This window comes from Brevibacillus dissolubilis (assembly GCF_006170445.1).
In the GTDB taxonomy this organism is placed as follows: domain Bacteria; phylum Bacillota; class Bacilli; order Brevibacillales; family Brevibacillaceae; genus Brevibacillus_B; species Brevibacillus_B dissolubilis.
In genome coordinates, this window is the sequence record NZ_VCNA01000003.1 from 115,343 (window position 1) to 171,982 (window position 56,640).

The 56,640-nt window shown below is 50.0% G+C and carries 63 protein-coding genes, 1 tRNA gene and 1 other annotated feature (2 of these 65 only partly in view); of the genes, 12 read left to right on the top strand and 52 right to left on the bottom strand.

Going from position 1 to position 56,640, the window contains the following annotated elements; genetic code table 11:
* The 9 genes from FGI41_RS06555 to FGI41_RS06595 form a co-directional block, all read right to left on the bottom strand.
* Positions 1-282 carry the 5' end (the start) of a polyprenyl synthetase family protein gene (locus FGI41_RS06555; RefSeq protein WP_139489170.1) on the bottom strand. 684 nt of this gene lie to the left of the window's left edge, so only the first 282 of its 966 coding nucleotides appear in the window; its start codon is at positions 280-282; its stop codon lies off the left edge, out of view.
* An 18-nt stretch (positions 283-300) separates the two neighbouring features.
* Positions 301-1,158, bottom strand: a complete 858-nt coding sequence (locus FGI41_RS06560; RefSeq protein ID WP_139489171.1) for a menaquinone biosynthesis protein — start codon at positions 1,156-1,158, stop codon at positions 301-303.
* Positions 1,155-1,772, bottom strand: coding sequence for a UbiX family flavin prenyltransferase (locus FGI41_RS06565; protein WP_139489172.1), 618 nt, complete (start codon positions 1,770-1,772; stop codon positions 1,155-1,157). The genes FGI41_RS06560 and FGI41_RS06565 overlap by 4 nt, the downstream gene beginning before the upstream one ends.
* Positions 1,769-2,635 carry a UbiA-like polyprenyltransferase gene (locus FGI41_RS06570; RefSeq protein ID WP_139489173.1) on the bottom strand — a complete coding sequence of 289 codons (867 nt, stop codon included), beginning with the start codon at positions 2,633-2,635 and terminating at the stop codon, positions 1,769-1,771. The genes FGI41_RS06565 and FGI41_RS06570 overlap by 4 nt, the downstream gene beginning before the upstream one ends.
* Positions 2,636-2,643: 8 nt before the next feature.
* Positions 2,644-3,345, bottom strand: a complete 702-nt coding sequence (locus tag FGI41_RS06575) for a demethylmenaquinone methyltransferase (RefSeq protein ID WP_139489653.1) — start codon at positions 3,343-3,345, stop codon at positions 2,644-2,646.
* A gap of 23 nt (positions 3,346-3,368) precedes the next feature.
* Complete coding sequence (locus tag FGI41_RS06580) at positions 3,369-4,145, bottom strand: heptaprenyl diphosphate synthase component 1 (RefSeq protein ID WP_139489654.1); 777 nt, start codon at positions 4,143-4,145, stop codon at positions 3,369-3,371.
* 175 nt (positions 4,146-4,320) lie between these two features.
* On the bottom strand, positions 4,321-4,803 hold the full coding sequence (locus FGI41_RS06585) for a hypothetical protein (protein WP_139489174.1): 483 nt from the start codon (positions 4,801-4,803) through the stop codon (positions 4,321-4,323).
* 110 nt (positions 4,804-4,913) lie between these two features.
* Positions 4,914-5,141 (bottom strand): trp RNA-binding attenuation protein MtrB, encoded by a 228-nt coding sequence (mtrB, locus tag FGI41_RS06590; protein ID WP_139489175.1) that lies wholly within the window; start codon positions 5,139-5,141, stop codon positions 4,914-4,916.
* A gap of 677 nt (positions 5,142-5,818) precedes the next feature.
* Positions 5,819-6,532 (bottom strand): lytic transglycosylase domain-containing protein, encoded by a 714-nt coding sequence (locus tag FGI41_RS06595; protein WP_368656620.1) that lies wholly within the window; start codon positions 6,530-6,532, stop codon positions 5,819-5,821.
* A 239-nt stretch (positions 6,533-6,771) separates the two neighbouring features.
* On the opposite strand from FGI41_RS06595, the gene FGI41_RS06600 reads away from it, so the two are divergent.
* The gene (locus FGI41_RS06600) at positions 6,772-7,569 is read left to right on the top strand and encodes a DUF2935 domain-containing protein (RefSeq protein ID WP_139489176.1); all 798 of its coding nucleotides are present in this window, start codon (positions 6,772-6,774) and stop codon (positions 7,567-7,569) included.
* A gap of 200 nt (positions 7,570-7,769) precedes the next feature.
* On the opposite strand, the gene FGI41_RS06605 is transcribed toward FGI41_RS06600, so the two are convergent.
* The 8 genes from FGI41_RS06605 to FGI41_RS06640 all read right to left on the bottom strand — a co-directional run bounded on the left by FGI41_RS06605 (position 7,770) and on the right by FGI41_RS06640 (position 13,028).
* Positions 7,770-7,846: transfer RNA gene (locus tag FGI41_RS06605), tRNA-Pro, on the bottom strand.
* Positions 7,847-7,954: 108 nt separating this feature from the next.
* Entirely contained in the window at positions 7,955-8,518 is a 564-nt protein-coding gene (folE, locus tag FGI41_RS06610; RefSeq protein WP_139489177.1) for a GTP cyclohydrolase I FolE, read from the bottom strand.
* A 684-nt stretch (positions 8,519-9,202) separates the two neighbouring features.
* Positions 9,203-9,475: an HU family DNA-binding protein gene (locus FGI41_RS06615; RefSeq protein WP_139489178.1), complete on the bottom strand. Its 273-nt coding sequence runs from the start codon at positions 9,473-9,475 to the stop codon at positions 9,203-9,205.
* Positions 9,476-9,709: 234 nt separating this feature from the next.
* Positions 9,710-11,188: a stage IV sporulation protein A gene (gene spoIVA, locus FGI41_RS06620; protein ID WP_139489658.1), complete on the bottom strand. Its 1,479-nt coding sequence runs from the start codon at positions 11,186-11,188 to the stop codon at positions 9,710-9,712.
* Between the two features lie 230 nt (positions 11,189-11,418).
* Positions 11,419-12,147, bottom strand: coding sequence for a YphF family lipoprotein (locus FGI41_RS06625; RefSeq protein ID WP_139489179.1), 729 nt, complete (start codon positions 12,145-12,147; stop codon positions 11,419-11,421).
* Between the two features lie 13 nt (positions 12,148-12,160).
* Entirely contained in the window at positions 12,161-12,511 is a 351-nt protein-coding gene (locus tag FGI41_RS06630) for a 2Fe-2S iron-sulfur cluster-binding protein (protein ID WP_139489180.1), read from the bottom strand.
* A 13-nt stretch (positions 12,512-12,524) separates the two neighbouring features.
* Positions 12,525-12,824, bottom strand: coding sequence for a 2Fe-2S iron-sulfur cluster-binding protein (locus tag FGI41_RS06635; protein WP_139489181.1), 300 nt, complete (start codon positions 12,822-12,824; stop codon positions 12,525-12,527).
* A gap of 15 nt (positions 12,825-12,839) precedes the next feature.
* Positions 12,840-13,028, bottom strand: a complete 189-nt coding sequence (locus tag FGI41_RS06640) for a DUF2768 family protein (RefSeq protein ID WP_139489182.1) — start codon at positions 13,026-13,028, stop codon at positions 12,840-12,842.
* Between the two features lie 128 nt (positions 13,029-13,156).
* Here FGI41_RS06640 and FGI41_RS06645 point away from each other — a divergent pair, with 128 nt between their 5' ends.
* On the top strand, positions 13,157-13,663 hold the full coding sequence (locus tag FGI41_RS06645; RefSeq protein ID WP_139489183.1) for a hypothetical protein: 507 nt from the start codon (positions 13,157-13,159) through the stop codon (positions 13,661-13,663).
* A gap of 155 nt (positions 13,664-13,818) precedes the next feature.
* Here FGI41_RS06645 and FGI41_RS06650 read toward each other — a convergent pair whose 3' ends face one another.
* From FGI41_RS06650 to prsW, 17 genes are all read right to left on the bottom strand, one after another.
* Positions 13,819-14,088 carry a stage VI sporulation protein F gene (locus tag FGI41_RS06650; protein WP_139489184.1) on the bottom strand — a complete coding sequence of 90 codons (270 nt, stop codon included), beginning with the start codon at positions 14,086-14,088 and terminating at the stop codon, positions 13,819-13,821.
* Positions 14,089-14,147: 59 nt separating this feature from the next.
* On the bottom strand, positions 14,148-15,191 hold the full coding sequence (locus FGI41_RS06655; protein WP_139489185.1) for an NAD(P)H-dependent glycerol-3-phosphate dehydrogenase: 1,044 nt from the start codon (positions 15,189-15,191) through the stop codon (positions 14,148-14,150).
* 16 nt (positions 15,192-15,207) lie between these two features.
* Positions 15,208-15,816, bottom strand: a complete 609-nt coding sequence (gene plsY, locus FGI41_RS06660; protein ID WP_139489186.1) for a glycerol-3-phosphate 1-O-acyltransferase PlsY — start codon at positions 15,814-15,816, stop codon at positions 15,208-15,210.
* 13 nt (positions 15,817-15,829) lie between these two features.
* The gene (der, locus tag FGI41_RS06665) at positions 15,830-17,143 is read right to left on the bottom strand and encodes a ribosome biogenesis GTPase Der (RefSeq protein ID WP_139489187.1); all 1,314 of its coding nucleotides are present in this window, start codon (positions 17,141-17,143) and stop codon (positions 15,830-15,832) included.
* A gap of 64 nt (positions 17,144-17,207) precedes the next feature.
* Entirely contained in the window at positions 17,208-17,390 is a 183-nt protein-coding gene (locus FGI41_RS06670) for a capping complex subunit for YIEGIA (protein ID WP_139489188.1), read from the bottom strand.
* 1 nt (position 17,391) lies between these two features.
* Positions 17,392-18,300, bottom strand: a complete 909-nt coding sequence (locus tag FGI41_RS06675; RefSeq protein ID WP_139489660.1) for a YIEGIA family protein — start codon at positions 18,298-18,300, stop codon at positions 17,392-17,394.
* A gap of 7 nt (positions 18,301-18,307) precedes the next feature.
* Positions 18,308-18,961: a YphA family membrane protein gene (locus FGI41_RS06680; protein WP_139489189.1), complete on the bottom strand. Its 654-nt coding sequence runs from the start codon at positions 18,959-18,961 to the stop codon at positions 18,308-18,310.
* Between the two features lie 142 nt (positions 18,962-19,103).
* Entirely contained in the window at positions 19,104-20,159 is a 1,056-nt protein-coding gene (gene fni, locus FGI41_RS06685; RefSeq protein WP_139489190.1) for a type 2 isopentenyl-diphosphate Delta-isomerase, read from the bottom strand.
* Positions 20,160-20,229: 70 nt separating this feature from the next.
* On the bottom strand, positions 20,230-21,411 hold the full coding sequence (gene rpsA, locus FGI41_RS06690) for a 30S ribosomal protein S1 (RefSeq protein ID WP_139489191.1): 1,182 nt from the start codon (positions 21,409-21,411) through the stop codon (positions 20,230-20,232).
* Positions 21,412-21,577: 166 nt separating this feature from the next.
* Positions 21,578-22,171: a lysophospholipid acyltransferase family protein gene (locus FGI41_RS06695; protein WP_139489192.1), complete on the bottom strand. Its 594-nt coding sequence runs from the start codon at positions 22,169-22,171 to the stop codon at positions 21,578-21,580.
* Entirely contained in the window at positions 22,158-22,835 is a 678-nt protein-coding gene (gene cmk / locus FGI41_RS06700; RefSeq protein ID WP_139489193.1) for a (d)CMP kinase, read from the bottom strand. The genes FGI41_RS06695 and cmk overlap by 14 nt, the downstream gene beginning before the upstream one ends.
* Positions 22,836-22,942: 107 nt before the next feature.
* A complete protein-coding gene (locus FGI41_RS06705; RefSeq protein WP_139489194.1) occupies positions 22,943-23,131 on the bottom strand; it encodes a hypothetical protein in 189 nt (62 codons plus the stop codon).
* 29 nt (positions 23,132-23,160) lie between these two features.
* Positions 23,161-23,850: a flagellar brake protein gene (locus FGI41_RS06710; RefSeq protein ID WP_255298355.1), complete on the bottom strand. Its 690-nt coding sequence runs from the start codon at positions 23,848-23,850 to the stop codon at positions 23,161-23,163.
* Between the two features lie 133 nt (positions 23,851-23,983).
* Entirely contained in the window at positions 23,984-25,390 is a 1,407-nt protein-coding gene (gene ypeB / locus FGI41_RS06715) for a germination protein YpeB (protein WP_139489195.1), read from the bottom strand.
* Between the two features lie 48 nt (positions 25,391-25,438).
* The gene (locus tag FGI41_RS06720) at positions 25,439-25,951 is read right to left on the bottom strand and encodes a cell wall hydrolase (RefSeq protein ID WP_368656647.1); all 513 of its coding nucleotides are present in this window, start codon (positions 25,949-25,951) and stop codon (positions 25,439-25,441) included.
* A gap of 177 nt (positions 25,952-26,128) precedes the next feature.
* Positions 26,129-26,290 (bottom strand): hypothetical protein, encoded by a 162-nt coding sequence (locus FGI41_RS24800; protein WP_176560161.1) that lies wholly within the window; start codon positions 26,288-26,290, stop codon positions 26,129-26,131.
* A gap of 18 nt (positions 26,291-26,308) precedes the next feature.
* The gene (gene prsW, locus FGI41_RS06725; protein WP_139489196.1) at positions 26,309-26,986 is read right to left on the bottom strand and encodes a glutamic-type intramembrane protease PrsW; all 678 of its coding nucleotides are present in this window, start codon (positions 26,984-26,986) and stop codon (positions 26,309-26,311) included.
* Between the two features lie 90 nt (positions 26,987-27,076).
* Here prsW and FGI41_RS06730 point away from each other — a divergent pair, with 90 nt between their 5' ends.
* Positions 27,077-28,048 carry an asparaginase gene (locus FGI41_RS06730; protein WP_139489197.1) on the top strand — a complete coding sequence of 324 codons (972 nt, stop codon included), beginning with the start codon at positions 27,077-27,079 and terminating at the stop codon, positions 28,046-28,048.
* A gap of 169 nt (positions 28,049-28,217) precedes the next feature.
* On the opposite strand, the gene FGI41_RS06735 is transcribed toward FGI41_RS06730, so the two are convergent.
* Positions 28,218-28,397 carry a DEAD/DEAH box helicase family protein gene (locus FGI41_RS06735; protein ID WP_139489198.1) on the bottom strand — a complete coding sequence of 60 codons (180 nt, stop codon included), beginning with the start codon at positions 28,395-28,397 and terminating at the stop codon, positions 28,218-28,220.
* A 125-nt stretch (positions 28,398-28,522) separates the two neighbouring features.
* Between FGI41_RS06735 and FGI41_RS06740 the strand changes: the two genes are divergently transcribed.
* Entirely contained in the window at positions 28,523-29,203 is a 681-nt protein-coding gene (locus FGI41_RS06740) for a DNA alkylation repair protein (protein WP_139489199.1), read from the top strand.
* Here the strand turns inward: FGI41_RS06740 and FGI41_RS06745 are convergent.
* The 5 genes from FGI41_RS06745 to FGI41_RS06765 form a co-directional block, all read right to left on the bottom strand.
* Positions 29,200-29,781 carry a hypothetical protein gene (locus tag FGI41_RS06745; protein WP_139489200.1) on the bottom strand — a complete coding sequence of 194 codons (582 nt, stop codon included), beginning with the start codon at positions 29,779-29,781 and terminating at the stop codon, positions 29,200-29,202. The two genes, FGI41_RS06740 and FGI41_RS06745, sit on opposite strands and share 4 nt — an antisense overlap.
* Before the next feature lie 184 nt (positions 29,782-29,965).
* Positions 29,966-31,015, bottom strand: coding sequence for a PLL family lectin (locus FGI41_RS06750; protein WP_139489201.1), 1,050 nt, complete (start codon positions 31,013-31,015; stop codon positions 29,966-29,968).
* 180 nt (positions 31,016-31,195) lie between these two features.
* The gene (locus FGI41_RS06755) at positions 31,196-31,777 is read right to left on the bottom strand and encodes a Uma2 family endonuclease (RefSeq protein WP_139489202.1); all 582 of its coding nucleotides are present in this window, start codon (positions 31,775-31,777) and stop codon (positions 31,196-31,198) included.
* A gap of 198 nt (positions 31,778-31,975) precedes the next feature.
* Positions 31,976-33,271 carry a Glu/Leu/Phe/Val family dehydrogenase gene (locus tag FGI41_RS06760; protein ID WP_139489203.1) on the bottom strand — a complete coding sequence of 432 codons (1,296 nt, stop codon included), beginning with the start codon at positions 33,269-33,271 and terminating at the stop codon, positions 31,976-31,978.
* A 58-nt stretch (positions 33,272-33,329) separates the two neighbouring features.
* Complete coding sequence (locus FGI41_RS06765) at positions 33,330-34,838, bottom strand: DnaB-like helicase C-terminal domain-containing protein (RefSeq protein WP_176560162.1); 1,509 nt, start codon at positions 34,836-34,838, stop codon at positions 33,330-33,332.
* Positions 34,839-34,942: 104 nt separating this feature from the next.
* Between FGI41_RS06765 and FGI41_RS06770 the strand changes: the two genes are divergently transcribed.
* Positions 34,943-35,698 carry a PIG-L deacetylase family protein gene (locus FGI41_RS06770; protein WP_139489205.1) on the top strand — a complete coding sequence of 252 codons (756 nt, stop codon included), beginning with the start codon at positions 34,943-34,945 and terminating at the stop codon, positions 35,696-35,698.
* Between the two features lie 69 nt (positions 35,699-35,767).
* Here FGI41_RS06770 and FGI41_RS06775 read toward each other — a convergent pair whose 3' ends face one another.
* Positions 35,768-36,364: a genetic competence negative regulator gene (locus FGI41_RS06775; RefSeq protein WP_139489206.1), complete on the bottom strand. Its 597-nt coding sequence runs from the start codon at positions 36,362-36,364 to the stop codon at positions 35,768-35,770.
* A gap of 302 nt (positions 36,365-36,666) precedes the next feature.
* On the opposite strand from FGI41_RS06775, the gene FGI41_RS06780 reads away from it, so the two are divergent.
* On the top strand, positions 36,667-37,689 hold the full coding sequence (locus FGI41_RS06780) for a polysaccharide deacetylase family protein (protein WP_176560163.1): 1,023 nt from the start codon (positions 36,667-36,669) through the stop codon (positions 37,687-37,689).
* A gap of 12 nt (positions 37,690-37,701) precedes the next feature.
* Here FGI41_RS06780 and FGI41_RS06785 read toward each other — a convergent pair whose 3' ends face one another.
* The 6 genes from FGI41_RS06785 to FGI41_RS06810 form a co-directional block, all read right to left on the bottom strand.
* The gene (locus FGI41_RS06785; protein ID WP_139489208.1) at positions 37,702-38,142 is read right to left on the bottom strand and encodes a hypothetical protein; all 441 of its coding nucleotides are present in this window, start codon (positions 38,140-38,142) and stop codon (positions 37,702-37,704) included.
* A gap of 218 nt (positions 38,143-38,360) precedes the next feature.
* Positions 38,361-39,317, bottom strand: coding sequence for an NAD(P)/FAD-dependent oxidoreductase (locus tag FGI41_RS06790; RefSeq protein ID WP_139489209.1), 957 nt, complete (start codon positions 39,315-39,317; stop codon positions 38,361-38,363).
* A 105-nt stretch (positions 39,318-39,422) separates the two neighbouring features.
* Positions 39,423-40,199, bottom strand: a complete 777-nt coding sequence (locus tag FGI41_RS06795) for a LysM peptidoglycan-binding domain-containing protein (protein ID WP_139489210.1) — start codon at positions 40,197-40,199, stop codon at positions 39,423-39,425.
* A 46-nt stretch (positions 40,200-40,245) separates the two neighbouring features.
* Positions 40,246-40,827 carry a CPBP family intramembrane glutamic endopeptidase gene (locus FGI41_RS06800; RefSeq protein ID WP_255298357.1) on the bottom strand — a complete coding sequence of 194 codons (582 nt, stop codon included), beginning with the start codon at positions 40,825-40,827 and terminating at the stop codon, positions 40,246-40,248.
* Between the two features lie 34 nt (positions 40,828-40,861).
* Positions 40,862-42,439, bottom strand: a complete 1,578-nt coding sequence (locus tag FGI41_RS06805; protein WP_139489212.1) for a RecQ family ATP-dependent DNA helicase — start codon at positions 42,437-42,439, stop codon at positions 40,862-40,864.
* Complete coding sequence (locus tag FGI41_RS06810; RefSeq protein WP_176560164.1) at positions 42,420-43,571, bottom strand: YpbB family protein; 1,152 nt, start codon at positions 43,569-43,571, stop codon at positions 42,420-42,422. Before FGI41_RS06810 ends, FGI41_RS06805 begins: the two co-directional genes overlap by 20 nt.
* An 81-nt stretch (positions 43,572-43,652) precedes the next feature.
* Between FGI41_RS06810 and FGI41_RS06815 the strand changes: the two genes are divergently transcribed.
* Both FGI41_RS06815 and FGI41_RS06820 read left to right on the top strand, forming a co-directional pair.
* On the top strand, positions 43,653-44,582 hold the full coding sequence (locus FGI41_RS06815) for a hypothetical protein (RefSeq protein ID WP_139489214.1): 930 nt from the start codon (positions 43,653-43,655) through the stop codon (positions 44,580-44,582).
* A 96-nt stretch (positions 44,583-44,678) separates the two neighbouring features.
* Positions 44,679-44,888 carry a ferredoxin gene (locus tag FGI41_RS06820; RefSeq protein WP_139489215.1) on the top strand — a complete coding sequence of 70 codons (210 nt, stop codon included), beginning with the start codon at positions 44,679-44,681 and terminating at the stop codon, positions 44,886-44,888.
* 653 nt (positions 44,889-45,541) lie between these two features.
* Here the strand turns inward: FGI41_RS06820 and FGI41_RS06825 are convergent.
* Positions 45,542-47,812, bottom strand: coding sequence for a putative bifunctional diguanylate cyclase/phosphodiesterase (locus FGI41_RS06825; protein WP_176560165.1), 2,271 nt, complete (start codon positions 47,810-47,812; stop codon positions 45,542-45,544).
* A 425-nt stretch (positions 47,813-48,237) separates the two neighbouring features.
* Positions 48,238-48,487, top strand: a binding site (T-box leader).
* 81 nt (positions 48,488-48,568) lie between these two features.
* On the opposite strand from FGI41_RS06825, the gene FGI41_RS06830 reads away from it, so the two are divergent.
* From FGI41_RS06830 to FGI41_RS06845, 4 genes are all read left to right on the top strand, one after another.
* Positions 48,569-49,723 carry a pyridoxal-phosphate-dependent aminotransferase family protein gene (locus tag FGI41_RS06830; RefSeq protein WP_139489217.1) on the top strand — a complete coding sequence of 385 codons (1,155 nt, stop codon included), beginning with the start codon at positions 48,569-48,571 and terminating at the stop codon, positions 49,721-49,723.
* A complete protein-coding gene (gene serA / locus FGI41_RS06835; RefSeq protein ID WP_139489218.1) occupies positions 49,716-51,299 on the top strand; it encodes a phosphoglycerate dehydrogenase in 1,584 nt (527 codons plus the stop codon). Before FGI41_RS06830 ends, serA begins: the two co-directional genes overlap by 8 nt.
* Before the next feature lie 119 nt (positions 51,300-51,418).
* Positions 51,419-52,699 (top strand): ArsB/NhaD family transporter, encoded by a 1,281-nt coding sequence (locus FGI41_RS06840; protein ID WP_139489219.1) that lies wholly within the window; start codon positions 51,419-51,421, stop codon positions 52,697-52,699.
* Between the two features lie 18 nt (positions 52,700-52,717).
* Positions 52,718-52,993, top strand: coding sequence for a hypothetical protein (locus tag FGI41_RS06845; RefSeq protein ID WP_139489220.1), 276 nt, complete (start codon positions 52,718-52,720; stop codon positions 52,991-52,993).
* Between the two features lie 120 nt (positions 52,994-53,113).
* Here FGI41_RS06845 and FGI41_RS06850 read toward each other — a convergent pair whose 3' ends face one another.
* The 4 genes from FGI41_RS06850 to FGI41_RS06865 form a co-directional block, all read right to left on the bottom strand.
* On the bottom strand, positions 53,114-53,692 hold the full coding sequence (locus tag FGI41_RS06850; protein WP_139489221.1) for a TetR/AcrR family transcriptional regulator: 579 nt from the start codon (positions 53,690-53,692) through the stop codon (positions 53,114-53,116).
* Between the two features lie 39 nt (positions 53,693-53,731).
* Positions 53,732-55,009, bottom strand: a complete 1,278-nt coding sequence (locus tag FGI41_RS06855) for a phytoene desaturase family protein (RefSeq protein ID WP_139489222.1) — start codon at positions 55,007-55,009, stop codon at positions 53,732-53,734.
* Positions 55,010-55,224: 215 nt separating this feature from the next.
* The gene (locus FGI41_RS06860) at positions 55,225-55,542 is read right to left on the bottom strand and encodes a TIR domain-containing protein (protein WP_139489223.1); all 318 of its coding nucleotides are present in this window, start codon (positions 55,540-55,542) and stop codon (positions 55,225-55,227) included.
* A 183-nt stretch (positions 55,543-55,725) separates the two neighbouring features.
* A protein-coding gene (locus tag FGI41_RS06865) for an HAD family hydrolase (protein WP_139489224.1) crosses the window boundary here: on the bottom strand, positions 55,726-56,640 show its 3' portion. 222 nt of this gene lie beyond the right edge of the window; only the last 915 of its 1,137 coding nucleotides appear in the window; its start codon lies beyond the right edge, outside the window; the stop codon is at positions 55,726-55,728.

Consider the following 56,640-nt stretch of genomic DNA (forward strand, 5'->3'; position numbering starts at 1 on the left):
GCGGCGCTTATCAGCGTCGTCAACTACGTCATCGTGAACCAGTGTCGCCATGTGGATCAGCTCAAGCGGAACCGCCACATAGGACAGCTTGGTCAGATCATACTGACCCAGTTGACCCGCGAGCAGGACAAAAACCGGACGAATCCGCTTGCCCCCTGCTTTGAGCAGGTGGGTCGAGGATTGATGCAGCTCTACGTTCTGTGGATCAATCGCCCGCTCCAGCTCCCGCTCAATGAATTGAATATCTGATTGAAATTCGGCGTAAATATCGACAAGGTTCATCCGTTCCACCTGATTCGTTTACGTAGTTGGGGTTGCTTTGGCCCCTGCTTCCCACTGAACCACTTTTACCGGTCCTGCTAAGAGACCCAGCTCGGCGGCACAGGCAAAAAAGTATTCCAGTCCTTCGATCTGAACCGGGGACAGGTCATAGCCCAGACCGCGGAAATAAGCGGTCCACGTCTCTTCATCACCGCCAAAATGCCCTTGGCAATGACGGACGATATCATCTAGACTCTGCATGCTTTTTTGTTTGCTGGCCAGAAATTCGGTATGGATCTGTGCGACCAGATCAGCATGTTCGGCGAGTGCATCCTTTCGCACGGTCCACAATGCTGTGGTCAACGGGTACCCTGTAAAGTCGTTCCAGAGTTCTCCCAGATCATATACATGGTACTCTTTGTTGTTGCGATATGCAAGCAAGGCCTCGTCACCGATCAGTACAGCGACCTCATGATCCTTCATCATATCGGCAAGGACGGGCGCGCACATGTCATAGGTAACAGTATGACCGTGAAACTTTTGCAAAATAATTTTGGTCAGATTAATCGATGTGGCTGACGTGTTGGTCAGGGCTACACGCGCTCCATCCAGCTCCTCAATCGGCTTTTTGCTAAAAATGAAGAGAGAGCCTACACGGCGCTTGGCGCTTACGGACAAGTCCGGCAGAACCAGATAAGAATCCGCATGCTCGGCATAACTGAAAGCGGAGATTGGCCCGATGTGGATTTCGCCACGGGACATCGCCAGATTGAGTTGGGCTGGAACTTGCTCAATGAAGTCAACCTGGTCACGAAAGCGCTCTTGATCGAAATAGTAGGTGACTGGAAGTGTGTTGGTATACGAGATCTGTCCGATTTTCAAGGCTTTTTGACTCATTCGCTTGTGTCCCCCCAGCGTCGGAAAAGCGTATGAGGGATGTCCAGCTGATCCAGGGTTTTGCCAACGACGAAATTCACGATGTCATCAAGCGTCTGTGGACGTTGATAAAAGCCTGGCATGGCTGGCACGATACGCGCTCCGATACGGCTTAATGTCAGCATATTTTCCAAATGAATCGCATTGAGCGGTGTTTCACGCGGTACAATAATCAGCTTGCGGCCTTCCTTGAGCATGACGTCTGCGACACGCTCCATCAGGTTGCCGGACGCCCCGTGGGCTATCCCTGAGAGCGTACCCATGGAGCACGGCATGATCACCATACCGTCACTCCGATACGAGCCACTCGCCGCCGGACAGTTGAAGTTGCGCTGGTGCCAGTAGAACAATTCACCACTGGAGTCGCCCCTCAGCTTATCCTGCAAAAATGCTTCACGGTCTTCAGGTGCTTCCACCGACCAGTCCAGCTCGTCGTGAAACACCTGCCAGCCCGCTTCGGTCACCATCAGATGAACCGTATGCCCGCCTTTTAGCAGTTCCTGTACCAGACGGACACCATAAATCGCTCCGCTTGCTCCGGTAATTCCTACTGCCAGCTTTTTGCCGCTGCTCATAGGAACACCAGATCGATCATCGTGAAGACAAACATCACGACGCTCAATACACCGTTCATGTTGAAAAACGCCATATCCAGCTTGGACAGGTCGTTTGGCTTGACCAAGGAATGCTCATACACCAGAATCACAGCGGAGACGATTACACCAATCAGGAACCAGATAGACAAAGACGCATACAGATACAGGCTAAACAGACCGATGATGGTCAGGATATGACATCCACGGGCGATCAGGAGCGCATTGGCAATCCCAAAACGGCTCGGTACGGAGAACAATCCTGCCTGACGGTCAAAATCAGCATCTTGGCACGCATAGATGATATCAAAGCCTGCTGTCCACAGTACGACGGAGAGGAACAACAGCATCGCTGTCGTATCGATTTGACCTGTGGTAGCTACCCAGCCGCCCAACGGACCAAATCCAATCGCCACACCGAGGACAAAATGGCACAACCACGTAAAGCGTTTGGTGTAGGAATAAAGGATGAGGACGAACACTGCAAGCGGTAACAACTTGACTGCAAGATCATTGAGCTGGAACGCTGCATAGAAGAGTGCCGCAAATGATACAACGATAAAAGCAACCACTTCCAACGCAGAGAGAAGACCAGCCGGAATCGCACGGGTGGCTGTTCTTGGGTTCTTCGCGTCGATGAAACGGTCGATAAGGCGGTTGAGCGACATCGCTGCACTTCTCGCCCCGACCATCGCTACGATTACCCAGAAAATCTCCGACCAGGTCGGCCATGTGCCTTCGACCACGATACTTCCCAATACCGCCCCCATAAAAGCAAACGGCAACGCAAAAATCGAGTGCTCAAACTTGATCATCTCTAGGATAATTTTAATTTTATTAATCATGTTTACACCTACTTCTTCGTCCCGATATGAAGTGCCGATACGCCGCCCAAGAACAGTTTCACTTGTACAGGATCAAGCCCCGCCTTTTGGAACATCCCTGCCAGTTCTTTGCTGTCTGGGAAATTGGTGAGCGACTGCGGCAACCAGGCATATTGTTCATACTTGTCTACAACCATCTTCGCGATCATCGGCAGGACGTTGTAAAAATACAGGTAAAAGAGCTTCCGGTACGGAATGAATGGTGGCTTGGACACTTCGAGGGATACCACTTTACCGCCTGGCTTCACCACGCGGGCCATCTCGTTCAATACGGTCTGCACGTCAGGCACATTGCGCAGGGCAAAGCCGATCGTGGCAAAATCAAAGGTGTTGTCTTCATACGGCAGCTTCATTGCATCGCCGTTGACCAGCTTGATGGTACCGCCAAGTCCCTCTTTGGAGACCTTGTACGCCCCAACATCCAGCATGTTTTGACTGAAATCAAGTCCCACTACCTGTCCATTGCTCCCCACCGCTCTGGCCAGGCTAATGGTCCAATCACACGTCCCGCAGGCTACGTCGATGCATTTGTCCCCTGGTTTAACGTTCAACTGTTTCATCGTGTAGTTGCGCCAAGCTACGTGACTGCCGAAGCTGATCACATTGTTCATGCGGTCATATTCATCAGCGATGCTTTCAAACACCGAATGGACGTACTTGGCTTTCTGCATTTGCTCTTGGTTCCTCAACGGTTCTACATCTCCTCAGCGCGCTTCAAGCGTTTGACTCGATGGGAATAGCGGGATGTCACCCATGCCAATCCCGTCTGTTTCTCTGTAGGATTCAAATTGATGATTAATTGTTCGCAAACAGACAGAAGCTCCATCACTTTTGCCTCGATTGAATCAATCACATTGGCAAGCGTGGAGCCGGGCTTCTGTAACAAAAACTGGGAGAAGCCAAAAGGGACCTGCTGTTGCCATCTGAGTTGTTCCCATTCTGCGATCATCTGTTCAAATGCGGTCGTCTGTTCAATCAGGTTGGTCCAAAAACGGCTTTCCTCGCCATTCTTGACATGAGCTTGTACCACGGACAGGTACAAGGCGGTGTCAATCGTCTTGCGTAAAGAGAGGTAATTCTCAAGCGAGAGCTGGTTGGACGTCTTCGCCAGATAGAGCTTCATCTTGGCTTCGTTCACCTCTTGGATCGCCTGAGCCAAGACCGCAATCGCTTCGATCTCCCCTGCTTCTGCCAGCAAGTGATAGTAATAACTGCTATAGTAATCGCCAGCCAGTACGGACAATTGACGGTTCCGTTCGGCGACCAACGACTCGTCGTACTGGATTTTCACCATCTCATGGGTGTCAAGACCAAGTTGTACCAGACCTGTTGTTACGCAGTAGACTTTAGCCCGCTCCTTCGTGAAGCCGGTCTCCCGCAAAAAGAAATACAGCAAGGCAAGGCGATTCTCTGCCACAGCGGGAACATCCACGTATTCCTGAACGTATGGTTGGGAGATCACTTGTGTCATGTGTTCCAATATTTCTCTGAAGTCGTCTAGGAATGGTGCGCTATCCAAAGCTTCTTATGCCTCCTCCAATAAAGCGGTCCTCCCTCTAGTATTACCAATTGTGACGCGGATGGGAGCTTTTTTAAGTGTCGCCCTAAAGTATACCATACTTTTGCTTAGGGGAATAATTTCTTTGCTAAAATTGCGCTTCTTTTCGTACGGTAAAACGTTGCTGTACCGCATCTTCGATGTTGTCCACTTGCTTGGGAGGGGTCCATTTGAAATCAGCGGGCCGGTCCGCGTCCATAGACATAAGATGCGCATCCCCGACCGTTACGCGGTAGGTCAGATGCGAAACGTTACGGGTTCGGGAAAAGGAGTGGTATGCAAGCGTGTAAGCATCTTCGTACAACTGCCTGCGGTCAGGCACTTCTCCCTGTTGCAGACGCACTTCAACAAGCAGGGTATTCTCCTGCCACTTCACACGCTTAATATTATAATGGGTTCGGGTCGATGTAAACAAATCGGCTACATTATGTTCACTCAAGTCAAAAGATGGCATCGCTTGAAAGGTTGGCATATCTTTTTCCTGTCCGTTCATCGTCACAGACGGCACAATCGACAGCGCCAACGCAAGTCCAACTGATGCAGCAATCCCGGCCACAAAAGAACGGGTCATCTGACATCCCTCCTTACCTCATTGTACAAAGAAAAAAAGCAGGGTATGCCTGCTTCTCTCATGCTGCACCAAGTCAGCGCTGTTTTATTTTTTTATGTGACCGCAAATGGTTACTCGTCCGTATCCACGACACCGTGGCGAGTAAAAATCACTGCTTTGCCGCGTACTTTGATCGCGGATGTGTGTTCGGTGAACTGAGCGAGCATTACTTCGCCTTTGTCCAGCTTCTCCGTATGGTGGAAGCGTGTATCCGTACCGCGCGTCAACCCAATCACGTGAACACCATTTTCTTTTGCTTTAATCACAAAAAAGTCATGGTGGTGCTGATTGTTTTCCAAACCGGTTCCCCCTCTTGTTATGTAGAACTACACTTAACTATGTCCCAGAAAGGCTGGGCCTGTCAATATATAGCTTACATGAAGGCAAGGTAGAACAGGTAAGCAATTCCATAAAGCAGGACAACAGGGAGTATCCACAAAAAGATCAGGGTTTTTGATTTATTCATGATCAGTCACCTCTTGGTTATAGATTGTACGGGGGTGGGGGATTTATGCACCTGGTTACGTGCGTGGTTGGGTCAGTGGCTGGACTGGACTCCTTCGCTCACTACTTAGCCATTCCGCCAGGATGATTGACTGTACGCTCTGAAAGGAGCATGGGGGAACAGGTCAAAAAATTTCGAAGAAGTTAATCAAACGGAGAGTTTGCCCCTGAAAGCGTCTCCCCCATGCTCCTATCGAAGCTGGGTGGGATTGGCTAAAAAGCTCGCTCAGGAGTCTTGTCCAGCCCCTGACCCAAGACAGCCGAAGACAACGTTCATAATGATGGTAATAATATGAAGGAAAAGAAAATGACACAAAGAAAAAAGCCACTTTTTGGCTGTTTAGAAGCATCCAAAATGGTGGCTTTCGTGATTATGCTATCGCTGATTTTCTTTCACTTTTACTAGTGCATTTTTTCGTACTCGATTGACGATTCGGTTAACAGAACAGCGTTAACTAAACCCCGTTCTGACCTACAATCGTCCCGTAATCTTTTTCACGTAGTTTTGAGTCTCACGCGGGAGCTGTTGGATCTTCATCTCCAGCTCTGCATCGGTGTCGATATCCAGACGGTCAATCCGGCCTGGGCCTGCATTGTAGGCTGCCAGTGCGACCTTGACATTGCCATCGTAGCGGTTCAGCAGTTGGCTGAGGTACTTGGTTCCACCTGTCAGATTCTGTACAGGGTCGTATGAGTTATTGACCTGCAGGGAGCGGGCTGTTCCGTCCATCAGCTGCATCAGTCCCTTGGCCCCTGCATGGGAAGTGGCGTTCGGGTTGAAATTGGACTCAGCACGAACCACTTCCTGAACCAGCTTCGGATTTACTCCATAGCGCTGTGCGACTTGTTGGATGGTAGTGAGGATCTGTGAGCGGCCAACCGGTGCTGTCTCTTCGTTTTCCAGCGGGGTACGGTAAGCGGCTGTCATCTCACCGGCATAGCTTTCAACCGTTTTGCGGCGGGATGTGTTGACCATCGCCTCTGGTGAACCGTCCAGATCAGCTAATACCTCTTCAGCAGACATGACCGTCTGGAGTTTGCCCAGCTCCGCTTCCAACAGTTGATTAAAGGCTTCTTCTGTCGTACCCGCAAGCTGTTGGTTCTCTGAGCCAGACAAGCTGCTGACGGCTCCGTACAGCTTCGGATTATTTTGAATCAGCGAAAGGATGCGTGAATCCATGCTCATCTTATGTTCAACCCGTTTCATCCGATATTTTCTGCGTTTTCATTATAATCTGGGCACGCAATTCCCGCCAAGCCCCAGTTTTTTGGTAAACAATAAAATCATGATCGTTCAGCCACTTGTTCTGTGCGAACGAAAGGCCTCAACAAGGAAATTTTGCTAACGAATCAAAAGTCAATATCCCCTGTGTATCTGCCTGCATAACTTGAATAGCAGATCAATAGATTTCAGGAGGAGAACCCATGTCAGATGCTTTCGTCGCACGATCACTGGATGAAATTCGCTTTTGGTCACGAATTATGAAGGAACATTCTCTATTTTTAAAACTTGGATTTAATTATGACGATACACAATTAATTCAAGAAGCTGACCGTTTTTATGCACTGTTTGAAGAGATCGAAAACCAGGCCCTCTCTTTTCCAACCGATCTGGACCCACAATTCATGGCTCGTTTCAACTCCAATGTCCATACTGCTGTTTGTCAAATATGGGCTTTTAAAAGAAAAATATTAGGTTTGATCATATCATGCCAGATTGGTGGGAATAACTTCCCTCTCTTAGTTGATCACATCAGCCGGGAAGCCGCTTACTTTATGAATCGCTTGGAACAACTCAACTCAGGCACACTCGATCCACTGCCAGACGCTATCATCAACGAAAATGTTTTTTTCCTTCGTATCATGGCAGATCATACCAAGTTTATCGGTCATTTACTTGATCCGTCCGAACGGAAATTGGTCGAACAGGCAAAAGAATTCAGTCATGACTTTGATCAGCTTTTGTTCAATGCCATTGATTTAGATTCCATGCGCCCCGAATCACAAACCGTTCCGTTGCTGGATCAGTTTGTTGATCAGAATAAGGTCTCGGTTAAACAGCTGCGCGACTTTAAAAAGACGGCCCATGAACTGATTGAAGCCTGCCGCATCAAGAGCCTTATTCCTCCCCTGCTTGCAGACCATGTTTTCCGTGAAGCCTCCAGATTCCTAGAGATCCTCGACATGTTTGAAGCCTCATTACAAAGAACGAAGGGATGCTAAGTCAGTAAAAGCCAGTTCGCTTGCTATTACAAAAAAATAAAAACACCTCTCATTGAAGGGATACCAAAATGAGAAGCGTCATCATTGTAGTGGCGTATTCTTACATCCAAATTGCAAGCGAACCCACGAGATATTATTTCCTAATGTTAGATTCATTCATGTAATCCGTGCATCGTTCCTAACACGTTCTTCTGAATAAATGGTCGGAATGCAGGGATTTGAACCCTGGACCTCACCCACCCCAAGGGTGCGCGCTACCGGGCTGCGCCACATCCCGACGTCTGTTTATCATTATAATAAAAGGTTTTTTCCAAGTCAATATTTCCTTGGTAAATCACTGGAAATGTAAAAAAGCCCTCCTCTCAAATAAGGATGGGCTTCTCTCTTAATACTTGATTAAGCTGAATACTTCTGCGCGCGCCATTGCATCGTTTTCAAAGATACCACGAACCGCAGAGGTAACTGTTTTGGCACCCGGCTTCTTCACACCGCGCATCGTCATGCACATATGTTCTGCTTCGAGTACGACCACTACACCAGATGGTTGCAGCTTCTTCATGATCGCATTCGCCACTGTAGAAGTAATGCGCTCTTGCAATTGCGGACGGCGTGATACAGTCTCAACAGCGCGGGCCAATTTACTCAGACCAACGACACGACCGCCTTGTGGTATGTATGCAACATGTGCGACGCCAAAGAACGGAACCAGGTGATGTTCACACATGGAGTAAAACGGAATATCTTTGACCAGTACCATCTCTTCGTGATCTTCACTGAAAATGGTTTCAAAGTATGTCTCTTCGTTAACATGCATACCTTCGAATGCTTCTTGATACATTTTTGCAACCCGTTTTGGTGTATCAAGCAAGCCTTCACGATCCGGGTCTTCCCCAACCGCTTCTAAAATCATACGGACTGCCGTTTTGAGTTTTTCATGATCAACACTCATCTATCTAACCCTCCTCAAACCTGCCAAAAGAAACAAGACCCATATTACCATAATGCCCCTGAAATTTCAAAACTAAAATGTGTTGTGGGGGGTGTTGTGCGGGAGAGAGGCGGGGCTGGTTGGGGCATCGCCTTGTTGAGACCCCGCGAGGGGGATTGTACTGGCCGCTCCGAAAGGAGCATGGAGAAATAGGGTCAAAATTTCCGGAGAAGCGGATTCAAGCGGAGCGTTTGCCCCTAAAAGCGTTTCCCCATGCTCCTTTCTTCGCTGGGTAGGGTCTCAAAGAGGACGGTGTCCCAACCAGCCCCGCCTCTCTCCACACGGTTTGGAGGGAGAATGGGTGAAAGCAGGCTCGGGGGAGTCTTTTTCTCTTAAAATGCTTCCCTGAGTCGGCCCACTCCCCCCATTCCAGAGTTGGGTATCACTTGTCGGGGTCTTTTAACAATCCTCCTAGCGGAGGAAGATGCAAAGAGAGGCGCTTTCAGGGGCAAACGCTACGTTTGAATTCACTTCCGTAAAATTTTTGACCCGTCCTCTCTTTGCAGCTTTCGCAGCGGGCAGTCTTCACTCCCTTGCGGGATTGTTAATCGTACCCCGACAAGTGATACCCAACTCCCCAACCAAAAAACCCGCCATCCATAACGGACAGCGGGCTTTCTATGTAAGGCGTAGCACCAAATATGATTACTTGATGGAATCCTTAAGCTGTTTACCTGGTTTGAAAGCTGGGATCTTGCTGGAAGCGATCTCGATTTCTTCACCGGTTTGTGGGTTACGGCCTTTACGGGCTGCGCGTTCACGCACCTCGAAGTTACCAAAGCCGATCAATTGAACTTTCTCGCCGTCTTTGAGAGCTTCAGCGATAGCATCAAGAACAGCATCAACTGCTTTTGTAGCATCCTTCTTGGTGAGTTCGGTGGTTTCTGCCACTTTTGCGATAAGGTCTGTTTTGTTCATGTTTTGTTCACCTCCCCTCAAAGAAGTTCTTGTATTAGTTTGTCTATACAGATCGTGTCGTTTTTATACGTTGAATGGCTGAAATTACCGTTCTGACAAGCTTTATAGTAATACACGAACCCTTTAAATTCAAGCACTTTCATGTGCAAACCCTTATGAAATAAGAAAAAAGACCCCTAGTTCCCTAGAAGTCTTTTGGACAAGTCCTCAATATTTAGGTCTTTCTGAGCAAAATTAGAGGATGATCGCAATCAGTCCACCTGAACCTTCATTGATAATGCGGCCCAAAGTCTCTTGCAGTTTGTAGCGCGCATTGTCAGGCATCATAGTGATTTTGGCCTGGATGCCTTCGCGGACGATGGAGTGGAGAGAGCGTCCGAAGATGTCTGAGTTCCAGATCGCCAGCGGATCTTTATCGAAGTCTTGCATCAGGTAGCGTACCAGCTCTTCGGACTGTTTCTCCGTACCAATGATCGGTGCGAACTCGGACTCGACGTCGACGCGGATCATGTGGATGGATGGTGCAGTCGCTTTCAGGCGGACACCGAAGCGTGGGCCTTGGCGGATCATTTCTGGTTCGTCCAAGGTCATCTCATGCAGCGATGGTGCTGCGATGCCGTATCCGGTGCTTCTGACCATGTGGAGTGCTTCTGCCACTTGATCGTATTCTTTCTTCGCATGAGCGAACTCTTGCATGATTTTGAGCAGATGGTCTTTTCCGGCGATTTCGACGCCGACGATCTCCATCAGGATTTGATCATAGAGGTGGTCAGGTGCATGCAGGTCGATCTCTGCAATCCCTTGACCCATATCCATCCCGGCGAGTCCTGCACGTTCTACGAAATCGTAATCGTTAAAGTGTCCAACTACGCGGTCCACATCGCGCAGACGACGGATATCTTTAACAGTCTCGCGGACAGATTCTTCATAGTTTTGGCGCAGCCAGTGACCGCTCTCCAGCACCATGACCCAGCTTGGGAGGTTGACGTTGACTTCATGTACCGGGAATTCGAAGAGCACTTCACGCAGGATCATCATCACTTCCGGCTCTGTCATGGAGTCAGCGGAGAGTGCGACGACTGGTACGTCATACTTTTCCTGTAATTCACCGCGAAGGGATTGAGCCTCTTCAGAGCGTGGGCGGGTGGAGTTGATCAGGATGACGAATGGTTTGCCTACCTCTTTGAGCTCGTTGACTACACGCTCTTCGGCATCGATGTAGCCGGCACGCGGGATTTCTGCGATGGAGCCGTCGGTGGTGACCACGATTCCGATGGTGGAATGCTCTTGGATGACTTTACGGGTCCCTACCTCAGCCGCCTCCATGAAAGGCACTGGCTCCTCGTACCAAGGCGTGTTGACCATGCGAGGTCCGTTCTCGTCCTCAAAGCCCTTCGCCCCATCAACCGTGTAGCCGACGCAGTCAACGAGGCGGACATTGATGTTGAGCCCGTCTGTGACGTTGAGCTGTACGGCTTGGTTTGGCACGAATTTCGGCTCGGTCGTCATGATCGTTCTGCCGGAAGCGCTTTGCGGAAGCTCATCTACCGCGCGGATGCGGTCTGCTTCGGAGGCAATGTTCGGGATGACCGCCTGCTCCATGAAGCGTTTGATGAACGTAGATTTACCTGTACGCACAGGGCCTACGATACCCAGATAGATATCACCACCTGTACGCTCCGCAATGTCTTTGAAAATGTCGATCTTTTCCACCATCGAAAACCTCCTTTATTTGTCTATCTTCATCCTATGGCTTTTTTTTTCGGTTTATCCCTCTTGTCTTAGGGATTTGTGAGAAGCTTCGTACAAGTTCTCGTGGACAGTATAAATATATGTACAGGTCTGGTTGATAGAACAAAAATCTTTCTTCTCGCAAACAAAATGGCAAAAAAATAACTCCACCGCTTATATATGCAGGGAGTCATCAGGTTTATTCCATTTTTTTATAATTTCATTAAAACTGGTTCGCCGTTCTCCATCTTGTACGGGAAGGATTTGATCGGCACAAAGAAAGAGTTGCGGGCTACCACATAACGCGGGTCGGTGTCTTTTGGGATCTCTAGCTTATTCTCGCGGATCAAGGTAGCGAGATCGCTTGCGTAGTCGATACCCACCTCCCCTTTTGCGTTCATGATGTAGGAGTTGAGCTGATGGGTATAAAAGCTCTCCACCTGCTTATGACGGCTGGCGAGGCTGATTTTGTCCAGCTTGATCGTGTAGTAGCCGTTGCCGAGGTCTTTATCGATCGGCAATTCTTGGTGGAACTCGATGTAGTTGCTGACGGCCTGCTGCACCTCACGCACGGTGCTGACCGTACCCAGATCGATCAGCTTCACCAGTGGCTTGGTCTCGACATCGATCAGTACATACTTGAACAGACCGCCTTTTTCAAATGCGTTCGCGGGTGCGTCCGGCAAGTATTTGGGGGTCAACTTGTTAAAATCAATCTCGTATTTTTCAAAAAACGGTGTGTTGACGTCTCTTGTCACGATCGGCAGAATTCCGGTGTCTGCCTGGAATTTTTCAATAGCAGTCTGGGTCATCTCGACATAGGTCTCATGCGGGATCTGGTTCTCCCCGCGCCGTTCATTGGGGTACAGACACCCGCCCAGCAAGGTAGAAAGGATGCCCAGCACAAGCACCAGGCGGATTTGTCTGGCAAAACGTTTCATGAAGCTACTCCTCCTAGAAAAAACCTTCTTCTTCCTCTTGTCTTTGACGCTCCAAGGCGGCTTGCACCACTGATTTGAAGCGGCTTTCCGGGATGCGGACGACGCAATCCTGGTTGGTCACCTTGGTCTGACAGGCCAGCCTGAGGCCCTGAGCCAGCTCTTTTTCGCTCAGCTTGCGCTCCTCGACCTCACTCACCGGTGTGACACTGCCCCGCTCGATCTTCACCTTACACATTAGGCAGGACGCTTGTCCGTCGCAGCGCTGTGGGATGATGACACGCGCGGCACGGGAGAGGCTGAGAAGCGTCTGGCCGGCACGGGCTTGTACAACTTTGCCTCTGGGTTGAAACGTTATTTTGGCCATTGGAGACCTCCCATCAGTACGGACTGTGTGTCAACTCGATCTCGCCCTCTTCCTCGGTGACACGGATCTGGCAACCGAGGCGAAAGCCGTTTTGCCGCTCCTCTTTGCGCAGACGGAGCTTTTCTTCTTTGGTGATCGGGTTAAGCGCTTCCGCTCCCTTGACCACTTTGGTCCGGCATTGGGCACAAATACCACGGGTGCAGGCATGTCCCCAGCGGACTTTATTTTGCTTCGCCACTTCGACGATGGTTTGGTTTACTTCCGCCTGTACGTGGTGTGTTCCTTCATAGGTGTTCAGTACGATGGGTCTCATGTTGGCCCTCTCCTTTTACGCGAACAATACGATGATAATCATCACAAACGTGGCGACGAGCAGGATCGCTGCTACCGTTTTCAATAAAAAGCTGAACAGTTTGTTTTGCAATTTGCGAGCAAAAAGCATCAAAAAGTTACATACAAACATAAAAAAGATCGCCAAAAGCGAAATATTCATTTTGGTCATTGGATCAAGAACCATCTTGCAACAGCACCTTTACTCGCTTGATTTAGAATTTTATTATAGCACATTTGATCGGGACACGAACCCATTTTTGAACATCGACATAGGATATCAAGACCGACTATCGCCCAGAGGGGGTACATGTTATGGTACAAAATCGTAAATGGCGGAATCCTTATGCTTCTATCGTAAAAAAATCCAAACCGGCTCAAGCCACTCAAGCTCCCAAAGCGTCTGTTGCCCTGACACCACAGGCCGCTCAAAAAAGACCACCTGCCACGTCCCGGCTGGTCCCTGTCGACCTGCGCTCCTCCGTCTCGTGGGTACGTAACAACCTCAAAGGAATCGGCAGTACAATCCGCCAGATGGAAGAGACCATGGACACTCTGCACGGGGCTATGCAGATGATCGAGTCGCTCGGCGTCGGACGCCCTTCGCTCAAAGCTGCCAAATCCACCGGACGCGGCCCTGTCACGGATGAGCTGCTAGATGATGATCAGGACGATGATACCGCCAACCGTGTCGGCAATCTGCTCAACAACATCGACCTGAATCAACTGATGAGTCTGCTTCAGTCCCCACTGGTTCAAAACCTGCTGAATCAAAATCTCGGCGCTTCCACCAACAACAGCACACGAAAAAAAGAGGGTTGATTACACCCTCTTTTTTTCATTTCGTATTCAACTTGGAGTGAACTGTAACGACCATGTCCCTGTAGAGCCATGATTGTTCCTAGTCTTACTCTATGTGGCATGCGGAAGGGGCGCAACCGACATCATCGCCCATTTCTACCGCTTGTACGTGCAGGCTATTTGAGGAATTTGGATAAAGATGACAAATCGTTCGGATTGATTTCATTGTTCTTAAACATCTCGACGATTTTGTTCTCTTGATCGGCAGTCAGGCTCTTGCCGCTTAAGCCCGCCAGCGTCTTGATAATCTGACGAAGCTTGTTTTCGTCCTGCAAAAGATCATTCTTGTTGACAGAACCCGCCAGCGACCGGAGTTGTCCCTCATCAAGATTCCCCATTTTTCCTTTGAGCTTGTCAAACAAACCGCGCGTGTTTTTGTTAAACATGCTGCACTCCTCCTTCATGAGCCCATTAGGCGTTCTTCCCTAATGTATGAAGGGTTGTGCTAAAACGTGTAAAAGTTATTTTGTGCGCGTACGATATCTTCCATCTCGAAGGTACGGCCACGCCCCATCAGCTCTTCCACGCCTTGACGCGGGTCTTTGCCCTCGAATAAGACCTGATACAGCATCTTGGTGATCGGCAGCTCTACATCTTCACGTGTGGAGAGCGCATAGGCCGCTTGAGTGGTACGGACACCTTCGACGACCATGCCCATCTGCTGGAGCACCTCATCAAGCTTCTTGCCTTGTCCGAGCATATAGCCTGTGCGCCAGTTGCGGCTGTGCTTGCTCGTGCAGGTCACGATCAAATCCCCTACCCCAGCCAGCCCGGCAAACGTAAGCGGATTAGCCCCCAGCTTCACGCCAAGACGACCGATCTCAGCAAGACCACGGGTGATTAACGCAGCCTTGGCATTATCGCCAAATCCAAGACCGTCAGACATTCCGGCACCAAGAGCAATGATGTTTTTGAGTGCGCCTGCAATTTCTGCTCCGACGGTATCAGGATTGGTGTAGACACGGAAATACGGATTCATCAGTACGTCCTGTGCCTGCATCATGCTCTCCTCAGAAGCAGACGAGACGACGATCGTGGTCGGTGATTTGCGGACGACCTCTTCAGCATGGCTGGGCCCGGTCAGGACGACGAGACGCTCAGCCATCTCAGGCGTAACCTCTTCGCTGATCACCTCAGACATGCGCTTGAGGCTCTCAATCTCAAAGCCCTTGGTCGCATGAATCAGGATCACGTCCGGCTCCACATACGGAGCAAGCATACGGGTCACGTCTCTCATCGCCTGGGATGGGACGACGATCAGCACGATTTTTTTGCCGGTCACGACCTGCTGCATATCGGTTTCTGCGCGGATCAACGGTGACAAGGTGACATCCGGCAGATATTTATGGTTGGTGTGTGTGGTGTTAATCTCGTGAGCCAGCTTCGGGTCACGGACCCAGATCGTGACTTGATGATGGTTGGCTGCCAGTACAGAAGCGAGTGCGGTTCCCCAACTGCCGGCACCAATAACGGCCACTTGTTTACTCAATAGCTTTCTCCTCCGCTCAACGTAAATTTCTGCCCGATTGATCCCCTAATTTTCGCTCTTTTCCTTGGATGAGATTGATAATGTTTTGATAATGGCGGACATAAGCAAAAATCGTAATCAACAAACTGACCCAAATCGTGGCCGGATGAACGTCAAAATAAACGAAGCCAAGCGGTACAGCGGTGACGAAAATCAGCGAACCCAGTGAGACATAACGGGTGATGGCAATCGCGAGCACAGCCAGGATGGCCGCTGCGATAAAGGCCGATGGAGAAATCGCGATTACGACTCCAATCGCAGTCGCGATCCCCTTCCCGCCACGGAATCCAAAGAAGATGGGCCAGTTATGTCCAATAATCGCAAAGATTCCAGCAAGTGCGTAAGCAAGCGGGTCGCCACCGGTGATCCAGTGGGTGATCAGCATGGCGACCACTGCTTTTAATGCGTCCAAAACAAGCACCAGAATAGCGGGCCCTTTTCCCAGGACTCGCAAGGTGTTGGTAGCACCGGCATTCCCGCTGCCGTGCTTACGAATGTCGATATTGGCTACTTTTTTCCCGATAAAATAGCTGAAGCTGATAGACCCCAGCAGGTACGCAATCACTAACGAGAAAATCAATGCCATATTACTCTCTCCCCTATGTTTTCTGGCGAGTCAGAATGCGGATCGGTGTCCCCTCAAAGACGAACGCTTCACGAATTTTATTCTCTAGGTAGCGCTCATAGGAAAAGTGCATCAGCTCTGGATCATTGACAAACATGATAAAGGTAGGCGGCTTTACCGCTGCCTGTGTCGCGTAGTTGATGCGCAGACGCTTGCCTTTGTCAGACGGTGGTGGTGTGATGATGGTCGCATCGGTGATCAGGTCATTGAGCACAGATGTGTTGACACGCATAGTGTGGGCCTCCGCCACTTCGTTGACTTTCGGCAAGATCGTATGTACGCGCTGTTTGGTTTTGGCTGATACATAGAGAATCGGTGCATAGCTCAAATACTTGAACTCGGTGCGGATCAGCTCAGTGAAACGGTTCATGGTTTTGTCGTCTTTCTCGACGGCATCCCATTTGTTGACGATGATGATGACACCTTTCCCCGCTTCATGCGCATATCCGGCGATTTTTTTGTCGTGTTCGATGATGCCTTCCTCGCCGTTGATCACCATCAGGACAACGTCAGATTCCTCGATCGCTTTGAGGGCGCGCATTACACTGTATTTTTCGATAGACTCGTACACTTTCCCTTTTTTCCGCATACCAGCCGTGTCGATCAGGACATATTCCTGACCATCGCGTTCAAATGGGGTGTCAATCGCATCACGGGTCGTACCCGCTACATCAGAGACGATAACGCGCTCTTCGCCAAGCAGGGCATTGGTCAAGGAGGATTTGCCGACATTCGGACGGCCGATAATGCTGATGCGGATTGTTTCGTCTTCTTCCGGTACTTCTTCCGGCTGCGGGAAATAAGAAATGACAGCGTCGAGCATGTCACCAAGACCCAAACCGTGGCTTCCGGAAATCGGGAATGGATCACCTACCCCCAACTGATAAAATTCATAGACTTCGTTACGCATCTCAGGGTTGTCGACTTTGTTGACGGCAAGCACGATTGGTTTGCCCGTACGGTTGAGCATACGTGCTACGTCCATATCCGCGTCTGTCACCCCTGTGCGGACATCACAGATCAAGATGACAACATCTGCTTCATCAATCGCCAGCTCCGCCTGTACACGCATCTGGGTCAGGATCTGGTCTTGTTCGCCGAACTCCAATCCACCGGTGTCGATGATGTGGAACCAACGATCCAGCCACTCTGCCTTACTGTAGATACGGTCACGGGTCACGCCCGGCTTGTCCTCAACGATGGAGATACGCTCTCCTACCAAACGGTTAAAGATTGTCGACTTACCTACATTCGGGCGTCCAACAATCGCAACAACAGGTAATCCCATATTATGCAACTCACTCTCTCTCATGTCTGTTTTTCATTTTCACATCGCACTATCTTACCATAATCTAGCGATGGCGGACAATGACCAGCGTTTTTTCATTGATCTGATGCACCATGGCATCCAGTATTTTTTCCAAGGTAAAAGCGGTCTTCTGCAATTCATCCGGGGACTTCACCGCAAAAATAGGGGCGCCCCCGGCTATATTTTCTTTTTCCATCGTGACAATCGCCATGATCTGTGCAGCCATGCTAGTTGCCCCCTCTCTGATTGACCGGCGCTTCTGACGGCATACGGACCGTGCTCTCCAAGATCGGAACTTTGCAGATAATTGCTTTGGCTTGTTCCTTGTCCTGTATCAACGGGAGCAGAAACACTCCGATGCGGCCTGTCTTCATATCGCGCTTGGCGAGCGGGGTAAGCGATGGTTCTCCCTCGTCGGTATAGACCCCAAGCTGTGTGGAAGCATCATGCAGCAGGGCCTGACGCTGTCCCGGGTGGGAGATCGTCACATTGGCATTCATATTTTTCGGGGTGAGGATAAAGCCCATCCCATACTCACGGATGACCTGCTGGGCATCACGGGAACCTACGTTCATGATGTAGATATCCCCTACATACAGGTCTGGTCCATCGACCCGTACTTCAGCGTGATCGACCGAGACGATGTGAGCAAGGTTTTTGCCTGATTTAAAAAGACGCGCGATCAGCACCGTCAGAATACCAGCAATCACTCCACCCCACCAGTTGTACAGCACCGTGGCGAGCGTGGTGACCATTGATGATAAAATAACGAGATAGTTGCGCCCTTCAAACAGCTGGGCAATCCCCTCGATATAGGTTTTGCCGCGTGGGACCAGCTCTGTCTCATCCACCGCTTGCAAGGATGTCCGCTCCATGTTGCGTACATCACGGAACTGCTGGGCTGCCAATGATAAAAAGGTAACAGCGGTATAGTTTTCTTTCAACAGCGAAGGCACAGCAACCGCGCCCAGCCCAGAGGCGATCGCCCCCAGCGCCAGATGGATCATCGTGCCATGCGGATAAGTGGGATACTGACGGTAATCCGTCCGAAGCAGATACAATCTGGTCAAGATCCCAAAGGTAAAGCCGAAAATCAGGGGAATCACGTACTCGTTCGCAAACAATTCTTTTAGCAGCATGTCATCACCTGTTTGGATTTGTTTTGGAACGCACCCGAAGATTCGCGGCCATCCGGCCAACAGCAGTCCCGCCCCGATATACCACCAGCCACACTACTGTGGCGACTCCCCAGAGAGCAAAGCTCAGCCAGAACATATCCTGCGCATGTCCGCTGCCCAGCTCCAAGTCTGTCAGCTGATCCAAGTAACTCAGCATATACAGCGCATCAGAGAGCGGCAGTGCCAACAACAGCATGAAAAAGTGATACAGGCGGCTACGGGTCATGCCATACAGAATCACGACCACCACAATCGGAACCAGAAACGTATCCTCCAACACCAAAAGCACCGGGTCAAAGAATAGCATCTTACGCACGACAAACACCATGACCGCACTCATAAACGTAGCGATCAACAAAGGCATCCGCCGTTTTTTCGGTACCGCTGCCCAGCACCATCCGGCGAACAGCAACGGTACAAGCACCCCGCCGACATTGACATGCACGGGGAGAAAATACAACTGCCAACTGGAAAAGGAACAGACGATCCAAGCGGTCACAAAAGCCAGTGCTGACCGCCTGCCAAGCCCAATCTGCCGCAACGGTCCATCCAGGCTGCCCATCCAGATCAGACACAGCATCGACCATTGGAGAATGATCGCAACAATACCTTCGTTCATGGGGTACTCCTCTTGATTTTTCTAGCAAAAGTGCTACCCCTAGTATCCCTCTTTCCTATGGCTTTCATAACGATCTAGGAAAATGAAATTTCACCGTGGCCGTCCCAACCGCAAAAAGAACGAGGGCTTCTGTAACCAAGCCCTATTCCCCCCGCAGTGAAAACTTGCGGGAATCAATATCCCGCTGGCGCAGCCACACCTCCGTATCTCCATGGATCGTAAATGGTGCTTGCTGAAGTCCCGCCACTGTACGCACGCCCAATGCTGTCATCGCTACACGCAGCTGGTGGTGCAGCCCATCGACGAAAGCCAGCGCTCTCTCCATCGGCAGGGTCTGTACCACGCGCAGGAAGGTACCTGCCATGCCAGCCGCCGATGCGCCGAGTGCCAGCGCCTTCGCCACCTCCAGACCATTGCGAATCCCGCCTGTCGCCAAGAACGAGACTCCAGACACATCCGCCACAGAAGCCTCCAGCAGACTCTGTACCGTGGTCAAACCCCAATCATCAAACATCGACAGCGGCTCATCCTTGCGCTGATTCTCAATCGAGGCAAAATTGGTTCCGCCCTTGCCGCCGACATCGATAATCTTCACTCCTACGTCACCCAGCTGCCGGATGCTTTGACGGCTCATTCCAAAGCCGACCTCTTTGACGATCACCGGCACTTCAAGTGATTGCACAATCCGTTCGATGTTTTTCAAATATCCGGTAAAATCACGGTCTCCCTCTGGCATGATCAGCTCTTGCATCACATTCAGATGAATCTGCATCGCATCGGCTTCGAGCATGTCCACGGCAAGCTTGGCCTGCTCCACCGTCGCCTCTGCTCCCAGATTGGTAAATACGAGACCGTCGGGATTCTCCTGACGTACAACGCGATAGCTGCCTATCAGCTCCGGGTCCCGGATGGCCGCCATCTGTGAGCCGATCGCCATCGCCAAGCCTTTTTCCCGTGCGAGGGTAGCAAGCTTGCGGTTCACTTCGGTTGTCTCTGCAGAGCCGCCGGTCATGGCATTGATGATGATCGGCGAAGGAAGGGTAAGCGTATGTAAGGTTGTCGTTACATCTATGTCATGGTAAGTCGTATTGGATAGTGCATTTGGGATGAAACGGATGTCATCCATGCCCTGATTCCCTGCTTGTCCTGTTGCTAATGCATACTTGATGTGATCCCATTTGCGCTGGGAGCGACTCATCCGTATTCCCTGCCTTTCGCGGAAAAAAAGGATACGCGCGCGCGTACCCTTTTCCCAATCGTGCTTTTGTTTACTTGAATTTATCCTTGAGATCACCGAACAGGTCACCGAGGGTAATCCCCATGCCTTGTTGGTTGTTCTCTTGTACGAATTGTTGATGCTCGCGGCGGCTTGCTTGCTCTTTCTTCTCCTCTTTTTCCTCATCGAGGGCACGGATGGAGAGAGAAATGCGTTGTTCAGCCGGGTTGAGGTCGAGAATTTTGACGGTGACTTCTTGACCTTCTTTGAGCACTTCGCCTGGAGTGGCTACACGGCGGTTCGCAATTTGAGAGATGTGTACCAGACCTTCTACACCAGGAGCGATTTCGACGAATGCGCCGAAGCTTGCAAGGCGTTTGACGGTACCTGCTACAATGTCACCTTTCTTGAACTGACCAGCCGCTTGTGCATATGGACCTGGTTGTGTTTCTTTGATGCTGAGGGAAATGCGCTCGTTTTCTTTGTCCACTTTGAGTACTTTTACTTGTACCTTGTCGCCTTCTTTTACCACGTCGGATGGCTTATCCACGTGATTCCAAGCCAGCTCAGATACGTGTACCAGACCGTCTACGCCGCCGATGTCAACGAACACACCGAAATCGGTGAGGCGTTGCACGGTACCTTCGAGGACTTGACCTGGGGTGAGTCCTTCGAGTACTTGTGCTTTGCCCTGCTTCGCTTCATCTTCGAGCACAGCCTTGTGAGAGAGGATCACTTTGTTCTTTTCCTTGTCCATCTCCACCACTTTGAGGGTGAGGGTACGACCTATGTAGTCAGAGAAATCTTCCACAAAATGGCGCTCAACCATGGAGGCTGGGATGAAACCACGAAGACCTACGTCTACAACCAGACCGCCTTTGACAACTTCTTTTACAGCAGCTTCGATGATGTCACCGCGCTCCATTTTACCAGCCAGCTCATCCCATGCTTTTTCCACGGTGATGGCTTTTTTGGATACGACGAGTTCTTCTTTTTCGTCGTTGAGCTTGGTTACTTTTACTTCGAATTCATCGCCGACATTTACCACATCGGAAACTTTTTCTACATGCAATCCAGAAAGCTCGCTGATCGGAATCAGACCATCGTATTTGTAGCCGACATCAACCAATGCCTGCTTGTCTTCTACTTTGGTCACTTTTGCCTTTACGACATCGCCCACAGACAAGGTTTTCAAATCTGTGAGACTCAGGCTGTTGTTTGTTTCTTCAACCATTGACTAAACCTCCTTGAGTACCATCCTGTTCGCGTGAAACAGATGATTGCAGCAGCGGGATAGTATTGTGTATAATGAACCTTCGCCAAAATTGGCGAGTGGTCTTACAAAATATGCAGGCTGTTAGGCTTATTATTTTTCCATCCCCGGTTTTTCATACAAGCGATTACGCTTTATGTGTATCAATGAGTTGTTGAATCTGACGCATGATGTGATCAGTAGTTGCGGTGACCGTGTCGGATCCACCTTTTGCCTCTTTAAACTCGGTTAAATCAACGGGCTTGCCATACACAATCGTCACGGGACGGAAAAGCTGATAAGGCCCGATGATGGCCACGGGAATCACGACGGCATTGGAGCGGAGAGCGAAGAGGGCTGTGCCCGGCATTCCTTTTCCCAGCTCACCAGTCTTGCTTCGTGTGCCTTCCGGAAAAATTCCTAATATTTTTCCACTTTCGAGCAATTGGAGGGTCGAACGGATTGCGGAACGGTCTCCGCCTCCCCGTTTGACCGGAAAAGCACCAAATTGGGTAATCAGCCAGCCTAGTACCGGAATCTTGAATAGCTCCTCTTTGGCCATGAAATTGACTTGGCGCTCAATACCGGAACCCAAAAGCGGCGGGTCCCAGTTGCTGATGTGGTTGGAGCACAGGATCACAGGCCCGTCTTGCGGGATATTCTCTCTGCCAACCACACGCCAGCGGAAAAAGAAGCTGAAAACAAAGCGGAAGAGCGCGCGGAAAAACTTATACAATCCCACTGCCTTCACCCGCTTGCTTACAGATTGTGAGGATCTTATCCACCACTTGATCGATCGAGAGCCCTGTCGTGTCGACCAGTACAGCATCGTCAGCCTGACGGAGCGGTGCTACTTCACGCTCACTGTCACGCTTGTCGCGCTCTGCGATCTCTTGTTTGAGCTGCTCCAGATCGGCTTCATTGCCTTTGCCGATCAGCTCGGCATAACGGCGCTGCGCCCGCTCATCCACAGAGGCGGTCAAGAAAATTTTTACATCAGCATTCGGCAACACATGTGTCCCGATATCACGGCCATCCATCACGACGTTGCCTGACTCGGCCATCATCCGCTGGAGCACAAGCATCTGTGCGCGGACATCACCGTAGCTGGCGACGATGGAAGCATGATTGCTCACTTCCTGTGTGCGGATCAGGGATGTGATATCCTGGTCGTTCCAATAGACATGCTGTCCGTCTTCTTCACGTCTCAGCTCAATACGCGCGGACGTGAGCAGCGCGGATACCTCCTGCTGGTTATCAACAGGAACACCTTGTTGCAACGTAGCCCATGCGAGAGCGCGATACATGGCACCGGTGTCGATGTAAACAAAGTTGAGCTCGGAAGCGATTTGCTGTGCAACAGTACTTTTACCTGCTCCGGCTGGTCCATCAATTGCAATCTTCATCTTTACGAATCACCTACTAGAGAAAATAAGAAAAGCTTCGATCGAAGTGTGTCCCGATGAAGCCTAACCATGGAATATCGTACCACAAAACATGCAAAGACGCAAACTTACGGCACTTGGGCGGCACCTTCCAAACGCACGGTTTCTACAAGCATTTGACGAATCGGGTCGAATGCGTAAAGGAATTGTCCTCCCACAAGTCCGGCGATACATACGGCTACCAACGTCACGATGCCTTTTTCGACGCGCTCTGAAAGCTTTTTGTAGCGGGTGTTGTACTCTTCTTGCCGACTCAATTGTCTTCGCTCCTTTTGACGAAAAAAAATTATTCGTTGATCCCTTTTTTCCGAAGCTCCAACTGTTTCTCGTAGCAGGCACGGACGATTTTGGCACGGTCCGATTCGTGGATATCGAGGAATTTTACTGAAATGGACAGTTGCCCGGATCTGAGCTCCTTGATCCGGATGATCTCAGCATCGGCCATCGCATGCAGCACCGGGCCTGCTTTAAGCGGCAGGGAAATCCAGATGCGCAGCTGATCCTTTGGGAACAGCTTGCAATAAGAGGGGCAGACAAATGCAAGCCCCCCGCCGCTGACGTCTACGGTCTTGGCGAGAAAATGGTGCTCACCTGCTGCATTCTCAGCTTTGACGGCGATGTCTACGGAAAGATTTACACGTAAATAACCACGGCGCTGTGTGCGTGTAATCTTGTCTTTTTCGGGTATGTGCAGAAGAATCAGTGGAATGTTTTCTGTGCGTTTCCCCTGGATTTTGGTCTTAAAATCATAGCGGGAACCATCCGTACCGACGTACCAAATGTGCCATTCTGTGCCCGTCTCAAATCTGCCGCTTGAGCGTCCGGTCTCTTCGTTGATCGGCAATTCAATCGCAGCAATTCCTTTGGCAATATCCATATCAGCTACACGTGATTTATATACCTCATTACTCTTATCTTCTACTAAAGTTACCGGACTCAAACGTATGATCTGTCCAACTTGTGGCAGTACAATCACCGACCGTTTCCCCCTTATGTATATCCCCTTGCAGTCTTTTTCCCACTATTATACATTCCGAAACCCATTAACAGCAAATAGAGAAGTTGGGATCGGGCGCCAACTTCTCTCAAATATTTATATTTATAATATATTATGTTGTTTCATTCTGTTCTTGGGTTTCGTCCATTCCTTCTACTTCATCGTCCTGCTCGGTCTCCATACGCACCACTTCTTCTTCCTGACCGGTCTGGGCGTTTACATAAACCATGTACGTCTGGTTATCAAATGTACCGGTAAATTCGTGGCAGAGAACTTCTTTTCCGTCCATTTTGCCCTCGATCATGGCCATCCGGTGTTCGGTGACTTTCAAGTTCGGGCTGAGCACGGTACGGGCTTTTTGTTCGGTGATTTTGGCTTGCGGGATCTGGCGCACCTTGTTGTTGTAGAGATACTCCACTGCGTGGAAGCCGTTAACCTCCCCAGTATCCAAGGCCACTTTAACCGTAACCGAATCTGGGTAGATGCGTACCCCGTTCTGTTGGTTGACAAAGGTAAATACGCCCAGACCGTCATAGGAATCGCTCTCGGCAGCCACCATGGTATCATAGCCGTGATCCTTCAGCCAACGGTTGGCATTGGCTTCGGCCTGCTCGATGGTGATGCGCTCTTCCTGGATCTCTTTTTCCTTGAGGAACCAGACGACGCGGCCCCCGTTTTTGGTGATGTCCATACTGAGCGGATTGTCTACATTGCCGTCTACGATACGCACACTGTAGGCGGTGTAGTCTGTGCCTTTTCCATCTGAATCTACGTCAATCTTAAGCTTGTTTTTCTGATCCTGTAAGCCTGCGAAGCGAACAGCGATATCCTTTGCCTGTTCTTTGGTGATGCGGGGCCCCTTCAAACCTTGGATGCGCTGCTTACGCTTGTGATCCACACTTTGGACAGTGACGCCCCAGTCAACCTCCGGGAACTCCTGAACACGCTTCTCAATCGTACGGAAGCCGTCAATAATCGTGTTGTCGGTCTTTTTATCATCGGAAGCGATGGCAGACTCTACGTCCATCCAGCGGAGCTGCTTGTCGATTACTTTGGTTTGGACATGATCCAGCTCTTTTTTAATCTCTTTGGAGTGCTTGTAGAGATCATGCAGGGTTTTCTGTTCTTTTGCCGTGAGCGGATGTTTGGACAGGTCACGGATAGCTACCGAATGAGAGAAGTCTGCCACATTGGAGAGAAACTCCTCGGTATTGTTAAATGGCATCAGGGTGAGCGGAAGCTGACCAACATCAGACTGGGCTGTGTATGCGAGACGCCAGACGTTGGCAATGCTTGGAGTGATCTGATTGCGGGTGTTGATTACCATCGTTTTGCCCAGTTCATCGTGCAAGCGGTCGATATGGTAGTTCAAATCGTGGAATGCACGCTGGTATTGGTTCTCTGCCTTGATTAGGATCGAGTTCTTTTCGTTGTGCTCTTGGTAGCCCCACATTCCTGCACCGATTAAGCCGACCACCGCTATCGGCATTACAACGCGTGAGATTGCTCCATAGACCATGCCGAATTCCTCCTTGTGTCGAGTTTTGAGAAAAGCTAAATCAGTTAATTACCGGCAGAAAATATGTTTTCCGATCCGTTTTACCTGCGGTCTGCCCCAGATCCATTTGGACGTGGCTGTTGCCGGGTTGAAGTAATAGGTGCATCCGCCTGTCGGGTCCCATCCGCGCATCGCGTCTCTGACCGCTTTTTTCGCTTTGGGGTTGGGCGTGAGATAGATCTGCCCGTCTGCAACCGCGGTAAAGGCACGCGGTTCAAAAATCACGGCTGCCGGTGACTCCGGGAAATTAGGGCTTTTGCTTCGGTTGATGATGACCGATGCAATCGCAACCTGTCCGATGTAAGGCTCTCCGCGTGCTTCTCCATAGACAGCGTTGGCCATCAATTTGATATCATTTTGGGACAATCGTGAAATGTGGAACGTTTTCTTCTTCTTTTTCTTCTTGGCTTTGGTTCTGGCTTTTCGTTTGGCCGCCATTTCTGTATCCAGTGCCGCATCATACTGGCTGAGACCTGGTTGTGCTGACACGGACGTGGTTGATATGTAATGGACTCCGAGCAAACTGACAACTCCAATTACAACGGCAATAGTCCATTTGAGCAGACGACTGTTAACTGGTCTTGAAGCTTCCACTTGGGCGAACCTCCTTGAGAAACTGGTTGCTTTCTAGAGATAGTGTGAGTGAGCGCCCATGCGATTATGCAAAAAAAGAAAGAACTGATCATTGCCAGTTCTTTCTCATTCTTCCTCGGTAATATGAAATTGGGTGTCATTGTCGCAAAGACATTGCTTAAAGCCGGTATCAACTTGCCCTCCAGGGGCGCGGCGGCCACGCAGTGTGAATTTTTCTCCGCAAATGTTGCATTGAATGGTGATTTTCGCTCGTTGGTTTTTTAGCATGATTGTCGCCTCCTCCCCTTAGTGTGGACGGGTGTCAGCCTTTTTAGAACCATAATCATGTGCTAATTGGACTTTTTTGAGGCCGTGATACCAAAGAAATATCATAAACGGCACGATGACGAGCCACCATTCGTCTTTCATCACGGTAAATGTCAGATTGTACAAGCAATGAAACACAAACGGAATCACAAACGCTGCCACCAGCTTCCACTGCTTGCGGTTTGGCTTGTCGGTGAATTTGCCCAGACCGAAATAATAACCCATCCAGACCCCGAACAGCGCGTGGCTAGACACCGGGAGCAATGCACGCCAGAGCGCGGTCTCTTCCCCATTAAGAATCAGGTAAAAGAAATTCTCCAGCGTAGCAAAACCCAGCGAGATCGCAACCGAATAGACGATCCCGTCATACGGCTCGTCAAACTCTACGTGCTTATACGCCGTGAGGAAAACCACCAGCCATTTGAAGAACTCTTCAATCATGGCTGAGTTGATAATGGCGTGTGAATATTCGTTTGTCAAACCCCACTCGGTTTGAATAATGTATTGAATCACCATGATCGGGAATGCGAGTAAGACACCGAATATAAACTCACGAATCACCATCGAGATTGGTTCGGGTTCTAAGGTGTCTCTTAGGTAAAAATAACTTAAGAGTGCGATTCCCGGTGCAATGGCGGCGCCGATTAACGCTATCATCGCAAATACTTGCTCCTTTACATAGGTTATCATTCATCGTACCATGAATGATAGACGATGAAAAGTAAGCAACCAGGAGAGAAAACGCATATGAAAAAGGTTCTAGTCATTAACACCGGCGGTACGATTGCAATGTCGATGGAAGATGCCTCTGAGTCCGTAAAGCCAATGGATGATTTGGCCGTGCAAAAAATGCTTCCTCACGTCAACCGTTACGCTGAAGTTACTACCATCAATTATTTGAATCTGCCAAGCCCGCACATCACTCCGCCGATTATGAACGACCTGCGCGTTCTGATTGAGGACGAATGTGCCAAGCACCACTATGAAGGCGTCGTGGTTACCCATGGGACCGATACGCTGGAAGAGACTGCCTTTTTCCTTGATCTGACGCTGAATCTCAGTATCCCGGTCGCAGTCACAGGGGCGATGCGCTCCAGCAATGAGCTTGGCGCAGACGGTCCAGTCAATCTGATCTCCGCTGTCCGTACCGTGGTGGAGCCACAGAGCGCTGATAAAGGCGTCGTGGTCGTGTTCAACGACGAAATCCATGCCGCCCGTCACGTCACCAAGACGCATACGAGCAATGTCGCCACCTTCCAATCCCCGTCCTATGGTCCGATTGGCAATGTGAGCAAAAAAGAGGTCAGCTATCATCACTATCCGCTCGACCGCGAGTATTATCCGATCACCCATGCCAATGCCAATGTGCCGCTGATCAAAGCGGTGGCGGGAATGAATCCTGAGTGGCTCGCTTTCTTGCTGGAGCAGCCGATTGATGGTGTGGTGATTGAAGGCTTTGGCCTGGGGAACCTGCCTCCGGCGATTCTGCCTACCCTCAAACAGTTGATCGATAAAGGGATTCCAGTTGTGATGGTGTCCCGTTGCTATAACGGGCAGGTGCAGGATGTCTACGGTTATGAGGGCGGCGGTCATATGCTCAAACAGATGGGGATTATTTTCTCCAATGGTCTGAATGGTCAGAAGGCGCGTCTGAAGCTGATGGTGGCGTTGCAGCAGGCTGGTAAGTCGAGTGAGCTGCAGCAGTTTTTTAATCACTAATCGTTTTCAAAAGCTTTTCTAATCCAATGCTTTGTCTGGGCTGTCGATAAAAAATCGGCAGCTTTTTGTTTTCGGTTGACACACCGGCAGTCCGGAGGAGTGTGAGGAGCATCTGTTCTCCAGTCGCCTTTCCCCCTACGGGGCCGGTCTCCTTATGAACAGATGCTCCTCACACTCTCCCACTCTGGTTCTGCTGACAAAAATAAAAAAGGGCTTTCTTTTTGCTGAGGCGCAAAAACGAAGCCTTGATGAAACGCTTTGGTTTACGTTGTTGTTCTTCTTTTAAAAACGTTTTGGTACCTGATTGAATGCTTTCTTCTTGTGCTCCTCTTCCATCTGTTGTTTTCATCTGTCTGCTGTGATGCTATCCTTACCTTATCTTCTTTTTTATACAATCTTTTACATAAAACAATTGCATGTACAAATACGATTCCTGACGAAGACAGGATCATCATCTGAAAAGGAGCTGCGGCTATGACACAGACATACACACAAAATCTCGAACATCTTTTCCGCTCGCATGCAAACGATGTGAATGCAGGGCCGATGCGTGCATATATGAAGGATCACTTTCCTTTTTTGGGGATCAAGTCGCCGGAGCGGACAGCTTTGTTGCGGGAGTTTGTCCGAGAGCATGGGGTTCCTGAGGGGGACATGCTTTCGGCAGTGGTGCGGGAGCTGTGGGCGTTGCCGGAGCGGGAGTTTCAGTATGCCGCGCTTGAGCTGTTGGAGAAGCGGGTGAAAAAGCTGGATGTGTCGTTTTTGCCGCTTTTGGAGGAGTTGGTCGTCCACAAATCGTGGTGGGATACCGTGGATACGCTGGCGGCGCGGCTGGTGGGTGTCTTTTTGACCAAGCATCCTGAGATGATTCTCCCCTCGGTGGACAAATGGCTGGCATCGGAACATATGTGGCTGCAGCGGACGGCGATTCTGTTTCAGCTCAAATATAAAGAAAAGACGGATCTGCCATTGCTGTACAGATCCATCTTACATGTTGTCGATTCCAAGGAATTTTTCCTGCAAAAAGCGATCGGCTGGGCGCTTCGGGAGTATGCCAAGACAGATGCACAGGCTGTCATTGAGTTTGTCGGGGCACACCCCCTAGCTCCACTAAGCAGACGGGAAGCACTGAAGCATGTCGCTCCTGCCACCTAACTGCCGATCGGAGGATGTCCTGTTCTTGGCCCATGACCTTCGTGTGCGGTACCGAGATGGTAGAACAACCCTGCCATGAACAGGACACCTAGGACGGTATGGGCCATCCGAATCGTTTTGTTCCCTCTTGCCTTCTTATCTAAAAAGACGCCAAGTACAACAAGCACAGCCATGACCCCAAGCGCGATCAGACCGCTGTAGACAGGTGTCATCGAGCGTGGCAGGAAGACGAGAAAATAGACACTGTGAGCAACCGCTGCGGCTGTTACGATCCAGCCAAACAGAATGTGACGGGTGTAGAAGAATGCCCAGATTTTACGGACGAAATCAGTGAATGGCAGCTTGAGCTTTTGACTGCCCCTCCACAGGAGCTTCCAAACCAGCAGGATGACGGCCGCGTAGGTAAAGATTTCAGACGCTTTGGTCAAAATCTTATCCATCGCACGAAAGCCCATCCACCTCGATTCAGGATCAATCAAACCGTACAGTCCACCGGCAGTAAGTAGGATGCTTGCAAGCAGAATGAGTCCAAAAAACACTTTGAGTACAGGCATGCGGATTGCAGTTGTTTTTTTCATTAGGTGGTTCCTCCCTATCCAAAACCATATAAGATAATAGCTTCTTTCTCTTGTTGATAAGGATAGGTGTTAATTCTTAAAAATTACTTTAGGAATTGTGTAAAACTGATGGAATGAGAAAAGCTGACGTCCGGGTCAAACCAGACGTCAGCTTCTATGCGTTTCTATGCGTTTGGCTCAAGCTCTAAGCTTCACGCAGGCAGATGAGATTGTTCTCCTCTGTGATAATTGTAAGCATCAGACGACCGTCTACCAGTCTGCCTGTAGACAGCCTGATCGCTTCGCCATTCCCTGCTGAGGTGTACGGCTGGTAGACCGTCTGGGATTGCCCTGTTTGAAAACCGTCGTTGCCTTCTGGGATGGCAAAGACTCGGCCCTCCCCATCGATTCCGAACAAGACACCCGTCCCATCTGCCAGATTGCCGAAAGCAAGGGCACGGACCGCGGTATCCAGATGAGTTAGAGCTTCCGGCAGTTTCCCCTGTTCCTCTACAGCATAGCCAATCGTATTGAGGTAGTCGCGGGTGAATACTGCCAATGTGCCGTTTTTCAGTGAGCCGGTGACGATCTCCTTGGTATAGCTTGGGATGCACGCCCAGACAGGCTGTTGGTTCGGCTCGATGGCATAATAGAGGTGGTGATCCATCCCGATATGAAGCACGACCTGACGTCCGTCAGACAGGTTACCAGTGGCGATGGAGCGGGCCGCTGCATTGGAAAAAGACTTCCACTGGCTCGGGAGCGCGTTGTCCTGCTCGATCATGAAGTAGATCCGGCCATCCTGCCCCAGCTGATACACCGTCAGCAGATTCTGCTTGTTCCATCCGGTCACATACAGGGGAGAATGGCTGTACAGACCTGTCCAGTATGGCTCAAAGGTGCCATCCCCCTGTTCCGTATTGGTATAAAGGGTCTGGTTCACCCCTTGACGGAACAGTACCAGACGTCCATCGCTGAGGTTGCCGCTCGCAATCACTGGCAGCGTATGTTTTACGCTGGCGCTATGTGTGTAGGCAGGCTGATTATGTCGTGGATGAGATCGAATCAGCGCGTGATACGTCTGCTCAGTGTCCACATAAGCCGTCAGCAGGTCGCCTCTGCTCGTCGTACCGCTGGTGATAGTCATCACCCCTGCATTGAGCTGGACCGGTGGGGTAAAACGCAATCGCTGTGCCGTATACCCGTCCGTATGTAGCGCTAACGTCGCCGTCGTTGTATGCTGTGTGTTACTCATTCCCAACACCCTTTCCTTGTATCAACATCCTTGAGTGGAGGTTGCCGTCACTTGTCCTACAGGAACAATATAAGAGCATGGGTGTGGTTTTATGTCTGATTGCCTGTGAAAAAAGCCGTCGGGTCTGGATGTGACATCCTTCCGACGGCTGTTCTGATGCAGAGAGCTTGCGGTACTGCTCTATTCTGTAAACACACGGGTTAAATCTACTTGCAAATCATCAAAAATACTTACCTGAACCAAGCCATTGCTCGGATAGATTACCGGGGTCTGATAGACTCTGCGCTCGCGGTCTAGGAGGTACACTTCCACGTAGTTGTTGGCAGGGTCGACAATCCAATATTCGCGGACGCCGGATTGTTCGTATAAGAATTTTTTCGTGGTTTTGTCCTTGACGCTGGTAGACGGTGATAATACTTCGACAATCAGATCGGGTGCCCCTTTACAACCTGCATCATCCAACTTTGAGGGGTCGCAGACGATAAGCAGATCGGGTTGGACAACGGTATTGATTTGGTCGTCGTCGGTTTGTTTATCTTCAAATAATCTGACATCAAATGGAGACTGAAAAACTTGACACTTCTTTCCTACCAAATAGTTCCCCATTTGTAACAACATATTTCTAATAATAACCTGATGCCTTCTGCTCGGCGCCGGAGTCATATTATACAGGGTACCCCCGATAATCTCCCAGCGCTGGCTGTCATCCCACTGCTTATAATCGGCATACGTGTATGTCTGGTCTGGGTTGCGATTGGACATTGGATTCACCTGACCACCCCGTTTTTTTCCGTTCAAATGCTTTGATTATAGTATACCACATTCAAGTATCGGTTGACTCGCCACGTAATCTGCGGACAAAAAACAAAAATCCCCTGCTCACACGAACCATCGCGTGTGTGAACAGGAGATTTTGTTTACTGATAAAGCTTACAGCGTTAAGCTGCTGCTATCCTTTTGTTACACCCAACCACGGAAACGGGATGCTTCCGCCATTTTGCGTGCGCCCACCATGTAGGCAGCAAGGCGCATGTCCACTTTGCGGGTCTGGGATGCGGTGTAGACGTTTTCAAACGCTTTTACCATTACTTTTTCCAGCTTCTCTTCTACTTCCTCTTCGGACCAGTAGTAGCCTTGGTTGTTCTGTACCCACTCAAAGTAGGATACGGTTACACCACCGGAAGAAGCGAGAACGTCTGGTACGAGCAGGATACCGCGTTCAGTCAGGATGCGGGTTGCTTCGAGCGTCGTAGGTCCGTTAGCCGCTTCTACGACGATTTGGGCTTTGATATTGTGAGCGTTCGACGCGGTGATTTGGTTCTCGATCGCCGCAGGAACGAGGATGTCGCAATCAAGCTCAAGCAATTCTTTGTTGGAGATCGTGTTGGTAAAGAGTTTGGTTACCGTACCGAAAGAATCGCGACGATCCAGGAGATAGTCAATATCAAGACCCTCTGGATCATGCAAAGCACCGTAAGCATCGGAAATTCCGATTACTTTTGCACCTGCATCGTGCATAAACTTGGCAAGGTAGCTGCCCGCATTACCGAAGCCTTGCACAACTACGCGTGCGCCTTCGATTTGAATGCCACGGCGTTTTGCCGCTTCACGGATACAGATTGTTACCCCTTTTGCAGTCGCTGTTTCACGGCCATGTGAACCGCCGAGTGCGATTGGCTTACCTGTGATGAAGCCAGGGGAGTCAAACTCACGGATACGGCTGTATTCGTCCATCATCCACGCCATGATTTGGGAGTTAGTGAATACGTCTGGAGCCGGAATATCTTTGGTTGGTCCTACGATTTGGCTCACTGCACGTACATAACCGCGGCTAAGACGCTCAAGCTCACGGAAGGACATTTCGCGTGGATCACAGATGATTCCACCTTTACCACCACCGTAAGGCAAGTCTACGATGCCGGATTTCAAGCTCATCCAGATAGAAAGCGCTTTCACTTCGTCTTCCGTTACTTCTGGATGGAAGCGAATTCCGCCTTTGGTAGGCCCTACTGCATCATTGTGCTGAGCACGGTAGCCGGTAAAGACTTTCACTTCTCCATCGTCCATGCGAACTGGGATGCGAACCGTCAGAACACGTAATGGCTCTTTCAACAGTTCGAACATCGCTTCTGGGTAACCAAGCTTTTCTAATGCTTCTTTGATCACCTTTTGAGTCGAGTGGAGCAGGTTCAAGCTTTCTTGTTGCTGTCCGTTAGACTCTTGGGTGTTCCCGGTTACCACTTCGTGATTTCCCATTTTATACCACCTCAGAAAGTTATGTCGGTCAATCCAAACCTTAGTATACACGCTCGTCTCACTCTTGAGAAGCAAAAAATTCCGCCTTTTGTTTATCAAATTGTAACTTGACAGAGTTATTGGTTCCGTTTCGGTTTTTGACCAGGTTCAGGCTGATCTCATCCACCTGTGATTTGTTGGTATCGTCTTTTTGTTTTGCCTCAAAATGGATGATTGTATCCACAGCTACCTCTACAAGCGGATGAATCTCACTCTGGTTGAGATCCTTGATGGAGGCCGAGATAACGATCGGTGTGGAAAACTGTTTGGACCACTGATGCAGCTGGTAGACGTTCATCGCTTGATTGTTGTGGACGATGTTGCCTTGATTGTCCCGTTGGTTGATGCGGAACAGATCGTCGATGATGATGACGGGCGCTTTCCCATTGGCTTGGATGATGCGTTGGATTGTTTCTTCGATATCTTGCAGCGTGACCCCGAGTGTGCCTTCGATGGTCATCATGTGCTTGGCGACTTCGCCGTATGCCTGTGTCGCTTGCGTGATCTTCTCCATCTCCACTTTGCCTGACAGCATGTCGCTTGGCTCGACGTGTAACAGACGCGCCATACTGCGGCACCAGAGCTCGTAGGCGGTCATTTCCCATGAGACATACACGACTGGAACGCCTTTGCCTGCGATCTGGTCAGCCATCTGCCGAAGCAGCATCGATTTACCTGTGGAGATATTTCCCATCAAAAGATACAGACCTGGATGAAGTCCCCCGGTCAGCTTGGCGTCCAGCTCGGGAAATCCGGTGGCAATCCCGCCAAACAAGCCTTTTTGCCGTTTCATATATTCCTCGGTAAACACCGACAGACTTCGTGCGTCCGATAAGACAGGCATTTTTAGGTTTTCCGAAACAGCTTCATTTAATAAGTCGGTCATCAGATCATGCGGATCTTTTCCGCGGACAAACATATCGTTGACGTCCCGCACACCTTCTGGCAGCTGGACGATGAACACATCACTGGCGACCCCTTCTAGCATTTGCGCGATCCGCAGGCTCTCCCGGTGTCCAGGCTCATCATTGGGATAGCAGATGAAGACACGTTTGCCGGTCAGCTGCTGGGCGTGTGTGTCGCGGAACGGGGATGTATCTGGGAGCGAGATCGCCGGCAGCCGTTCCTGCGCGAGCGACATCACATCAAACACATTGCGAACGAGAATGACATCTTCTGTAGAAGCGATGATCGGATGGTTGAAAAACGTATCGTTGCGTCCAAGAAGGCTTCTGTATTTGGGCTCCCGGTTGTCGATTGCGCGTCCGACCAAATCTACGGTTTTGCCGTCAGCATCGATGATCGGAAAAATAATCCGGTTGCTGAAATAGCCGCCCAAGGTTCCTTTTCCGTTGGCATGGAACCCGATTTTGGCTTTTTCATAGCCCAGCCGGAAATCTTCCGCCGTCTGCTTCTTGATCCCCCGTGCATTGAGATAGGCATATGCCTCAAGGATCATCTGCTTAGAATATTGCTCCACCAGTTGATCAAGGTCTTCCCATGAAAAACGTTTTGTAATTTCAGCCATGATCTCACTCCCTCTCCAGAAAGTGTGAGCGATGTCCTTTTCTCCACAACTTGTTCTGTGACATAATATCTCTAGTGATATTAAAAAAGGGTGTGTTCCAATCGATGAAAAAGAATTTGTTATTTGTATTTGCGCATCCGGATGACGAGACATTTACATCCGGGGTGACGATTGCCAAATACGCGCAGGATGATACCTGTACCATCACCCTGCTCTGTGCGACCAGGGGGGAAGCAGGCAAACCGGGCGATCCGCCGATCTGTACCCAGGAAGAGCTGCCACAGGTACGCGAGCAGGAGCTGCGTGAGGCATGTGCGATTCTTGGGATAGACAACCTCGAATTGCTCGATTATAAGGACAAACATCTCGGCGACGTGCCCCAGCCTGAACTGGCCGCCCATATCATCGATGCGATCCGCCGTCATCAGCCGCAAGTGGTGGTCACCTTCGCCCCTCACGGCATTTCCGGGCATCCGGACCATAAGGCGATCTCGGCTGCAACCAGCTTGGCACTCGAACAGCTTGCAGCAGATGAGAACCCGGTGAAAAAGCTGTATCACGCCACCATCCCGTCCATCAAGCCTTTTACTGGGCAGCAAGGCAGCCAGATCTTCACCGATCCGCCGGAGAGCATTACGACAGAGATCGTGGAACCGGATCATGTGGAGACAGCGGCGCTTGCCCTGCTCGCCCACCACACCCAGCACGTCTCTGTGGAACGGGTCTTTCCCGGCATCTCCCACGGAGATTACAGCAATGTTCGAAGCATAAATTACTTTATTCTTGTGTGGCATAATATGCATGGTACTAACGCCAGTTCGGGCGAAAAAGAACGAGATTTTTTTGCAGGGATCGTGTAATCGGGTCGCCTGTACCTGTGCAGGGGCAAAAAACACCCAGCTCACACAAGATGGGCTGGGTGTTTGCTTTTACGGAAAGAGACGGGTGATTTCTTTGACAGCATCATCCGCAAAAACGGTCTTTCCGTATTCTTCCAGTACATATACTGTAATGGGCGTGGCTTCGCCATATTCAGACAGGATCGCAATCAGCTTCTGGTAGCGATCTGTATCCAAATCGACCTCTTCAAGTACAAGGAAGTATTTATTTTGGTAGGAGTAAACGGTTCCTCCATTGGTTAGGTATGAATTGATCCGGTGTGCTGCTTCAATGAGGTGTTCGAAATCACGGAAGGAGTAGAGGATCAAGTCACTCTCCTCAAGGGTCACTTCCATTTCGTAGACATCCTCGTCATCATCCTCGTCCTTCTCCGCAGTGGAACCGGTTTTGCCGCGAGTCACGATCACGACCATTCCCTGTGCTGGCAAGGCAAAAACCTCAACGGCCACGGGGCCTGATATTTCAAATCCCAATTCATGATAGGCCTGTTCCATCATGTCATTGAACAGTTCATGTACCTTAGGAATGTCACGCCACATATCTTCTTTCTCTATACCTCGCTCCGAAAGATCGTCAAACGTTAAAAAAATTCGTATCTTGTCTTGGCCAAGGCGTTCTACGCGCATGACTGTCCCTCCTCGCCATCCAGTCCTACTACAAATTATGAAGGTAAGCCTGTAATAGTTCCGATGCAAATCACTCAAAACATGTAAGCGAACGTACATTTCGTTCGTTATTCTATCATAACATAATTTTGGACAAGAATATAGACCGCCAAGCCTATTTACAACTGGTGGTTCAGCCGACAGCCTTTGTCGGATTCTGCGCTTTCCCAGGAAAGTCTTAGGGGGTCGGCACCAAACCAGTCATGGAATAACCCCCTCCATTGATATACTGTACTATCCTATTTTTGGAGGTGACTGTCGTTTTGCGAAAAGAATGGATTGTGTTATGCAGTAGTGTATGCTTGCTGGGCGGATGTGCGTCACTCGGCGGAACGGAACAGTCTATTCCCACCAAACAAGCGTGGTCTGCCGGAGTGGAGTCGGCCACCACAGGAACAGATGGTACCTCAGGGACGGGAGAGGGCGGACAATCGTCTACGGATCGGACCGGACATTCCGGGGAATCTACCCCCGCGACATCTTCGCAAGCCTCTGAGAATGGATCGGTACCCACATCCGGCGCTCCTGCTCAAGACAGCTCAGACAACGCGATTCCGGCTGCTGCGCCCACTGACCCGAGCAAACCTGCCCCCACTACGCCCGAACCCGTGCCGACTACCGCACAGACACACCGTTATGCCGTCAATCCCAAGAGCTACCAGATCAAAAATCTGGACAACCCCGCTGAAAAAGTCGTGCTGCTCACCTTTGACGACGGCCCTACCGGGGAAGCCACGATGGACATTCTCAACGCCCTAGACCGTCATCAGGCCAAATCCATCTGGTTCGTCAACGGCTTGCAGCTCGCTAAAAAAAGCAAGGACGGCACTTACACAATCCTCCCCGAAAAAGCCGCCCTGCTCAAAGAAATCCAAAAACGAGGCCACATCATCGGCAATCATACCTGGTGGCATGAAAACCTGCGGGAGCTCTCCCCCGAGCGGCAACGCGAAGAGATCGTAAGCACCAACAAAGTGATCGAGGACATTACCGGGCAGACCCCGAAGTATTTCCGCCCTCCCTTTGGTGCGTACACCGATACGTCAAAAGCAGTATGTATAGAACTTGGCATGCTCTCCATGAACTGGTCAGTCGGCTCGATGGACTGGGTTCCCAAAGTATATAAACAGCCAAACGGCGTCACCGGGCAGGTAGTCAGCACCGTACATAACGGTGGAAATATTTTGTTCCATGACCGGACATGGACAGCCAAGGAGCTGGATGCGATCCTGACGAAGCTCAAGCAGGACGGCTATCAGTTTGCCCTGCCGTCAGAGGAGCAATGATTGTGCCTGCGATCAGCCGCCCCCTGCTTCTCTCTGTTTCGCCTGTGCCCAATTCGCACGGGCTTTTCGCACGCGGATGATATCACCTACATACCAGACCAGATTGGTGATCAGGAACAGCCCAGACAGATACGGAAACTTGATCACCTGCACCACGAACAAAAAACAGGCGAATAGTCCCAGAGCCGCATGGATCCCCCACAAGCCCACATGATGTCTGCGTACACGGAACAACCGCCACTGTTTGCGGATCAGCCGAAGCAACAGATACAGGCTGCCCATGCAAAATACGCCAGAGAGCATCAATCCGTACGGCTCAAACAGGATCAGTGTCGTCCAGCCGGCAAGATCATTCATCTGCAGATGAGATGTATCGGGATAGTGGGCTTGCGCCTGCCTGCCTAACCACCAGGCAAAAAGCCCTGTCAGCAAATCACTCCAAAACACCCACACATGCCATGCCTCCCTTTGTCTGTCATCTCTCTACCTAAACCTATGCCAAGCAACAAAAAAATGACGCTTCCCTGCCCGACATTTTGCAGGAAAAAGCGTCATTTTTGCTTAGTGGTGGTGGTTTACTGACTGATAAACAGGTGCAGACCAGACTTACACTTGCAGATGCGATGCACTGATACGCTTTTGTAGACTGGCACTTACTCAAGCCGTGAACTTTAGACGCAGGCGTTCACCGGCTCTTCAACTTTAGACATCTTCGCTTCGTCCTGTCCCAGCTCAAAGAGACGCTTATGAATCCAGATGGCCGCTTGGGAACCGTCCCCCATCGCAATCGTCACCATCTGGGAATGCGCTGCCAGATCGCCGACAGCCCACAGGTTGCGGTGGCTTGTCTCTTTGGTACGCGGGTCGACGATGACATGTCCGTTGGGTAGCAGGTCGACCGAAAAATTCTTGAGGATCTCCGAATTGACGTATCCTCCCTGAAACGCAACAAAGCCGTTTGCCGCGTCAATCTTAGTGCCTGACTGAAGCGTGACAGATTGAAGCCGCCCCGCCTCCTGTTGCAGCGAAGTGATCGGCTCCTCGTAATAGGCAAACCCCGATTCTTTGATCTCGGCTGCTTCATCCGGTTCAAGCAAAGAGCGGTCGTGATTAATAATCACAATCTCGTCGGTAAAATAACGGACCCGCTTAGCCATAGCCAGCCCTTGCTGACCCGAACCAATGATCACCGTCTTTTTATTGCGCACCTCATAGCCATCGCAATCCGGGCAGATGTAGATACTCTCCCCAAGGCATGGCATGATGCCGGGGATCTCGGGAATTTTGTCAGAGATCCCTGTGGCAACGACCAAGGTGTGTGCCTGATAGTGCTCCTTTTGATCGCGCAGGGTGACACAGAAGAGACCACCCTCCTCCTGCTCACAGAACGTCGCCTCTCCCTCCAGAAACTGCACGCCAAACATCCGGGCCTGCTCATATCCCGATTCGCGTAGAGCATCACCGCTTACCCCGTCACGAAATCCTAAGATATTCCGATAATCCTTGGCAATGCTGGATCGCCCGTTGTGATTATCGATCACCAGAACCCTGCGTAAACTTCTCCCAAGCTGAATGGCGGCCTGCAATCCAGCAATACCGCCACCAACAATAATCGTATCGTAAACCATACATACCCCCCGCACATTTTTCTTGCCTTTAGGTTACCCCAAAAAAGCAATATGATGAGCGGAGTATGAGATGTGGGGTTCGTGTCGGGTTCCAAAATTATCCCTTTAGCGGCTGGTTGGAATGTAGAGCACCTTGCCGATCGGAAGCTCTCCATTTACGTTGAGGCCGTTGAAGCGGGCGATGCGGTCAACCCCCATGCCATTGCCGTAATATTTGCGCGACAAGCGGAACAGGGTGTCGCCTTTTTGTACGACATGGCGGACGGAAGTAACTTTTGGTTTGGTGGTTGTCGTTTTGGCTGTGGTGGTTGTCTTGGTTGCAGTTGTTGTGGCTGGTTTTGTCGTGGAGGTTGGTTTCGTCGTTGTGGTTGAAGCAGAAGTTCCAGCAGTGTTGTTGGTCGTATTCGTTTTAGCGGTAGTACCAGTGGTGGCAGTCGGGTTGGTACCCGGGCTGTTTGTAGTCGCAGTTCCAGTTGAAGCGGCGGTTCCAGCTGCTCCGGCCGTACCTGTTGTTTTGGTTGCTTCAGCCGTAGCCGTACCTTCCTTGCCTGCACCCTGCTCAGACGCCGACTTCCCTGCCTGACCGTCACCATTCCCTGCAGCAGCAGTTTCCCCGCCTGCTACCTCGGCATTCCCGCTCCCTTTCCCCGATGCTTCTTGGGTCTGCACGGTTGTTTCACTTGTATTCTTCACCTGTACCATCTCATACAAAAAGACGCCCGCAAACAGCGTTCCAAACAGCACAACGCCAGATGTGAGGAGTGTCCTGACCTGTTTTTTCTTTTGATTGCCATAACGGGCTTTGCGCGGCGGCAACTGCTCGCCTGCGTTCAGTCCTGTTGAAAACTCATGCTTATAATCCTGTTTACGGTTCGCAGGCACAACTCCTGCCCCCCTTCTCTCAAATGTCCCAAGGAAAAGCCTATTTTCATTTTACCTGTCGTATACCTAATTTGGATAGTCTTTGAATCCATAATGCGAGGAAAAAATCAATCAAGCCATGCATGACCATAGATGGCAAAAGGCTTTGGCTCCAGTCATACAGCCACCCCAGCACATAACTGGTAGCGAATACCGAGACCACCAAGATCGGCTTTTTCAGATAGCGAAAATGGATCAGGGTAAACAGCAGACTCGTCCACACATTGCCAAGCAAAACCTGCACCACACCGCGAAACATCAGCTCCTCTGCCACGCCGACCAACAGACAGAACCCTGCCGTACTCCCCAGTGATAAGCCTTGGAACACACGGTTGTTGATCTCGCCGTCCTCAAGCCAGCTTTTCGGCAAGAACCTGTCCATCAACAAATTCAGCCCCACTACACCAATGCTGATCCCAACCGCGGTCAGCACAAAATGAGGGGCTGGTGGACGCAACTCGGTAAGAAGTCCCTGCCAGGAGTGAACCAGCCATGCAGAGATCGTTGCGATGAGAAGCAAAATCCCCTGGGTTAACAATAAATTAAGCCGCAACGTACGCTCATCAAGCTCTAACAAGCGGTCATCCACGTAAAGTCCTCCTTTTTCCTTCCAACAAACAAGCTTATCGCTTGGGAAACAGCATCCGAAGCGCTGCCTCCAGATCCCATGATGGCAGATCCCGACTCTCATCATCTGATTCCTGTGCCATGTACACGGATTGATCTAGTCCACAGTAGCAGCAACAGTACAGATCTGCTTTGGGCTTGGCTTCGCTTTCACCCTCTGCCTCACCAAAGTAGGCGGTCAAGGTTTTTCGCAGGCAGTCTTTTTTCGTCAGCCAGGCTTGCATGTCTTGAAGCTTGGCATATTTGGTCTGCTTGGTACGTTCTAAGTGAGTCCGCATGAGCGGCAGTGCTGCTTTTTCTTGGCCATCGATGTAGCGGAACTGATATCCGTCGCGGTTCATCACGACGTCCTGTAGGAGTCCCGCCCGCTCCGCATAGAAAAACAGCATACGGGCCACCGTCTCACCTACTCCCACCCATGCTTGAATCTGCTGGTGTGTGAGGATATCAATCCCTTTGTGAATGCCGCTGAGCACTTCGACAAAATAGCGCAGTTCTTCGTCAGTGGGAAATTCGTTCTGAATCAGCCGATGATGGATCAGCTGGTCATCAGGCTGCACGTACAGACAAGCATAGCCCGGCTGCCCGTCTCGGCCGATACGGCCAATCTCCTGCGTGTAGGCTTCGATGCTGGCGGGCACGTGATAATGGAGCACATAGCGGATATCGCCTTTGTCGATGCCCATTCCGAATGCGTTGGTGGCGATGATCACATCCAGTTGTCCCTGCATGAACTGCTCCTGCACCAGCATCCTCTCCATCGCATTCATCCCGCCGTGATAGGTATGTGTCCGGGTCAAGCCAGCAGCATGGCAAGCCTCCACCAGCGAATCGACACTTTGTCTCGTACTGCAATAGACGATGCCCGGCCCTCGAAGGCTTTGCAGCTGGTCCATCAGGTGTTCCCGTTTTTCTTTGTCCGACTCTACTTCTATGAGATCGTACGCGATGTTGGGCCTGTTGATGGACAATATAATGATATTTTTCGTTCGGATATGAAACAGATGACTGATCTCTTCCTGTACCGCCTGTGTGGCCGTAGCCGTCACCGCAAGAAGCGGAGGAGAACCCAGCTCTGCGATGATCTCCGGCAGACGTAAATAATCCGTGCGAAAATCATGCCCCCACTGGGAAATGCAATGCGCCTCATCCACTGCCACCAACGAGACCCCGCGCCGCTTCAGCAGACGGATGATCTGGGGCTGCTGCAATTTTTCCGGGGAGATATATAGAAGCTTGTATCGTCCAGCATCTATCTCATCCAATACTTGCCTGATCTCTGGCAAAGTCAGGGCGCTGTTGAGATAGGTCGCGTGACGGAAGCCTTTTCGCCTAAGCTGTTGAACCTGATCGATCATCAGGGAAATCAAGGGAGAGACGACGAGTGTCAACCCCGGCAGGACGAGTGCGGGAAGCTGGTACGTGATGGATTTGCCACCGCCTGTTGAGAGGATGCCCAGCACATTTTGCCCGCTCAGAACGCGCGAGATGATGGGCAGCTGCCCCTCGCGAAACGATCTGTAGCCAAAATGCCGCTCCAGTACTCCGCACAGCTCATGTTCGGTTGCCTGCATAAGTCTTGCCTCCTCCCTGCCTTGCCAGCGCCAGACGGATCTGCAGATAGCTGTATCCATCGCCTAGCGCATCTTTAATCAATCGCAGACGTCCCGTACCCAGCTCTTGACTGACGGCTGCCACGCGTTGCAATTGTTCTTCCGTTATATATCCAGACATATCCCACTGCGGGCAATACAGCGCCATCTCCACCAGATGATCCTCCACCGTACTCAGCTTGAGCCGCCGCAGGCTGACGATCTCCTCTGGTGTCAGTCCCTGTTGAATCATCCGATAGGTCGCATTGGCGCTCTGTGACAATCGGCCCCCAGATGACTGTGCCGGAGCGTGGTCCGTACACATCGAGGCAAGCAGCGGGTATGGATGTTGATGATCCCGCTCACCTGATTCGGTCAGCTGTCGGTACATGTCGGTCAAGGCGGCCTGCATATACACGCCGATCAGAGACGGCGGCTGATCCAAACGGTACGCCAATTGATTAACTGTCAGTCCCGCCTGCCGTGCTCCGGACAACTGTAAGATGAATAGTTCTTGCAAGAAGGGCTCCCACTTATTTACTATGGAGAAGAGCTCATCAAAAAGCTGATTCATCCATTGGTCACGATGACCCGGCATCGATAACTGCTGTTTGACCCATTGCTGTACGCCCTTGTCCTGCACGATCGGGGAGAACGCCAGCTCCTGATACAAGAGATGTGAAATGGTCTGTGCCATCAGATGAAGCCGCATCCAGAAGAGACGCACCGGCTGGGCATACGAAATCCCGTTGAGCCTTGGCTTCCACTGATCCAGTGCGAATTGCCCACGGCCCTCTTCCCACGCTTTTTCCCCCAGCGGAGTGATCGAAAACGTCCATTTATTAGCATTATGGCGAAATGGCACAATCTGAACAAAGTTTTGCTCGACCAAATTTTTCACAATTGCGTCCCAACGCTCTCTCGAAAAAGCTGGAAACATCCGATAATAATGATGTAGCTTGTACATATGCACATCTTGATAGGTCTGATTGGCCCTGCGCCCCCGCAAGATGTGAAAAAGGGAGTTGGTCGTACGCTCACCCTGCAGGGGTCTTAGTCCATCCAGGATGATGGTATGAAGAAACAAATGTTCTCTAGCTTGCCACTGAATCATGTTTACTCCTTTGCATTTCTTGGGAATGAAATAAGGAAAAGACATCTGCGCTGTTACCAATGTTTATGGGAGAGGAAGAGTATGAGCAAAAAAAGATTAAGCAAATCAGATTATTTGATGACCTATATGATCATCATATCACTTGCTTGTTTCATCGGCGGCTTTTTTTTAGGGGCCAATGTGATGCAAAATAAGCTAACGGCGGAAGCCGCTGCCAAAGAAGCGGTCGCCAAGGAAAAAGCTGAGAAGGAAAAATTATACAAAGAGAAGAAATTGTATAAAGAGCAAGATTTCGTCTCCTTCTACTACGGTGTCTATGTTCCGATGAAATCTTTCAAAAATCAACACTTTTATTATCTCGCAAGTATGTGGAACAAAAAAAGAGCAGAACAGGTAAAAGCCAGCGAAAAAATGAGTGATTTTGTCCAAGATCAGATCGCAGCCGCTGAAAAAATCTCGGTTCCCGCCTCTTCTCCCCTGCTTGTGGAAGCAAAGACCATCTATCTGCGCAGTCTCAAGAGCTATCAAGAGGGTATAAATCGTCACCTCGCTGACCAAAATGAAAAGGCGTTCAGCGCAAAAGACATCGCCCAAGGCAAACATCTGCAAACAGCCAACGGTCAGTTCCTTCAGGCGCAGTCATCCATGTACAAAGCAGTGGCGACCTGGGAAGAGATTTACGTCACACAGCGCTCCATGCCAGTGGCGAAAGCCGACAGCGTGACCATCGAAGCATGGAAGAGCTATCCGTTCCACTTCCGTAACTATCTGGCCGCTGAGTATATGCGCCAAAACGGTGAGATCAGCCAATTCAATCCAGAAGATTTGACCACCCGCCTTGACGATGTCATCGACAACCAACCTGGCACTGCTAACGGATGGAAGGATATCCCTTTTGCCGTAAATGTCTTGTATGTATCTGATGCCGTACGCAGCGGAGACTTCAAATCACTGAAAAAAGAGCTCTATCCATCGTTGAAAACACCTGAAATGCCAATATTTACGGAATAAGTTCATTAGTAGATGCGATTCATTCTTGAAATATGTACAAACTAATAATAAAATGGTAAGTGGACGTACCGATCTAGTACGGGAGGTGAAACCACAATGACAACTTGGGTTGATAAAGAAACCTGTATCGCATGCGGAGCTTGCGGTGCAACTGCACCAGACGTATTCGATTACGATGATGAGGGCATTGCTTTCAATAAAATCGATGACAACACAAACACTGCTGAGATCCCAGACATCCTGTTTGACGATGTTCGTGACGCAGCAGATGGTTGCCCTACTGATTCCATCAAAGTGGAAGAATAGTTCGTTCTTACACACCAACCAAACCGCTCATTTCCCACTTCGGTGGGATGAGGGGTTTTTTATTTTGGTTTAGGTGGTTGCTCCGGGAGGAGCGGGGGAAGGGACTGTTTTCCAGTCGCCTTTCCCCCTTTGGGGCCGGTCTCCTTACAAACAGTCCCTTCCCCCGCTCTCGCGGTTTTAACCGCCTAAAAAGATAATGTGGTGGGATAGGGTTGGGTGCGTGTGACGAGGGTGTATGACGCTGGGCGCGCAACCCTGTTGCACTATTCCTAAAGACGGAACGTGACCCGCTTCAACGGTTCACCTGACAACATGTATTACATACAGACGGCAAAGCAACCAAAAAGAATCCGTAATGTCTTATCTATTTCAAGCCAAGATTCAATGCTATCAAATGCTGGAATAATGTTCTTGAAGCAGGTCATCTTTTGCAAATCTTTTATTTTTTATCTTTTATATCTTTCAGCTCTGTTACCCGCCGAGAGCGTGAGGAGCATCTGTTTGTAAGGAGACCGGCCCCGTAGGGGGAAAGGCGACTGGAAAACAGATGCTCCTCAGGCCCCTCACGCTCCTGCCGGAGCACCCGCTAAAAAAAGCAAAAGACCCTGGTTCCGACGATTAAGAACCAGGGTCTTTCATGTACATATCTACATCTATGCTAAATGCCGCTCCAGGCATTTTCGCTCAATCAGCAGTCTTCCCGCCTCCTCTGCCCCCAATGGGCGGCTGAAGAAGAAGCCCTGCATCTCGTCACAGTTACGGTTGGCGAGGAAGTCCAGCTGATCAGTCGTCTCCACCCCTTCGGCGATCACCTGAAGCTTCAGGCTGTGTGCCATGCCGATGATGGAGGCTGCGATGGCGGCATCATCCTCATTTTGGGTGATGTCGTTGACGAAGGTACGGTCAATTTTTAACCGGTCAATCGGGAACAGCTTGAGATAACTTAAGGATGAATAACCAGTGCCAAAATCATCGATGGCGATTTGGACGCCAAGCAGCTTCAATTCATGCAGTGTCTTGATAACCCGCTCTACGTTGTACATCGCGATGCTCTCCGTGATTTCTAACTCCAGATACTTCGGATTCATTGCGGTCTGTTTGAGGATGCGGGAGACGCGCTCCACGATGTCCTCAAGCTGGAACTGATAGGCAGACAGGTTGACACCGATACGGATTGGCTGCAGGCCGGCTTTTTGCCACTCCATGTTTTGACGGCAGGCGGTCTCGATAACCCACTCCCCGATTGGAATGATCAGACGGGAGTCTTCCGCGATCGGAATGAACAGACCTGGGGAGACCACGCCACGTACCGGATGCTTCCAGCGGATCAATGCTTCCATGCCGATGATTTCACCGGTGTGCAGATTCACCTGCGGCTGATAATGCAGGAACAGTTCATTGCGTTCAATGGCACGGCGCAGGTCTTTTTCGATTTCAAGACGCTCCAGTACCTTCTCATCCATGGAAGGTGTGTAGATCAAGTAGTTATTGCGTCCCAGATCTTTGGAGCGGTACATCGCCAAATCAGCATTTTTGATCAAGGTCTGAACATCGGTGCCATGCTCGGGATAGAGACTCACCCCGATCGTTGTCGTGATCTCCAGCTCATGTTCACCGCAGATTAGCATCGACTTCGTCAAAGAGGCCAAGACCTCTGATGCAGCCTCTCTGACTTCCTCACTGTTTTTAACATGAGGATAGATAAGCCCAAACTCATCACTGCCCAGACGGGAAATAAACGCTTTTTCTCCGACACATCGGCAGAGGCGCTTCGCCACCTCGATCAGGATCTGATCCCCAAAGGAATGGCCCATCGTGTCATTCATCAGTTTAAAACGATCCAGATCAATAATCATCACCGCTATCTGCTCTTCAGACGGCTCCAACTGCTGGATATAGTACTCCAACTGGTCAAGGAAGAGCTTCCGGTTAGGCATACGGGTCAGTTCATCATAATAGGCAAAAAAATGAACCTTCTCTTCACTTCGTTTGCGGCTCGTGATATCCCTGACCACCGATACCCGCATTTCTTTCCCCTTATAATTGATTGATTTCCCGGTTAATTCCAGCTCAAGTGTTGTTCCATCTTTACACAACCCCTTAACCTCATATTGCCCCTGATGGTTCCTCGCGTAATTGGCACGGAGCACCTCATATGATTCTGGTGCGGCAAAATCCAGTACCGACATCCCTACCACTTCATGTGGTTCATATCCAAACATCCGGGCAAGGGCATCGTTGGCCTCCACAATTATTCCTTTATCATGAATAATAATACCTTCACTGGTAGACTCAGACAATCGCCGGAAGCGATCCTCACTCTCCTGCATGCTTTGTCGGTGATGACTAATCTGCAGCTTTTCCATACGAAAACGAGCGACCATCACCAGCACAGCAGCGAATGACAATAAGGGAAGCAACAAAAGCCCCATCACTTTGTAGCGGTCATAATCAATGTGCCGGAACCAGTCCGTCCCGTCAAAATGTACGCCAATCACTGCCTCCACCTGTCCATTTTCATCATAGATCGGGGCATAAGACCCGACAGACAGGTGCTCGGACTCTTGGATCGGCTGACTCGCGACACTGGCAACGCCTTCAAAAGCCTTGATGATCCCATCATTTGGACTCCCTGCGAGTTGGCCGCTTCGGTTCATGCTGGAGAGCACATATACATAATCCTGACTCACTGGAGATTTTCGCATTGTATAAATATGCAGTATTTTTCGATTGTGGATCTGCCATTGCGAAATGACATACTTGATCCGACGATAGGCTGGATCACTGGTCTGCGGACCGGCCACCAGTTGGTTGTGTCCCAGTAGTTGCAGTTGATAGGCATAGGTTGGAACGGAGCCGAAGTGTGCCTTCTCAAATTCACGGTGCTCCTCTACGATTGATTTATCCAAAATAAACCAACCCAACAGAAGCACTCCTGCGATGGCAAGGTTTATCCAAACGGCCAATTTACCAAATACATTGGGAAGACCTGATTGAACATGCAACGATATTTTCAATTTTTTAATTTGAGAACGCAGCCATAGTTGCAACCATCCAAAGAACAGACAGATGATGAGCGAAAAGGCTATGTATTCAACGGCAGGATTCATAGATGTATCTCTCCTTGCATCAGTCTGAGCGAGAGGTTTCATGGTTTACAACATAGTTACCCTCATTTCCGTAGTGATAAACAAAAATCAATATAAATAAACCAAAAAAAATGAAAGCGTTCTTATTTACGAACATTAGAATTTTTTTTACTGCTTAATGTTAAGTTTTTAACACTAGATCGCTTGACGGCTTCCACAAAGAGTGATAAATTTAGCTTATTCCTTTAGAACAAAATATTCTAACAACGTTGATGAAGATACGCTGTTAAATAGAAACCCTCAGAGAGCCGATGGTCGCTGCGAATCGGTGGTTCTATGAACAGATAAGCACTTCTGAGTTGCCAGACTGAACAATTCATGATGAATTTAGTAGGTTTGATCGGTTGATCCGTTATCTCACAGGTCATGTTTACCTGGCAAGGTTCTCTTTTGCGAAAAGGAGAACGAATTGAGGGTGGTACCGCGATATCCAAACTTCTCGCCCCTCACTACAACAAAGCAACGGTTGTAGTGGGTGTGTTGAGAGGTTTTTTTATTTTTCCTTTTTACAAATACAGGAGGTAGAGAAACATGTTTACAGACAAAATGATTCTGCGTATCCCAGGTCCAACTCCTATCCCACCGCGTGTACAGCAAGCGATGAACGCGCCGATGATCGGTCACCGCAGCGGCCAATTCTCCAAGCTGTTTGCAGAGACCGCTGAGCGTCTGAAACCGATTTTTGGTACCAAGCAAGATGTCTATATCCTTGCCGGCAGCGGAACAAGCGGTCTGGAGATGGCTGTTGTCAACACAGTCAATCCAGGTGAAGAAGTAGCCGTACTGGTCAGCGGAGCCTTTGGTGAACGCTTTGCAAAAATCTGCGAACGCTACGGAATCATCCCACACCGTCTGGAAGTGGCTTGGGGCGAAGCAGTAACACCTGAAGCACTGGAAGCCTTCTTGAGCGAAAAACCGAACGTTCGGGCTGTATTCGCTACTCAATGTGAGACTTCTACCGGTGTACTGAATCCGATCCGTGAATTGGCTCAAGTGGTCCGTGAGAAGACAGATGCGCTGTTCATCGTCGATGCGGTCAGCTGCCTCGGTGCAGTTCCGTGCGAAATGGATGAGTGGGGTCTTGATATCGTCGTCACCGGCTCCCAAAAAGCGTTCATGCTCCCAACCGGTCTTGCTTTTGTAGCGGTGAGTGAGCGCGCTTGGAAAGTGATCGACAACAACAAACCACAAGCTTTCTATCTCGACCTCAAAGCTTACCGCAAAAGCCTCGCAGATCAGACAACTCCATACACCCCTGCTGTCTCCCTTGTATTTGGTCTCGCAGAAGTATGCGCCATGATCGAAGAGGAAGGTCTTGATGCTATCTTCAAACGCCATGAATTGATGCGTGATATGACCCGTGCGGCTATGAGCGCTCTGAATATTCCATTAATGACAGAGGATCAGTATGGTTCCCCTACGGTTACCTCTCTCGATCCAAAAGGTGCTTTTGACGCAGAAGAGCTGCGCAAAGTGCTTCGCACCAAGCACAACATCATCATTGCAGGCGGTCAGCAACACCTGAAAGGCAAAATTTTCCGTATCGGTCATATGGGTTACTGCGAACCGCTTGATGTGATCCAGGTGATCTCTGCAATTGAAATGTCCCTTCGTCAAATCGGTGTAGAAATTGAATTAGGTGCCGGTGTAAAAGCGGCTCAGGAGGTATTGATCAACCATGTTTAAAGTACTGATTACAGATCCACTCAGCGAATTTGGTATCCAAAAACTGCTCGACGCACCTGATGTCGAGGTTGTACAAAAAACAGACTTTACCCCGGAAGAGCTGCTCGAAGCCATCGGTGAATACGATGCCCTGCTCGTCCGCAGCCAGACCCAAGTCACCCCTGAACTCCTCGCCCGTGGCAAAAAGCTCAAAGCAGTGGGCCGTGCCGGTGTAGGTGTTGACAATATCAATATCGCGGCCGCTACTGAAGCGGGTGTCGTCGTTATCAACGCTCCAGACGGTAACACCATCTCCACCGCAGAACACACCTTTGCCATGCTGATGGCGGTAGCACGTAATATCCCACAAGCCCACAAGAAGCTGGTCGATGGTACATGGGACCGCAAAAGCTTCCAAGGTGTGGAGCTGAACAACAAAACACTCGGTGTCATCGGTATGGGCCGCATCGGTACAGAAGTAGCCAAACGCGCGAAAGCCTTTAATATGAAGGTAATCGGCTACGATCCATACCTCACCAATGAGCGCGCAGAAAAATTGGGCGTGACCAACGGCAGTGTCGAGGATATCGTGATCAATGCAGACTTCATCACGGTTCATACCCCGCTGACCAAAGAAACCCGCTATCTGATCAGCTCCCGTGAATTTGAAAAAATGAAACAAGGCGTCCGCCTCATCAACTGCGCACGCGGCGGCATCATCGACGAAAAAGCGCTGTACGAAGCAATCCTCACCGGTAAAGTAGCAGGCGTTGCGCTTGACGTATTTGAAGTGGAGCCACCTGTGGATAACCCGCTCGTTGGTCTGCCGCAAGTCATCACGACCCCTCACCTTGGCGCTTCCACCATCGAAGCACAGGAAAACGTCGCGGTAGACGTATCTGAAGAGCTGCTCCACATCCTGCGCAACCAACCGTTTAAAAACGCGGTCAACCTGCCATCCGTTGCTCCACATGTGATGGAACGCGTCACCCCGTTCTTTACCCTTGGTGAAAAATTAGGTAACTTCCTCGCACAAATCACAGTAGGTGCCCTGCAAGAGATCAAGGTGACCTACGGCGGCGAGCTGTCCCAAGTCGAGACTGCTCCTCTCACCCGTACCGTGCTCAAAGGGATCCTCTCTTTCCGTCTCGGTGAAGAGGTCAACTACATCAATGCACCGCACCTTGCCAACGTGCGCGATATCGCTGTAACGGAAGAAAAATCAACCCAAAGCGGCGGCTTTACCAATCTCGTCTCTATCACATTGAAAACCAATCTGGAGACCCGCACGATTTCTGGTACGCGTCTCAATGGTTTTGGCGACCGCATCGTGAAAATCAACAACTCTTCTATCGACGTATCTCCACAGGGTTACCTGCTTTATGTACAACATAACGACGTACCGGGTGTTATCGGCCGTGTCGGTTCGATCCTCGGCCAAAATGATGTCAATATCGCAACCATGCAGGTAGGCCGTAAAGACGTCGGTGGCGATGCAATCATGGTGATCACCGTCGACAAACCTGCTACTGCAGAAATCCTTGATACGCTTGGTGAGCTCGGCGAGATCTCCAGCGTGACACAGGTAGAGCTGTAAGAGTTAGCTTGAGGCAACTTGATTTACTTTGCCCGTCAGCATTTGGCGGGCCTTTTCTATTGTCGTCCAACATAGTGTGATATAATTGATAGGATAAAAAGAGAGAGGAGCGAATATTCTTGTCGAACCAAGCGATTCTTGCCATTGGTCTATTTTTGGTTACATACGGATTCATTATCAGTGAAAAAATCCACCGAACCATTGTCGCGATGATCGGCGGTATTTTGATGATTCTGTTTGGTATCATCACACAGGAGACTGCGATTCATCACGTTGACTTCAACACGCTGGGTCTGTTAATCGGGATGATGATTCTCGTCACGATTACGGCACAGACCGGAGTTTTCAAGTACATGGCGATCAAAGCCGCGAAGCTGGCAAAAGGTGATCCGCTGCGTATTCTGGTGTATATGAGCATCATCACGGCGCTGGCTTCTGCCCTGCTCGATAACGTCACCACCGTGCTTCTGATGGTTCCAGTCACATTCAGCATTGCGCGCCAGCTGCGTGTCAATCCTGTGCCCTATCTGATCTCAGAAATTATCGCCTCTAATGTTGGCGGTACGTCCACTCTGATCGGGGACCCGCCAAACATTATGATCGGAAGTGCCGTGCCTGAACTGGACTTTATGGCGTTTTTGGTCAACTTGGCGCCAATCGCCTTCCTGATCATGGCCGTCACAATCGCCCTGTTCTATGTGATTTATCGAAAACAACTGGTCTCCTCCCCTGAGTTGCAGGCGAAGATCATGGATCTCAACGAACATGATGAGTTAACAGATCCAAAGCTGTTGCGTAAATCGCTTGCTGTACTGGTCCTGACCATCGCCGGATTCGTGCTGCACGGAGTATTTCATCTCGAATCAGCCACGGTCGCATTGACAGGTGCCTTCCTGCTCCTGCTTTTGACTGGTGAGCATTATCTCGAAGATGCCATGACCAAAGTAGAATGGAACACGATCTTCTTCTTCATCGGTCTGTTCGTACTCGTCTCTGGCCTGGTCGAGACGGGTGTCATCGCAATGTTGGCCGAACATGCGATTTCCCTGACCGAAGGCGACCCATGGGCGACCGCTTCCCTGATCCTCTGGCTCTCCGCCATCGCCTCTGCGTTTGTGGATAATATCCCATTCGTCGCGACGATGATCCCGATGATCCAGCAGATGGGCGCACTCGGTATCACTGATCTGGAGCCGCTCTGGTGGAGTCTTGCGCTTGGAGCATGTCTGGGTGGGAACGGTACGGTGATCGGTGCGAGCGCCAACGTAATCGTCGTTGGGATGGCAGCCAAGGAAGGTCACCATATCAGCTTCATGGGCTATTTGAAGATTGCTTTCCCGCTGATGATCCTGTCGATCATCATGTCACACGCATACCTGTTCCTGCGATACTTTATGTAGGAAGATGGAGGTTGGATCATGCTGAAATATGCTTATGATACGAATCTCATTGAGATCAGTGAGACACGTAATGAAGAGGATGTTACGTTTTTGATTGAGGTAAAGTCGGAGGAGATGCGCTCCCGGCTGAAGCAGGTCAGAGCGTATTTTGAGAACAACGATGATTTTACGGATGCGATGTTTTATTCGCGAAAAGGAGCCCATTACGAGGTGATTGTGCAGAACGATCACTATACGGAGTTTTTGACGCAGGCGTTTTTGTATAAGTGTCTGGAGTCATTGGCTTGGGAGTAAGAGTTGTGAGAAAGGCCGTCAGCTATGCATGCTGGCGGCTTTTTTGTTGGTTTTTTGCTTGCTTGGGCGAAGAGAAACCGGGTTCCTATCTTGTTTTGATGGTTCGCATCTGTCCAATCATCAAAACAATAGCCTTGTGATCATGTCTCTCATCGTTTTTTTCCGAATAGAGATAACCTCCTCCTCTGGGACCTCCCCATAGAACTTTCGTATCGACTTGTGATGGGAAAAATAAAAATAAACGGCTCCCAGTAAACTTACGATATAATCTTCGGGATGATCGACCTTCCTGCATTCGCCGTTCTCCACACCCAGCAGATACATCCCCATCACGCCTTCGAAAAAAATGTTCTGTTGATGCAGATGATGAAAAATATCCCGATCTTGCTTAACGCTTTGATCCAAAATGTTCACGAAATAAGGATTGTCATGTAGAAAATCAATAAAATGCTCCATGACCAGAAGCAAGTTATCGCGTATGGATGTACCTGTAGGCTCGATAGAAACCAATAACGCTTTTTCGAATAAGCCATTAATCACAGCCGTATATAACTCTTCCTTGCCTTTGAAATGGTAATAAATGAGGGCCTTATTCACACCTGCAATTTTGGCGATGTGATCGATTCTGGCTCCATCGTATCCTTTTTCCGCAAATTCCTGCAAAGCGGTTTGCAGAATTTTGTCTCTCCCTTGGCTCATATATCGTTTCCTCCGTCTAATCTACATCAATCCGATGTGTTACGTTGCCGATATGATATCTGCTACCTTCTTGGCACTGTCATAGCAAGGCATCCCCAATGCTCCTCTTCCTTCGGTAGAATCTCCAACCAAGTACAGTCCCTTTACGGATCGGCTTTGCAGTGGCAACAGCTTTGCATTCGTTCTTCTCGCTATTCCGTTCACCATCGCTCTGTTGATGATGCGTTTGCTTACCACGTATGTTTCCCATCCCGGATAGACGTGGTGGAGCAAATGCTCGATTGCACGTTGAGATGCCTCGGCGTGGCTATCGTCTGCTTGCTCCTGTTCACTTAAAAATTTCAAACCGTTGATCAACTGTCCGCCTGCCGGGGCAGAAGAGGCATTATTTAGGCTGTACACATTCAGATATAGACCTCCATCTAAGTCCAACAGGTTGCTGATATCGCCACGCATCTTTTTGGAAAGCATGAGATCGTAGACATACACATAATGGGCCGGTTGATTCAAATAACCGTCAAACTCGTCTGCAAGGTCAGGATCATGGAGAAGCTTACCTAACGCGTTCGGTGGAGCATTCAACACCACTTCATCGCATTCATATGGTTCTCCCCCACATACCACACCTTTCACCTTACCTGCTTCGATGATCAGATCCGTGACTTGTTTCCCGTAAAGAATGCTGCCCCCATGATTCGTAATGACCTGTTGCAATTCATTTAAGAGGAGGTCATATCCCATATAGCTAAGGGGCTCATTCTTCTCATATTCCCGCGCAGTCAGCTCTACAAAATGATTCATGGAATACCAATCGAGGGCACCGTCGTAGACCGACAACGCCGCATAAGCGGTAAGAACCTTGGCGATCTCTGGGTTATGGATGTTTTCCCGGATCCATTGGCCTACGGACATCGTTGGCAAAAAGTCTGAGGCTTGCTTTACCATTTGATAAAATTGCTTCAAACAAAGGATGTGATTGAAAAAACCAGAAACCGCAGGAGAAGTGAGCGCCCCGAAGCCAAGTGGGCTGGAAATCACCTTGCCGTCCTTAAACAGTTTGAATTTGGACAAGCTCGCCTTTTTATAAATCATCGGCAACTCAAGCTCACGGATAATGGATTGCATCATTTCCTGTTTGGGTGCTAGTACCGCATGGGCTCCATAACTCATGGTAAAACCGTTTTTCGAAATCACGTGGCTCCTTCCCCCAAGAATTGGCGAACGCTCCATTACGATAACCTGGTTCCCTCTCTTCGCCAATAAAGCCGCTGTTACTAAACCACCCAGACCTGCTCCAACCACAACCACTTTTTTCATATGTCCAACCTCCCATGGGTTAAACTAACTATTTAGTCTAATTTTATTGAGGTTGATCTGCGGTTGCAATAGTCAGACGAGTTTAATTATGTACACTTTGGTAATTAATATAAAAAGGTCCGTCCCAGCTGTGTCGTCTGGTCCGGACCTTTTTGCGGTACCCAATCACTTTGTTTAATTTAATTAAAATTACGTTAATTAACACGCGATCTTATTCACACTTGACCAGCCAGATCACTCTGCGAGTAATAGTTCACAGGCATGCCTTTTGCCTGAGCATACTCGATCTCTTTTCTCGTACTTTGTCCGATATAACCGTCGACATCGATCACAAAAATCTCATCGGCCATGTCGATCTTGCGGAGGTGGATTTTCTCGAACATGGCTTCCTGCTCCGGGGTCACTTGGATGTTTTCGCTTTTTTCGAAAAAGCCGACGGTCAGGACGACGTGGCCTTGGAGGGTGAGTGCGGTGCTCGCTTGTTCGAATTGGGGTTTGAAGCGGGTGGAGCCACATAAGGTGATTACTTTCATCGTAGGCATTCCTCCTGGATGTCTTGAAGTCCAGACATGGTATCTATATAGTGGGGATTGAGTTCAAACGTTATTTATCATGGACGTAGCCGCGTGGTTGTCAGAGAAAAATCCTCCCTCTCACAGATGAAAGGAAGGATTTTTTCAAAATCAAGCTCGAAGCTGTTTACACGAGATCAACGTTTACTCGAACACGCTCAAAATCTCGCTTACATCATTCAAAATAAATTCTGCGTTGGCGTTCTCGAACTTTTCGCGCGCCGCTTGTCCGGAGAGACCGGTCAGAGTAGCGGCGAACAGACAGCCGATGGAGCGGGCAGCAAGCAGGTCAGCAGGTGAGTCGCCGACGATCAGAACCTCGCTTGGGTTGGTGATTGGGAGTGAATAGTTGATGGTATCTGCGATAGGTCTGTCTAAGCCGAGCAGGCCGCGTACGTAGCAGTGTGGATGCGGCTTGGAGAGTGGTGCCTGATCGGGGAACTCAGACTCTGCATCGAGCACATGGCTGGCAGTCACGACACGGTTGGCATCGAAGAGGTCAAGCAGGCCAAGCTCACGCAGTGGAACATGGGTCTCGATGGTTGGACGGCCTGTGCCGATCCCGAGGGTAAGACCTTTTTCTTTAAGGGCGAGGAGAAGCTCGCGCACCTTCGCCGGCTCGACGATGGCGATCTCATCTTTGAGGAAGCCTTTTTTGCCAGTGGTGAAGGTCGGGCGGCCGATCGAGTCAGCTACGAGGTCGTCGCCGAGGTACCACTCCTGGAAGGTCTCTTGGCACAGATTCCACAGCTCACTGTTGCGGGAGAAAATGTTGGTGGAGACGCCAAGGCGCTCTTCTGCGATGGTGTTGAGGTAGAGCAGCAGCTCGGATTTTTGTGCGGAGCCTTTGGCAAAATCAGCGGTAAAAGCCGCATAGTCGATCTCAAACGCAGGAGCGTCCGTCCGAGCCAGCTCAGCGAGACGGGACAGCTGTGGACGGTTGATCTGCCCTTGGATCAAGGCGGTGATCTCTTCGGCATGTGCCGGCTTCAAGCTCTCACAGAGACGGATCAATTGATAAGAAAACGTAAGGTAGACCATATCCCAGTTGGAGTTGAT

Bases quoted from the DNA above. Each gene is read 5' to 3' on its own strand.
- FGI41_RS06560 (WP_139489171.1), bottom strand. From the start codon at position 1,158: ATGAGTCAAAAAGCCTTGAAAATCGGACAGATCTCGTATACCAACACA.
- FGI41_RS06565 (WP_139489172.1), bottom strand. From the start codon at position 1,772: ATGAGCAGCGGCAAAAAGCTGGCAGTAGGAATTACCGGAGCAAGCGGA.
- FGI41_RS06570 (WP_139489173.1), bottom strand. From the start codon at position 2,635: ATGATTAATAAAATTAAAATTATCCTAGAGATGATCAAGTTTGAGCAC.
- FGI41_RS06575 (WP_139489653.1), bottom strand. From the start codon at position 3,345: ATGCAGAAAGCCAAGTACGTCCATTCGGTGTTTGAAAGCATCGCTGAT.
- FGI41_RS06580 (WP_139489654.1), bottom strand. From the start codon at position 4,145: ATGACACAAGTGATCTCCCAACCATACGTTCAGGAATACGTGGATGTT.
- FGI41_RS06585 (WP_139489174.1), bottom strand. From the start codon at position 4,803: ATGACCCGTTCTTTTGTGGCCGGGATTGCTGCATCAGTTGGACTTGCG.
- FGI41_RS06595 (WP_368656620.1), bottom strand. From the start codon at position 6,532: ATGAGCATGGATTCACGCATCCTTTCGCTGATTCAAAATAATCCGAAG.
- FGI41_RS06600 (WP_139489176.1), top strand. From the start codon at position 6,772: ATGTCAGATGCTTTCGTCGCACGATCACTGGATGAAATTCGCTTTTGG.
- folE (WP_139489177.1), bottom strand. From the start codon at position 8,518: ATGAGTGTTGATCATGAAAAACTCAAAACGGCAGTCCGTATGATTTTA.
- FGI41_RS06615 (WP_139489178.1), bottom strand. From the start codon at position 9,475: ATGAACAAAACAGACCTTATCGCAAAAGTGGCAGAAACCACCGAACTC.
- FGI41_RS06625 (WP_139489179.1), bottom strand. From the start codon at position 12,147: ATGAAACGTTTTGCCAGACAAATCCGCCTGGTGCTTGTGCTGGGCATC.
- FGI41_RS06630 (WP_139489180.1), bottom strand. From the start codon at position 12,511: ATGGCCAAAATAACGTTTCAACCCAGAGGCAAAGTTGTACAAGCCCGT.
- FGI41_RS06635 (WP_139489181.1), bottom strand. From the start codon at position 12,824: ATGAGACCCATCGTACTGAACACCTATGAAGGAACACACCACGTACAG.
- FGI41_RS06640 (WP_139489182.1), bottom strand. From the start codon at position 13,028: ATGGTTCTTGATCCAATGACCAAAATGAATATTTCGCTTTTGGCGATC.
- FGI41_RS06645 (WP_139489183.1), top strand. From the start codon at position 13,157: ATGGTACAAAATCGTAAATGGCGGAATCCTTATGCTTCTATCGTAAAA.
- FGI41_RS06650 (WP_139489184.1), bottom strand. From the start codon at position 14,088: ATGTTTAACAAAAACACGCGCGGTTTGTTTGACAAGCTCAAAGGAAAA.
- plsY (WP_139489186.1), bottom strand. From the start codon at position 15,816: ATGGCATTGATTTTCTCGTTAGTGATTGCGTACCTGCTGGGGTCTATC.
- der (WP_139489187.1), bottom strand. From the start codon at position 17,143: ATGGGATTACCTGTTGTTGCGATTGTTGGACGCCCGAATGTAGGTAAG.
- FGI41_RS06670 (WP_139489188.1), bottom strand. From the start codon at position 17,390: ATGGCTGCACAGATCATGGCGATTGTCACGATGGAAAAAGAAAATATA.
- FGI41_RS06680 (WP_139489189.1), bottom strand. From the start codon at position 18,961: ATGAACGAAGGTATTGTTGCGATCATTCTCCAATGGTCGATGCTGTGT.
- fni (WP_139489190.1), bottom strand. From the start codon at position 20,159: ATGAGTCGCTCCCAGCGCAAATGGGATCACATCAAGTATGCATTAGCA.
- rpsA (WP_139489191.1), bottom strand. From the start codon at position 21,411: ATGGTTGAAGAAACAAACAACAGCCTGAGTCTCACAGATTTGAAAACC.
- cmk (WP_139489193.1), bottom strand. From the start codon at position 22,835: ATGAAGATTGCAATTGATGGACCAGCCGGAGCAGGTAAAAGTACTGTT.
- ypeB (WP_139489195.1), bottom strand. From the start codon at position 25,390: ATGGTCTATGGAGCAATCTCACGCGTTGTAATGCCGATAGCGGTGGTC.
- FGI41_RS24800 (WP_176560161.1), bottom strand. From the start codon at position 26,290: ATGCTAAAAAACCAACGAGCGAAAATCACCATTCAATGCAACATTTGC.
- prsW (WP_139489196.1), bottom strand. From the start codon at position 26,986: ATGATAGCGTTAATCGGCGCCGCCATTGCACCGGGAATCGCACTCTTA.
- FGI41_RS06730 (WP_139489197.1), top strand. From the start codon at position 27,077: ATGAAAAAGGTTCTAGTCATTAACACCGGCGGTACGATTGCAATGTCG.
- FGI41_RS06735 (WP_139489198.1), bottom strand. From the start codon at position 28,397: ATGAAAACAACAGATGGAAGAGGAGCACAAGAAGAAAGCATTCAATCA.
- FGI41_RS06740 (WP_139489199.1), top strand. From the start codon at position 28,523: ATGACACAGACATACACACAAAATCTCGAACATCTTTTCCGCTCGCAT.
- FGI41_RS06745 (WP_139489200.1), bottom strand. From the start codon at position 29,781: ATGAAAAAAACAACTGCAATCCGCATGCCTGTACTCAAAGTGTTTTTT.
- FGI41_RS06750 (WP_139489201.1), bottom strand. From the start codon at position 31,015: ATGAGTAACACACAGCATACAACGACGGCGACGTTAGCGCTACATACG.
- FGI41_RS06755 (WP_139489202.1), bottom strand. From the start codon at position 31,777: ATGTCCAATCGCAACCCAGACCAGACATACACGTATGCCGATTATAAG.
- FGI41_RS06760 (WP_139489203.1), bottom strand. From the start codon at position 33,271: ATGGGAAATCACGAAGTGGTAACCGGGAACACCCAAGAGTCTAACGGA.
- FGI41_RS06765 (WP_176560162.1), bottom strand. From the start codon at position 34,838: ATGGCTGAAATTACAAAACGTTTTTCATGGGAAGACCTTGATCAACTG.
- FGI41_RS06770 (WP_139489205.1), top strand. From the start codon at position 34,943: ATGAAAAAGAATTTGTTATTTGTATTTGCGCATCCGGATGACGAGACA.
- FGI41_RS06775 (WP_139489206.1), bottom strand. From the start codon at position 36,364: ATGCGCGTAGAACGCCTTGGCCAAGACAAGATACGAATTTTTTTAACG.
- FGI41_RS06790 (WP_139489209.1), bottom strand. From the start codon at position 39,317: ATGGTTTACGATACGATTATTGTTGGTGGCGGTATTGCTGGATTGCAG.
- FGI41_RS06805 (WP_139489212.1), bottom strand. From the start codon at position 42,439: ATGCAGGCAACCGAACATGAGCTGTGCGGAGTACTGGAGCGGCATTTT.
- FGI41_RS06810 (WP_176560164.1), bottom strand. From the start codon at position 43,571: ATGATTCAGTGGCAAGCTAGAGAACATTTGTTTCTTCATACCATCATC.
- FGI41_RS06815 (WP_139489214.1), top strand. From the start codon at position 43,653: ATGAGCAAAAAAAGATTAAGCAAATCAGATTATTTGATGACCTATATG.
- FGI41_RS06820 (WP_139489215.1), top strand. From the start codon at position 44,679: ATGACAACTTGGGTTGATAAAGAAACCTGTATCGCATGCGGAGCTTGC.
- FGI41_RS06830 (WP_139489217.1), top strand. From the start codon at position 48,569: ATGTTTACAGACAAAATGATTCTGCGTATCCCAGGTCCAACTCCTATC.
- serA (WP_139489218.1), top strand. From the start codon at position 49,716: ATGTTTAAAGTACTGATTACAGATCCACTCAGCGAATTTGGTATCCAA.
- FGI41_RS06845 (WP_139489220.1), top strand. From the start codon at position 52,718: ATGCTGAAATATGCTTATGATACGAATCTCATTGAGATCAGTGAGACA.
- FGI41_RS06850 (WP_139489221.1), bottom strand. From the start codon at position 53,692: ATGAGCCAAGGGAGAGACAAAATTCTGCAAACCGCTTTGCAGGAATTT.
- FGI41_RS06855 (WP_139489222.1), bottom strand. From the start codon at position 55,009: ATGAAAAAAGTGGTTGTGGTTGGAGCAGGTCTGGGTGGTTTAGTAACA.
- FGI41_RS06860 (WP_139489223.1), bottom strand. From the start codon at position 55,542: ATGAAAGTAATCACCTTATGTGGCTCCACCCGCTTCAAACCCCAATTC.